The following is a 57,671-nucleotide window of genomic DNA, read 5'->3' as shown; positions in this document are numbered from 1 at the left end:
GCTGCAGTTGAGTTCTCTTTGCACCCTGGTTTTAAAGTTTTCATATACCCGGCTGACCATGGTCCGGTTCCCGTCCAGGGCATAGTATCTCATCAGGGAACGGACAAGGGTCTCGGAGTAGTGGTCTGTCTTCAGGTATTTCTCCGCAAACCGGATACACTCCTGATACTCTTTTTTCCCGTCATGGAAGGCAATAATGTTTTTAAGGGCGGATAAATAGGCCTGCCGGTATTGTTCCCGTTCCCGGGCGCACCAGTCTTCATAGAGGTCCTCTTCCAGAAAAGGACCCTGGTAAAGGGCTTCGGCCTCTTTAAAAAGGGCTGCGGCCCTTTCCGGCTCTTTTTCGGTTTTTGCCCTTTGAAAAGCCGAGGAAAAGGCTTCAATATCAATCCTACCCTCTTCTCCCGGGTCAATCCGGTAGCAAGGACCGGATCTTTTAATATAGGAGGATTTCACCCCCTTTGAAATTCCGGGCTCCAGGGCCTTTCTCAGGGCGGCCAGGGCCACGTGGAACCGCTGGGCGCTTTTCTGGGGATCTTCATCCGGCCAGAGAAGCTCCATGAGGATCTCCTTGTCCAGGTAGCCCTTGCGGCGCATGCACAAAAGATATTTAAACAGGGTTCTGGCCTTTTTGCTTTTCCATCGAATTTCAGGAATCGGCTCCTCTCCCAGAAAGGCTTTGAACCGGCCGAAAAAATGGGCCCGGATCGGGGGAACCGGTTTTTGCGGGACCAGGGAGAGCATTTCTGTGGCGGCCCTTTGAATTCTCCCGGGGCCCTGCTGTTTTAAAAGCTCCAGTTGCTCCCGGGCCTTCCTGCCCATTTTCGGGATCAGCCGTTTGATATACTTTTCCATGGCATTGACCGCAAGAAGTTCGGCCATCAGGGGAAGGATCCAGGAGGCTTCGGATATGATCCAGGTGTCAAACCCCTCTTCCTCGCTGATTTTAAGGCTGTAGACGATATACTTGAATGCGGTTTCCCTGTGGCCGCGCTCCCAGTAATACCGGGCATAGATCCTGGAAATCCAGGAGATGTGCCAGCCCGAATAGAGCAGTTTCTGCTCTGCATCCTTTAACAGGGCCATGGCTTCCCGGTTGGAGCCCGGGTTCCGGTCAAAAAACAAAAGCTGGGACAGGGCCACTTTCAGCTCGTTTTTAATCAGGGGCATGTCATGGCGGTCCAGGACCTTGATTCCCCTCCTCAGGCTCTGTTCGGCCTCTGCCAGGTTTCCTGCCTTGGTATAGGCCTTGTGGAGAACCAGAAAGGCCTGGGCCTCCCCTTCGGGAAACCGGTTGATCTGAAAGGACTCCAGGCTTTTTTTACACGCTTTAATGGCCCCCAGAACCTGATCCTGTGAAATATCTTTGGTTTCCAGATGGTTCCTGGCAAAAAGCAGGGTTAAAAAAATGGAAAATTCATCAAACCCCCTTTTTTCCAGGTCAAGATCCGCCCCCTGCCGGGCTGCGGCCATGCCCTTTGGGAAAAGTCCCAGGTAAAAACAGGAATAGGAGATGAGAAAATAGCTGGAAAACATGAACCGGTACTGGCCGGCGCCATTAAAAAGGGAGATGGAGCTTTCAGCCAGCTCCATGGCCCTGTGGTAGTTTCCGGAAAAGGCATGCCTGAAGCCCTGGGCCACGGTTATCCATCCCCTTCCCATGTTGAGCGAAACCGGATCGTTAAGTTCCGGCAGGAGTGAAATGGCCTGTCTGGCAAATTTGTCCGCCTCCCCGGTCCTTCTGGAAAGGGTGAGCACCCGGATGAGGTAGCCCATGACGATGATGGTCAGGTAGGGGTCCAGCCGGTTTTTTCCCAGGATCTTTTTATAGGCAAGCTCCGAGCGCTTTAAATCTCCTGTGGACATGTAGTACTCGGCCAGTTCCATCCTGCAGAGGCACTCCCCCTGTTCATCCTTGTTTTTCCGGAATACCTTGAGTACTTTTTCATATCCCTGGACAGCCAGGTTGAGCTGGTTGCACAGTCCGTAATACCCGGCCTGAAGATACTGGAACCAGGGTTCGTCATCCATGTAATGTTCGGGGATGCTGGACAGCAGGGATTTTATGATCTGGGGGCGCCCCTGTTTGATCATGGGCCTTGCCAGGATGTTCAGAAGACGGGAGGCATCTTCAATGTTCCCGGCCAGAATGTGGCTTTTCAGGGCCTCCTGCCCCTGTTCATTTTTTTCATAGAGCCGGGCAGCCCGGTTGTGGAGTTCCAGTATCTCATCCCCGGGAACCGTCATCTCCAGTTTTGCCTGTAAAAATTCCCGGAAAAGGGGGTGAAAGAAAAAACAGGCCCGGTCCGGGTCTGCGGCAAAGGTGAAAAAATGAGAATCCTCAAGATAGGTCAGGATCTGCCGGGCATTTCCAATGCCCAGGAGGGCATTGCAGAAGTCCACCCGAAGCTGGTCAAGAATGGCCGTTTTGGGCAGAAAGTCCTGGACGGCTTTTGGCAGGAAAAGAAAAACATTTTCGTCAAAGTAATTTGAGATCATTCTCTGGGAGCCTTTGAATCCGGCGGCGGTTTCCAGGGGATCAATGCCGTTCCTCAGGATCTGGTGAAACAGGATCAGGCCCGATATCCAGCCCCCTGTTTTTCCATGCAGCAGGTCAACGGATCTGGGGTCCAGGGGCAGGTCCAGGATGTCCTCAAAGAATCTGCTGATCTCCCGGGGGGAAAATACCAGGTCCTTCTCGGTTATGATCAAACCCTGCCGGCCGGCCATGAGCTTGGAGTACCTGAGACCGGGTCCCGGGTTGAAATCCGGGTCCCCAAGGGCAGGCCCCGGATCGGTCCGGCTGATCAAGATGATATGGATATAGGGAATCACCCGGTCCAGAAGGGTCTGGAAAAACAGAACCATATCCGGCTGTTTCTGGATGAAATCATAATCGTCCAGGACCATGAGAAAGTCATTTTTAATGTTTTTTTCAAGCTCAAAAATAAAGCGGTTGATCAGGGAATCGATCTCTGAAGATTTTGATCCGGTGTCAAAAAAACCGGGATAATGGGACCGGATCCCCTCGGCAAGATAACCCAGGAAAATTTCCAGGTCCGTATCTGAATCATCGGACCGGAACCAGAGGCTCTCCATGCCGAGGCTTGAGACGGCCTGGGCAACAAACACGGTCTTCCCGAAACCCGGTCCGGCCGTGACAAGGGTCAGCTTTCTCTCAGGGATGTCCCGTACCAGGGAATCCAGGCCCTGTCTGTGGATGATCCCCGTGGGCCGGGGCCGGGTCAGTTTTGATATCAATTTGGGTTCAATGGAATCCATGGGCCTTTTGTTCCTTGGAAAAGTGAACATCAGTAAATTGAACGGCTTTAAGAATCCAGCGCAGAAAAAAGAAAAGGAGATCTTTGAAGATAAATATATGCGTAAAAAGAGACGGGTTGCAAGAAAAAATATTTAAAAACCAATAATTTAGTTAAAAATTTAGTCTGGTTTAGGACTGGTCTAGGCCGGGTTTAGTTGCCCGGTTTTATGTAAGCCCAATGGGTTCTTCAATCAGGAGTGTTTTCCCAAGAAAGACTCTGATTTCAGGTAACCAAAAAAGAAAGGAGGTGAAATTTGTCCCAAGTGGGTTGAAACCGATCAATTTAACGATCAATCGAAAAAAAGGAGGGGCTTTGTTATGGAACCAAGAACCTGGGTTTTTCTTTTACTGGGGCTCTACATCGTGTATTGCTTCTGGTGGGGGCTGAGGGGTTTTTTTACGGAAAAAACCGCCTCCGGCTACAGCGTTGCCGGGCGTTCCATCCCGTTTATCGCATTTTTGATGGCAGCCACGGCAGCATCCTTTTCCGGCTGGACCTTTGTGGGGCATCCCGGCCTCATCTGGAGTGCCGGACTGGTCTATGCCTTTGCTTCCATGTACGTTTTGACCATTCCCATTACCGGAACCTTTTTTGCCAAGCGGAACTGGCTTTTGGGGAAACGATACGGATTTATCACCCCCGGCGATATGTTTGCCTATTACTATAACAACGAAGCGGTTCGATGGCTCACCGTGGTGGCTGCTTTTCTCTATTCCATTTTTTACTCGGGTCTCCAGCTCATTACTGCGGCCAAACTCTTTTACTGGGTGGCCGGCATCCCCGAGAACTACGGCCTGGTTTTTATCGCCTTTATCGTCTGGTTCTACGTGGTCACAGGAGGCTTAAAAGCCTCCACCTGGGTCGGGGTGGTTCAGTTCTGCCTCCTGGTCTCAGGGATCGTTCTCCTGGGATTCTTTGTGCTTAAATCCGATCTCATCGGGGGATGGTCCGGGCTCACCCAATCCATCCAGACCCTGGACAGCAAGTATACCAGCGTTCCGGGGCTGATCCACTTCGGGCTGGGATCCGGAGGGTGGACTGCGGTCATGATCCTGACCTATACGTTTGCCCTCATGGGCATCCAGTCCTCTCCGGCCTTTACCCTGTGGAACTTCGGCATGGTCAATCCCAAGGCCCTGGCATGGCAGCAGGTCTTCATGTCCACCTTTGTGGTGGGGATCTGCCTGTTCTTTTTTACGGCCTTCCAGGGCATGGGGGCCCGGATCCTTCAGATGGCCGGGGAAATCGCGCCCAAGGTGGACGGTGACGTGGTGCCCATGCTCATGGTGAAATTCCTTCCCGGCCCGGTCCTGGGAATTGTATTCCTGGGGGCCATTGCGGCCATCCACTCCACGGCCGCCCCCTATATCGGTACCGGAGGCACAATCATCCAGCGGGATTTCTGGTGGCGGTACGTCAGGAAACAGGGGGGATCCCATGCCGAACAGATCTGGACCAACCGGATCTTTGCCACCATCCTTGCCTGTGCCGCCGTGGTGGTCAGCCTTACTTCCACCGACGCCATTGTCATGATCGGCGGCTTTGCCACGGCCTTCGGCACCATCATGTACCTGGCCCTCATGGGGGTGCACTGGGGGTTTAAATTCCCTTCAATCGGCGTGGTCCTGGGGCTGATCTCGGCCATCGTGGTCTGTTTTATCACCTATTATATCTACCAATATCCCCTGTCCATCCATACGGCGGGCTGGGGAATTTTCACGGCCCTGGCCGTGGCGTATCTTTGCCGGGCGCTGGGCTTCAAGGACTCGGAGAAAACCCTGCACCGCCAGCAGGAAGTCCGGGACTGGCTGGACAGCGTGGACGCTCCCAGCGAGAAGGGCAGAAAATGGCGCTCCAGGATGAAGATCCTGGTTCCGGTCTGGTTTTTCTTCGCCCTGGGACCCGGAGTGCTCATCGGCAACACCGGGTTTACCTTCTGCGGATTCCCGGCCATCTGGTCCTGGCAGATCCTCTGGTGGATCATCGGGATCGTCATGATGTGGGCCCTTTGTTTTAAGGCGGAAATGGCCACCACTTCCGAGGAGCAGATCCGGCGGGCCGATATTGAAACCCTGGATGTGACCAAGGAGGCGGATGCGATATAGCCGGCAAAACAGGCGGGATCTCCGGTCTCAACAAGACCGGAGCGGGTTTTTGCATTCCGGCTCTAATATGAATTTTATCCCAGGGAGGGAAAGATCATGGCTTTAGAAGACAAGTATCTAATCGCAACGATAATCTTCTGCATTCTATTCACAGCCTCTTTTGGCTGGGGATGGTGGGGATAATTGAGTTGATCGGACAATTTTAGGTATCCCCGGGGCTCCGGCTTATGGTTTCCTCCGGGCCGGAGCCCTTTCACCATTAATGGTGATGACCGCACCCGCCTTCTTTTTTGTTTTTTTTGCCCTGGCACAGGTCAAACATATGGAATAGCTTGAGTTCTCCCTTTTCCAGGAGTTCCAGGTTCTCCGAGATCGTTTCTTTCAGGGCGGCAAATACCTTGATATTGGAATCGTTAAGGCTTCTCTGGGAGCCGTCGCCCAGGCATTTCGTAATAACGGCATCCACGCCGGCCTCTTCGGCAAAAACCCCGGTTTTGCATTTGACGCTTTCCCCTTTTGTTTTCTGGTTTTCGCTGAGTTCACAGGTTCTGGTTTCCAGGTCCACGACCAGAAATTGCTCGGCTACCCCGAAATGCTCGCTTACCCGGCTTTCCAGCCCTTTGTTTTCCTTTACCGGAAATGCAACTTTCATTTTTTTTCTCCACGATTGTTCTATTCTTAAGCCCCTGTCCTTACGGGGATGATACACCAAATTTGACTATATGATAAGGCCTGAATGGTCAATTGCAAGGAGTGGGTAAGTAGGGAGCAGAAATAGGGAGAAAACAGGATGAAATTTTTCCCGGAAACCCTAAATTTTAAATTTACTTGGGGTCAGGGACATGTTACTACTGAAAAACTGAATCGCCTTGTTAGTAAATTGTTTCTGTTCCGGGAAAAATCAAAATTTCTGCAGTGTTTTGGGGTAAAGGAGAGGGTAATATGAAGCTTAACATTGGTGTGAAGGTGAATATATTGATCATCGCAGGCCTTCTGCTGGTAGGGGGCGCGTCCCTTGCCCTGTCGGTTTCTTCGCTTAAACGCGAAGAGAAACTCACCCTTGAGGAATTCCGAAAACAAGTAATGCAGGAGAAAAAACAGAGTCTCAAAGACCTCATTGACTCGGCCCATGCCATGGCCCGGGAGCGCCTGGATGCATCGCGAAATAAAGAAGCCGTCCGAAAGGAGTTCGGGAACCAGGTCAAGGCCGTGGTAAACCAGGCGATTTCCGTATTTGAGGCGGGCCATGAAAATGCAGATGCCTGGGATGAGGAGGCCTCAAAACAGGAGGCCTTGAAGATCATCGAAAAGATGCGCTGGGGGTCGGACGGGAAAGGCTATTTCTGGATCCAGGATACAGACGGCATCATGGTTCTTCATCCCATCAAACCCGATTTGAACGGAAAACCTCTTTGGGGAATCACGGATCCGGACGGGAAATATCTCTTTAAGGAATTTGACGATGTGGCCAAAAGGGAGGGGGCCGGATTCGTGGATTATAAATGGCCCAAACCGGGCTTTGATGAGCCTGTGGATAAAATCTCCTATGTCAAGCTCTTTCAACCATGGAACTGGATCATCGGGGGCGGGGTTTACCTGGAATCCACGGAAGAGGAATTAAAAAAGGATGCCCTGACCAGTATCGGCTCGGTGAGATACGGCGAAAAAGGATCCGGGTATTTTTTTATCTATGATTCCAAGGGAACCTGTATCCTGCTGCCGCCAAAGCCGGAGAGACAGGGAAAGAACTATATTGATTTAAAGGATAAAAAAGGAAATTTCATCCTACAGGATTTTATCAAGGCCGGAGACAGCGGCCCTGAAGGGGGATATACAACATATTATTTCCCCAGGCCAGGCTCAGATGTTCCCCTGCCCAAGATGTCCTATATCCGGAAATTGAAGGACTGGGACTGGTATATCGGGACCGGTGTATATACCGATGACGTGGATGCCAAAATCGGGGCCCAGGCAAAGGCCATCCGCAGTGAGATCAACAAAGCCATCGTCAAATTGGTTTCGGTCACCGGTGGGATTATCCTGCTCTCCCTGGTGATTTCCTATTTCATGGTGGCAAGGGGGATCGTGGCCCCCATCCGGTCCATCATCGACATGCTAAAGGACATTGCCCGGGGCGAGGGGGATCTGACCCAACGAATTATCGACAATTCAGGGGATGAAACCCAGGAACTGGCCGAATCGTTCAACACCTTTATCGAAAATATCCAGAAGATGATCGCCGGGATCAAATCGGATACAATTCTGCTTACGGATTCTTCCTCAAGCCTGGCCTCCATCTCGGAACAGATGGGATCGGCCTCGGAAGATACTTCCCAGCGGGCGGGCACCGTTGCCGCGGCTTCTGAAGAGATGAGCGCCAATATGGACTCCATGGCTGCGGCCATGGAAGAGGCCGCCACCAATATCAATATGATTGCCTCGGCTGCAGAGGAAATGCGGGCCACCATTGACGAGATCGCCAAGAACACGGAAACGGCCCGGGGCATCACCGGCGATGCGGTTGCCCAGGCAGGGGATGCATCCAGGCAGGTGGATGAACTGGGCAAGGCCGCCAAAGAGATCTTTAAGGTGGTGGAGACCATCACCGATATTTCATCCCAGGTGAATCTTCTGGCCCTGAACGCAACCATAGAAGCGGCCCGGGCCGGAGAAGCCGGAAAGGGATTCGCCGTGGTGGCCAATGAGATCAAGGACCTTGCCGGTCAGACCGCCGATGCATCCAATGAGATCAAGGAACGGGTCACTGAAATTCAGACCTCAACGGACGGAACCATCAAGGAGATCACCAATATCACCCGGGTGGTCAACGAGGTGAACGATATTGTATCCACCATTGCCGCGGCCGTGACCCAGCAGTCCGCCACCACCGGAGAAATCGCCGAGAATGTGTCCCAGGCCTCCCAGGGCATGGGAGAGGTCAACGAGAATGTGGCCCAGGGATCCATAGCCGCCAAAGGCGTATCCGAAGAGATCGCCCAGGTCACCCAGGCCTCTTCCCAGATGGCCGATTCCAGTTCAGAGGTAAAAAACAAGGCCAGTGATCTGTCCGGGCTGGCAGGCAAGCTGTCCGGAATGATGGATAAATTCAAGGTGTAGAACCATAAGCCACCTTTTAGCTACTCCCCGACAGGGCCTCATTTTTTGGGCCCTGTTTTCCGGTCAGGGCTCCCTTTTCCAAGCCCTTATCTCTGTGTAAACCCGGGAAGCAGCCCTCTGAAAATAAAACTTGTTTTCTTGCAATAATGATGTTTACTATTACGACTATCATTAGGGGGCAGGACTGGAACCACAGGAAAGCCATAGGATGAATTGAGACCAGGAGGATGTATGAAAGAGTATGCCAATTTTCATGAAATGCTCAAAGAAACCGTTGACAGGTATTCCCGGGAACAGGCCTATAGATGGTTTGATGCCCGGGGCAAGGCCACATCCATTACCTGGCAGGAATTTTACACCCGGGTTAGGGCCGTGTCCAAAAGCCTCATGGCAATGGGGGTAGAACCTGGTGACAAGGTCGACATCCTGAGCTATACCTGCTTTCAGTGGGTATTGACCGATTATGCAAACATGATGATTGGCGCGGCAACCGTGGGTATCTATCAATCCAATCTGCCCAGGGACTGCGAGTACATTATCAACCACTCGGACGGGGTGCTGGTCTTTGCCGAGAACCGGGAACAGCTGGATAAGCTCCTTGAGATAAGGGAAAGCCTTCAAAATATCAGAAAGGTGATCCTCTTTGAAGGGGATGTTGAAGGAGATGACTGGATCCTCTCCTATGACCGGTTTCTCGACCTGGGGAAGAATATCGATGATTCTCAATTGACAGAGAGGATGAAACAGGTTTCGGCCCAGGACCCGGCCGGCATCGTCTATACCTCCGGAACCACCGGGGTGCCCAAGGGGGTGGTGCTGACCCATGACAATATCACCTTTACGGCCCAGTCCGTGAACCAGTGCGCTAAATTTGAGGAAAGGGAAGAGATGTTTGTTTTCCTTCCCCTGGCCCATGTTTTTGCCCGGACCTGTTGCAACTCGGCTGTGATGACCGGCAACCGGACCACCTTTGCCAGAAGCATCACAAGTCTGCTGGAGGATTTCCAGCTGGCCGCCCCCCACTGGTTTGTCAGCGTTCCCAGGGTTTTTGAGAAGATTCATACCAAGATTATTTCAGGGGTGGAAGCCAAGGGGGGGCTGGCCCTGAAACTGTTTAACTGGGCCGTTGACGTCGGGTCCCGGGTCAGCGAGCACAAAGTGGCCCAAAAGCCCATCCCCCTTGTCCTGGGCTTACAATACAAGCTGGCCTTTAAGCTGATATTCTCCAAGATCCACAAGGCCCTGGGGGGGAATGTAAAATGGTGCATCAGCGGGGCCGCCCCCTTAAATCCTGATATTGCCCGGTTCTTCCATGCCGCCGGCCTGCTCATCCTGGAGGGCATCGGAATGACGGAAAACACCTCTTTTTCCAACGTGAACCGGCCTGATTCCTATGATTTCGGAGTGGTCGGCCCTCCCGGGCCGGGCATTGAGCATAAGATCGGTGATGACGGTGAAGTCCTGTACAAGGGTCGGAACGTAATGAAAGAGTACTATAAAATGCCGGATCAGACCGCAGAGACCTTTACCGAAGACGGATGGCTTAAAACCGGTGATCTGGGGGAGATCGATGAAAACAACGTCCTGAAGATCACGGGCCGGAAAAAGGAGCTGATTATCACGGCCGGGGGCAAAAATATCGCCCCGGCCCGTATCGAGGGCATCATGGCCACCTCAAAATATATCAATCAGGTCTGTGTGGTGGGGGAAGGGAGAAAATACCTGTCCGCCGTGGTCACCCTGGACGAGGAAAATATCCGGGCCTGGGCCGAAGAAAACAAGATCACCCATGATTCCTATGAAGATCTTCTTGAAAGCCCGGAGGTAAAATCCCTGATCGACCGGGAGATTGAAAAGAAAAATCAGGATCTGGCCTCCTTTGAAACCATTAAGAAGGTGGCCATCGTCCCGGAATTCACCATTGAAAACAAGATGATTACGCCGACATTCAAACTCAAGAAGAATATCATCATCGATAAGTACAAAGGGATGATTGAGACTTTGTACTAGCAGACAAAGCCTTCCTTAACCTTGGAAATTCCCGGAATCATGGTCTGGGTCCGATTGATTCCCTCAATTTTCCGGATGTTAAACTCCACGAATTCGGAAATGACCTCGGCGTCCGAGGCCAGAAGATCGCGCTTGAGAACCACCTTGACCAGAATATCAATGGTCCCGTGAACCGAATGAACCTCCCGGACTTCCTCTATGGCAAAGAGAAGATCAATGACCTTGTACTCTGTCTTGGTGTCCGTGTTTACCAGGACAAAGGCGGTGATGGTCCTCTTCATTTCAGGATAATCCGGGGTTTTTTTCTCCAGCATGCTTTTTCTGAAGCCTTCCATGCTCTTGGCGATCAACTGGTCGATTCCAATGCCGTATCGTCTGTTGGAGCTTCTTTCCCAGTGGTGAAAGGAGATATAGGTATACAGATCCCCCACGGTCCGTCCGGGAAAGTATTTTAGCAGGTTGCCGGATTCAATGATGGTGGTCAGGGGAAGGTAGATGGTGTTGTACCAGTCCCTGGCGGCCTTGTTTAAGTCGCAGTCCCTTCCGGACTGATCGGTCAGATAGACCTGGTGCTTTTTGATCTGGGTTTCCAGGTAATTGTACTTGCCCACCTCGGTGAGATCAACGGTTTCAGGCAGTCCTGTTTCTTTATAGAATTTTCTCCTTTCCAGGTAGAGGAGGTTGTCCATGGTGTTCTGGGCGGAGAGCAGCTCCACCACATCCGCTGAAATATCGGTCCATCCCAGCTCCTTGGCCGCCGACACACGGTGGTTTCCGTCCAGGACATAAAAGTCCTTCCGGATCTGGTAGAGTTTTACCGGGGGCAGCCGGGTTCCTTCCCTCATGGCCTGGCGGATCTCACTGAATCTCCTGGAGTCCACATGCCTCTTGGGCCGGAACTGGGAGTCAAAGTCATGGTACTTGCCCACGCTGCCGATGATGTTTTCCAGGGGAACGGTCTTTACACCATGATCGATGAACTGCACATCCTCTTCCTGGGCCTGCTGTTCATTAAAAGAGGAAAGGGTCTGATCTTTGTCAGGGTCTTCCGGGGAGAAGAGATTCCTAAAAAAATTTTTCATGGCTAAACCTCTAATAGGGTAAACCCGCAGGTATTGATCACCCGGGTGCCGCCCACCCGGGTGGTCCTTTGTTCCAGGCTTTCGAATGCCTGATGGACGTGGCCGTGGATAAAATAGTGGGGACGCCGTTTCCGGATCAGGGTGACAAAGCTTTCAAACCCGATGTGGCACCGGTCCTCCCTGTCATGGATATGTCTGGGCGAGGCATGGGCCACCACCATGTGAATCCTGCCTTTTCTCCAAATGGAGAACCACATGCCGAAAATGATTCTTTTCATCATGGCTTCGGTGTACTGATTTGCCCCCCCATTGTACCACATGGAGCCCTCAAGTCCCAGGATATTGAGGCCTTTAAAGGAGACCACCTTGGCGTGGATATTTTCACAGCCCATGGGATTGGTTCCTGTATACCGGATATCGTGGTTCCCCTTGACGTAGAAAAGGGGGGTGTCAAGCCTGTCCTTGAGAAAGGAGAGATATTCTGGCTCCATATCTCCGCAGGAGATGACCAGGTCCACCGGGCCAAGGCTCTTTTCCTCCACCATCCGGGTCAGGTCCTTGTCAATAAAGTCGGATACCGTGAGTATCCTTACATTCTGTTTTGGATTTTTTTTAATCATCTTCCGGGCTTGATTTGTCATCATCTGTTTATAAAACTGTCTGCGACTCGGGTTTGATCGGGCCCCGGCAGGGCCCGATCAAACCGGGCAATCATACGATGATCAAGGGTGTCAAGTCAATACGGCCCAAGCCGATATCGCGGTTCTCAAAACTATGTTCCTTTATTTTCATCCTGCATTTGGACTGAGCCAGACCCAGGGAGGAGCAGAGGTTTTTGCGGATTGGATTCCTTCGGGCGGCAGGACAACCCTGGAGAAGGGATCCCTCCCCGGAGAAAATCATGGATGATTCTCGAGAATGAGCGCAAAATCTTTGCTCCTCCCGGCATGAATCGGCATGTTCTTTTGAGAACCGCTATGGCGCCGGGGATGGAAGTCCGGGTAGACAGGGTTCCTAAAAAATCGGCCCTGAATTTTGTGGGAACAGGCAGGAGAGTGGAAATTAAAAAAATAACAATGCTTTCCTGTAAAGGCCGGTCGGAAATCCGCCATGTTTTCCGGGGATGGGGGAAATATTGCTTGCCATTTGATAAGATTATGTTAAGTATAAATTCAATCCATGCTAAGACTTTATTTGAATACGGCGATTACAATACGTTGTAAAACCGAAAAACAATTTTCTAGGAGGAAAAGATGAAAAAAATTTTAGTATCTCTGTTTGCACTGGCATTTATTTTTGTTTCCGCTCCGGCATTTGGTGCAGACATCAATCTTGCCAAGACATCCACCATTGAGTCCATTGTTAAGGCCGGAAAGATCCGTGTGGGTTTTGAATCGGGTTATCTTCCCTTTGAGATGACCAATACCAAGGGAAATTACATGGGCTTTGACATTGACCTGGGCAAGGCCCTTGCAAAGGCCATGAAGGTAAAATACGAGCCCGTCAACACGGCATGGGACGGAATTATCCCGGCCCTGATCACCGACAAGTTCGACGTTCTCATCTCCGGCATGACCTGTACCCAGGAGAGAAACCTGGCCATCAACTTCACTGTTCCCTACATCGTAGTAGGCCAGGCCATTCTTCTCAACAAAAAACACGAGGGCAAAGTATTGTCCTACAAAGATCTTAACGACCCCAAGTTCGTCGTATGCTCCAAGCTCGGAACCACCGGGGAACAGGCTGTAAAAAGAATGATCCCCAAGGCCACCTACAAATCCTTTGAGGTTGAAACCGAAGCCTGCATGGAAGTTCTCCAGGGCAACGCCGATGCAACCGTCTACGATCTGCCCCTGATTGAGTTCTTCCAGGCCGAGCACGGAGCAGGAAAGACCATCGCCCTGAACAAGCCCTTTACCTTTGAGCCCCTGGCCATAGCCGTCAGAAAGGGAGATCCTGATTTCCTCAACTTCCTGAACAACTTCATCCGCCAGTACAAAAACGACGGCAGATGGCAGAGGTCCTATGATAAATGGATCAAATCCAACGAATGGACCAAAGACATGAAAAATTAATTCAATTGATTTCGTTTAACAGGGCCGGCAATTTTCTGCCGGCCCGTTTTTTTAAGGCGTAAAAATTTATGGAATCCAACATTTCCAATATCAAGCGGCTGAGCAACCCCATGACCTATTGGCTCTCTGTGGCCGGTTTCATTGCTCTGCTGTTTATTGTTTTAGGTTCGGTCTACTATGCAACCGTGGCCGTTGAGTATCAGTGGCGCTGGTTCAAGATCCCCAAGTATTTTATATACCAGGAGGCCATTTCCGTTTATGCGGAGGACTCCGGCGAGGTTGCTGCTATCCGGGCCAATGGAGACAAATTTGATCTGGTCATAGAAACGGACGGAGAGAGTCAGACCTATACGGTCCCCAAGGGCAGTTTTGACCTGGATGAGGGGGATATGATTTCCCCGGGCGACAAGATCACCGAGTACGAGGGAAACTGGAAGCCCGGAATTCTGGCCAAGGGGCTGTGGACCACCCTGAAGATCAGTTTTCTGGCCACCATCTTCGGCATTTTTCTGGGGATCATCGGCGGGGTGGCCCGGGTTTCGGACACCCCGGTACTGAAATGGTCGGCCATGACCTATGTGGAGATTATCCGGGGATCGCCCCTTCTGGTCCAGATCATGATTTTTTACTTTGTTCTGGGAACCACCATCAACAAGATCTTAATGATGAACGGGCTTCCCAAAATCAATCCCGAATGGTACGGGATCATGGCCCTGTCCATCTTTACCGGGGCCTATGTAGTGGAGATCGTCAGGGCCGGTATAGAGGCCATCCATCCCGGGCAGATAGAGGCGGCAAGGTCTGCGGGAATGACCTATTTCCAGTGCATGTTTTATATTGTTCTTCCCCAGGCCCTGAAAACCATTCTGCCGCCCCTGGCCGGCCAGTTCATCAACCTGATCAAGGACTCCTCCCTGCTGGGCCTGATTTCCATCAGGGAATTGACCAAGGCGACAAGGGAGGGGATCACCACCAGTCTTCAGACCTTTGAACTCTGGTTTTTATGTGCCATACTCTACCTGCTCATGACCTTTACGCTTTCCATGTGTGTTCAGTATCTGGAGAGGAGGACCGCCACAAAATGATAGAAGTAAAAAATATCTACAAGACATTTTACGTCCCCCACGAGGTCAAGGCCCTGGTGGATGTCTCCAATACAGTTGAAGCCGGGGAGGTAGTGGTGGTCATCGGTCCCTCCGGCTCCGGGAAAAGCACCTTTTTAAGATGCCTTAACCGTCTGGAAACCGCGGATCACGGAAAGATCCTGGTGGACGGGGTGGACATCTTTGATCCCAAGACCAATATCAATACGGTCCGGGCGGAGATGGGAATGGTGTTTCAGTCCTTTAACCTGTTTCCCCACCAGACCGTGTTGGGAAATGTGACCCTGGCCCAGAAGCTGGTCCGGAAGCGGTCCAAAAGGGAGAGGGAAGAAAAGGCCATGATGCTGCTGGAAAAGGTCGGTATCGCCGATAAAGCCCATGCCTGGCCTTCCAATCTGTCCGGCGGCCAGCAGCAGCGGGTGGCCATTGCAAGGGCCCTGGCCATGGACCCCAAGATCATGCTCTTTGACGAGCCCACATCCGCCCTGGATCCCGAGATGATCGGCGAGGTTCTGGATGTCATGAAAACCCTGGCCAAGGAGGGCATGACCATGGTCTGCGTGACCCATGAAATGGGATTCGCCCGTGAAGTCGCGGACCGGGTCATCTTCATGGACGAGGGGCAGGTGATTGAGGAGGGAACGCCGGCGCACTTTTTTACCGCTCCCACCCATGACCGGACCAAGCTTTTCCTGAAACAGATTCTTTAAGATCGTCTGATCTTTCCCCTTCATATGATTCTCCCCAGAGGCCGGGTCGGACTTTTCCGGCCCGGCCTCTGGTTTTTTCCGGGTTGTGTTTGAATTTTTAGGGAAAAGGGTTAATGTATAAAAAGAATTGAAAATTTCCCTGCAGGGAAGAAAATCGTTAAAAGGAAATTTTCAGATGCATCTGGAGGTTTGCGATGAAAATTTTATATCTCAATAGATATTTAGCGGTTTTGGCCTGTATGGTGATGCTTCTTTCCGGCTGCATGGCCTCCCTTTCCAAGGCTGAACTGGCAGAGTACCGTGCAGGTGAGGCCTATGCGGAAAAAATGGCCAAGCAGGATGCCATAAAGGAAATCTGTCCCTGGAGGTTTCGAAAGTTTACGGCTCCACTGCTGAGGAACCTCGGCCGCCATATGAGATCCATGGAGGACCGGCGCTCCGAGCTGTTCTTAAAAGGCTTTGATCAGGGGTATCGAAGGGATTTTACCGAGTACATGGACTTTTACTGCGGCGAGTAAGAAAGAGGAGTGAATATGGATTTTAACGGGCGCCAAGAAAAGGCCTATTTGCTGGAACTGCACACCCGGACCCGGGGAGATATAGATGCCCAGGTCTCCATGTACGAGATCGGGGAGGCCTTAGGGCTGGAAAAAGATCCGGCCGGCAGGATGGCCGAAGCCCTTTTTATCCAGGGATATGCCGAGCTGAAAACCCTTTCCGGCGGCATCGGGATTACCATCCAGGGCCTTGAGGCCCTGGACATGAAACCGGAATCCGGACCGGAATCTTCTGAACTCTCCCTTGGAAAAGGCCGGGTTCTGGAGGAACGGGGAAGAGAATCCCTGAACAGGATCCTTACAGACCTGAAAGAGGGAATTTCAGGATCAACCTCTTCCTATGCCGGGCTGGAAGAGATGGTCATGGATTTGAAGACCATTGAGGTCCAGCTGCTTTCCCCCAGCCCAAAGACCTCCATTGTCCGGGAGGTATTGAAATCCATTCTTGAAAATTGTAAGGGAATCGGAGAAAAAGGGCTGGAGGCCCGGTTGACGGCAATGATTTCATCCTAGCATCAGGGCAACGGACAGGGATACAAAGGAGAGCAGGGTGGACAGCATGATGGCGGCCGAGGCCAGGTCCGTGTCGGAATTGAGCTGGGCGGAAAGGACATAAATGGCCGTTGAGGTGGGAAGACAGAAAAAGATCATGCCGGTTTTAAAGGGAATGCCCGTGACATGAAAGATCTTGAGCAGGATAAATCCGGTCAAAGGCAGGATGACAAGTTTGAGAACGGCCGCTGTAAAAGAGAGCCGGGCATGTTCTGCCAGCCCCTTGAAGCGTAAGGTCCCTCCGATGGAAATCAGGGCCAAGGGCAAGGTGACGGCGGTCATGAGGGAGAAGGTATTGTCCATGAACACGGGAAATCCGAGATCTGTCCGGGAGTAGAGCAGACCCAGGACACAGGCGATGATCAGGGGATTGGAAACCAGGGCCCGGATGAAAAAAAGAGTTTTCTTGGAAGGGGTCAGGTCCTGGCTGGAATGCCAGATCAGAACGGAAACCACCATGACGTTGATCATGGGAATCACGATTCCCACCAGGATTCCAAAGTGTCTGACCCCGGCCTCTCCCAGGGTATTGAGGACAATGGCCATGCCGATATAGGTGTTGAACCGGATCCCGGCCTGGACAAAGGACCCGGCCTTAAAAGAGGGAATTTTAAAGGATTTCAGGGTCCGCAGGCTTAAAAGGAATACAAGTCCCACTCCAAGGACGCCCGCCGCGCAGAGGCCCGGGCTGGCCTCTTCGCCTCCGGAACCCGAACCCAGTTTCCAGAAGAGCATGGCCGGAAAAAAGATATAGTAGACCAGGCGGTCGGAGGTTTTTAAGAACGCCTCGCTGGTCAGACCCCAGCCCTTGAGCAGGCTGCCCAGGATGAGAAGGGCAAACAGGGGGAAAATGGTATTTAATATGAGCATGATGGTCTCATATATAGGGTTTGACCGGTGAATTCAATTGAAATAGCAGGGTCCGCGAAAAAAAGCCCAAAGCAGGCAAAGCCGGAAAGACGGGATAAGGGGCTTTTCTCTTTTCTTCAAATGATTTTAACTTGATCCGTTTTAGGCCCATGATGTATGATGCGCCTTTTTGACAATCTTTTTGGGCCGGAGCGGCAGGGAAAAGGCCTGGGAATAGAAATAGGGTACAGAGGAAAAACAATGAATATACTCGTGGTAAATACCGGATCATCTTCTTTAAAATACCAATTGTTCGATATGGATACCACCGTTTCCATGGCAGGCGGAGTGGTGGAGCGGATTGGTGAGGAACAGGGGGTGTTGAATCATAAGGATTTTTCCAAAGGCCGGGAGGAGAAAACCCGGCTTGAGCAGAAAATAGAGGACCATAGGGAGGCCATGCACCTGGCAGCCTCCCTGATCACCCATAATATCGATGCCGTTGGCCACCGGGTGGTCCAGGGGGGAGAGGCCTTCAAGGAGGCCGTTATCATTGACCAGGCCGTAAAGGAAGCCGTCCGGGAAAACAACAGCCTGGCCCCTTTGCACAATCCCCCCAATCTCATCGGCATTGAGGTGGCTGAAGACCTGTTTCCGGGCAAGCCCCAGGTGGCTGTATTCGATACCAATTTCCACCAGACCCTGCCGGAAAAGGCTTTTCTCTATGGACTTCCCTATGAGTATTATCAGAAGTACAAGATCCGGAAATACGGGTTCCACGGCACCTCCCATAAATATGTGGCGGGCCGGGCAGCCGAACTCATGGAAAAACCGGCCCGGGAAATCAATCTGATCACCCTTCATCTTGGGAACGGATGTTCCATATCCGCCGTAAAAGGCGGGAGATGTGTGGATACCTCCATGGGCATGACGCCCCTGGCCGGAGTCATGATGGGAACCCGGACCGGCGATCTGGATCCGGCCATTTTCGGGTATCTCATGGATCATACCGGGATGAGCCAGAAAGAGATGGACGAGGTCCTCAACAAGAAGAGCGGGCTCAAGGGAATCTGCGGCCACAACGACTTAAGGGATATCCATGCCCTTGCCCAAAAGGGAGACCGCTTGGCGATCCTTGCCGTGGATATGTTTGCCTACCAGATCAAAAAGTATATCGGTTCCAGTGCTGCGGCCCTGGGCCGGGTGGACGGCCTGGTCTTTACGGCCGGAATCGGGGAGAATGACGATATTGTCAGGGCCAGGATCCTGGAGGAGTTGGATTTTCTGGGAATTGATTTGGATGAAGAAAAAAATAAAATCCGTTCCGGTCAGGCCCGGGCCATCCACAAGGATATAAGCCGGGTTCAGATCTGGGTGGTCCCCACCAATGAAGAGCTTCAGATCGCCATGGAAACCTGTGAAGTCCTTGAACGGTAAAGGCCGGTTCTAAAAGGGAATGGGCCGGTTCATCCGGGGCAGGAACAGCCGGGTTTCCGGGAATTCTCGGCCCAGTTCCTCCACAAAGGAGGAAAGATCCTCCTGCCGCGAAACCGGGGGGAAAAAATTATCAAAGTGATGGGGAATCACGGCTCCGGGTTTAAGAATCCTCACATATTCCAGGGCGATTTTGTGAATGTTGGAGTGGCCCTGGAGGGGGATCATGAGAAGATCCAAGGGGCCTTCCCGGGCAATCCGTTCCAGTTCCTGCCTTTTGGATCCCCCGCTGCCGAAAAAGTGGATGGTTTTATTCTCCAGGACAAAGCGCCAGCTCAATACCCGGCCGCAGGGCCAGGCCAGAAAGAGCTTGAAACAGGGTAAAAATTCAGGAAGTATACCCTTGATCCGGCTGAGCACCAGGCGCGGGTCAAACCGGATATGCCGGCTGAAAAAAGCCCGGGCCTTTACCCCGTCCACATCCTTTTCCCAGCCGTCCCGGTCCACCAGGGTCAGGCTGTCCGGGGAAAGACCCTGCCGGATCAGACCCGGCCCAAGGGATTTGGAGCAGTAAAGGTTTCCGGGCCGGATCCGGGGCAGGTCGGCAGCATGGTCAAAATGGCCGTGGGACAGGAAGACATGTGAGACCGGTCTCAGGTTTTCCGGGGTGAGGGGCTGGATTGGCCTGGCCCGGGCATTCCGGCTGATATAGGGATCAATGAGAAAATCAAGGTTCCGGGTCTGAATCCTGAACCCTGCGGTGCCCAGCCAGGTAATTTCCATTTGTTCCTCCTTATGGGTCAAAAGCCGAAAGTCCAAAGGCAAAAGCGATACAAGTCCTGGACCCATGGTAATTTCTTTTAGGGAATTTGACAATTTAAAACCAGGTCTTATTTTCAGAGAAATTTTTATTTTCGGTTAGCAAAAAAGTCCCAGTGTCCGGCCTAAGACCTCCGGCTCCGGGCTTTTGACTCGAAGCTTTTGACTTTAAGAAGGAGATGAACATGGCAGATCTCACAGCCATCATGGAAACCAGCAAAGGCACCATCAACCTGACACTCTTTGCAGACAAAACCCCGACTACCTGCGGCAACTTTATCAACCTTGCCCAAAGGGAGTATTACAACGGCCTCAAATTCCACCGGGTCATTGCCGACTTCATGATCCAGGGCGGATGTCCTTACGGCAACGGCATGGGCGGGCCTGGATATGAATTTGAAGATGAGTTCAAAAAAGATCTCAAACATGACCGGCCGGGAATCCTTTCCATGGCCAATGCCGGCCCCGGAACCAATGGAAGCCAGTTCTTCATCACCCACGGTCCCACACCCCACCTGGACGGGATGCACACCGTATTCGGCGTGGTCCAGGGGGAGGAAGATCAGAAGGTCGTGGACAGCATCGCCCAGGGAGATACCATAGACAGCATTACCATCAAGGGCAATACCGGCTCATTGCTGAAAAAGGTAAAGGCCAAGGTGGATGAGTGGAATAAAAAACTGAGCAAGGCCTTCCCCAAACTGCCGAAATAAAACAGAGCAGAATCAGGACGATAAAAAAAGGCCGGGAAACAGGGTTTCCCGGCCTTTTTCTCTTTTCTCAAAGTTTTATGTAGCGTTTGGGGTTATTCAATATCAAGATACAGGGGAATCACATGGAGGGTCTTGCTGTCTTCTTCGGTATTGCCCAGCTGCCATTTTTTGACCGGAACACCGGCCTCTTCGATCTTCTGAATCATCCCCTTGATATTGATCAGGGGATGGCGCAAAAAGACATTGGGCAGACCGTAGGTCAGGCTGCATACCAGGCATTTGCCGGGCCGCTGGGTCAGATTGAAGGCCAGAACCACCCGGTTGGCTCCCCGGGAAATACACTCCAACCGTATATCGTAAGCCCCTTCCGAGGCATCGCCGTACAGGGCCTCGAAGAATGCATCGCTTTTTTCCGGGGGCATGAGCCTGTCAAGGGATTCCTGTGAAAAAACATTTTCCAATAGGAGTTGATCCGTCATTTTCCTTCCTAAGTTTGAGATTTTTTTTTACCCTTAGATTTTCTATTTATCTAACCTGCCTGGGAAAATCAAGCCCCAAACTCCGGCAGCCGGATTCATTATAAGGGAAAACCCTGTCCGGACGGCCTTGTCCTTCGCCCGCAGAGTATGATAGAAAACCCCCATGGATCTGTCCATCATTATTCCGGTTTACCGGGAAAACAAGGTCATCTGCGGGACCATCGCCCGGATCCGGGAACTGGATCTGCCCTGCAGATTCGAGATCATCCTCTGCGACGGGGAGTCCCGGGCTTCCACCCTGGCCCATGTCAGGAGGAACCTGCCCGGGTCACGGGATCTTGTCCTGGTTGAATCCGGCAAAGGGAGGGGGATTCAGATGAACGCAGGAGCCGCCAGGGCCAGGGGGGATCTTCTCTTTTTTCTCCATGCCGACACCTTCCCGGACCGGACCGGCATGGAAGCGATGCTCCAGAGTTTTTGGCAGAAGAGCAGACCAAGCACATTCTGCGGGGCATTTGACCTGCATATCAACTCCCGGAAAAAGATCTTCCGGATCATTGAGAAAACCGCTTCAACCCGGTCCCGGCTGACCCGGATCCCCTACGGAGATCAGGGTATTTTCATATCCGGGCCGTTCTTTGAGCGGCTTGGAGGATTCCCCCGGGAACCCATCATGGAGGATGTGGGCCTCATGAAAAAGATCCGGACACGGGGAGTCCGGCCTGTTTTCCTTGACCATGCCGTCTCAACCTCTGCCCGGAGGTGGGAAAAACAGGGGATCGTCTATACCACCCTGAGAAACTGGGTGCTGATCTGTTTATACTCCCTGGGGGTCAGTCCCAAACGCCTTGTCCGGTACTATTGAATGTAATGACTAAAAATCTCCTCCGAGTTTTTCAAGATCTTCTGCGGTATCAACGTCCCTGAGAAGAGGCAGGCATCCCAGGGACAGACCGGATTCTGCGGCAAGGGTCAGGGTGGCAGGGAAAACCCTGTCCGTGCTCCATTCTATGCCCTGGAAAATCCGGGGGGTAAAGCTTTCCCGCCTGAATCCGATGAGCCAGTACCCGCCGTCAACACTGGGGCCGATAACCATGCCGTGCCGGTCAAGAAAATTAAAGGCCCGGACAAAGTGGTCGGATCTGATTTCAGGGATATCGGATCCGGCCAGAACCGCCTTTTGGGCACCGGTTTCAAAGGCATGGGCCAGGGCATGGGCCATCCGCTCTCCCAGGTCTTTCCCGGCCTGGGGGAAAAAAGAATGCTCCTTTCCAAGCCAGGACTCCATCAGGGATAATTTGTCTGAAGGGCAGAAAGCGATGTCTGTCCGGGCTCCCGAACTCCGGGCCGCCGTGAGCACGGATCCGGCAAATTTTTTATAGAGTTCAAGGGCCCTGGTTTCCCCCAGGTCCCGGGCCAGCCGGGTTTTTACCTTTCCTTTTTCCGGAGCCCTTAGAAATAGGATGATTTGGTTTTGTTTTGTTTTGTCCATTATCCTTAAGTTTTCTACAGTGGTTGCTTAACCCGCGGCGGCTTTTTGCCGTCGCCGCTACAGCAGAAGTTATACGCTCCCCTCAATTCTCTTGATATTAAAACCTTCATCTGCATTTGGCTCTTCAAAAAAACTGGTTACATGATGAAAGACTTCTTCTGTGTCAAATGATGCTCTTTCTGGTTGCTCAAGCCGCCTTTGTGCGATCTGTTTAAGGCAGATTTCGTCACTGATATTCATATAAATCAGTTCATGAGGAGCATCGATTTCAGAATATAATGTTTTAAACCATCGTCGCTGAGAAACAGTATTAGCCGGAAAGTCCATAACCACATCAGTCCCTGTGCGTAAAATATTTTGGACATGTGATGTTACCAGTGGCTTTAATTGACGAGAAAATTTAAGATAGTCATCAAATTTTGTAATTTGTCCTGGAAACAGAGATCCTAACCATTCATCTTCGGAAATAAGCACAGCATTCTGATCGTGTGCCACTTTTTTAGATTTTGTCGTTTTCCCGGCACCCATTTTTCCGCAGAAAAAAATCAATCTCCCATTTGCTTTCATTTGATTCCCATTGTTCAATTCATTTAATCATAGAAACGTATAATGCGGGCATGAGGGGCTTTGCACCCTGCGAAGCGGCGGGTAAAGCCCCTCTCAATGCATTTGTCGTGTGTGATTTGCTGATAGTCTTTGTATATGTATTCCATTTAAAGTTTGGATTATTTTTATCTCCTGACCGATAGATGTTCATTAAAGCAATCAATGAATTATCACCACAATCGTCATTGATGTCCACTCCGATTTTCCTAAACAAGAACGTAATTTCGGGATAGGAGGGAAAGCGAATGGAAATATTTCTAGGAGGAGCAACAGATTCCGGTGTAAAGCCATCAGGGAGTTGTACCCATTCACTTTTGGAAGTATTTAGTGCTATCCATCTATTAGAAATCTTAATGATTACGAATTGATGACCATTGATTGTCATTTCTTTATCTTGTCTAGTCAGGGCCTGATTATAAGTATCTGACTCACTGCTAATCGTGTAACGGATATCTTTGGGATTAGTTACCAAATGAAGCGCTTTTACTACTGCAATGAACGATCTGGCATAATGTGAACAACCAAAAGCCGCTCTTGTTTTGATAATGTCATCTGCAGAGGGGGCAAAAAAGACATCTGCCGGATTCGACTGCATAAATTTTGAACGCCAATTTTTTAGAAGTTGTTTTTGTCGAGATGTAAGATTTAATGTGCAGAGTATCCCAAGTTTTAGTATTTCTAATTTATCGTAAATTATGAATTTGCTCGGTTCGATCGCGTTTGTTTGAACACCAAGTTCAGGATCTGCTATTATTTCTAATACTTTCAACAACTGAGAGAATTCATCTTTCTTATCATATGAATCAAGAATGGGTTTTATTAGATTGAACGCGTACTCTTTAACTGCTGGCGTTACTTCAATAAGAGACCCTGCGTCTTTGGAATACGCTGGTAAAAAGAATAAACAAAATAGAGAAGTCAGAATCAATGTGACTGAAGTCCGGGTTAAATTTTTCATAGCACTCGATTTCGTTAGCTAAAAATTTTATAGATCGTTTTTACCACACAGCTGTTGAACTCTGCGGCGCGGTTGTTTTGCGTCCGTACCAGCGACAGGCTATGCCACCTTTTGGATTTCTTTTGATTCGTATTCGGGAAACATAATAATAGCAGGATGCACATCAAATGCAGTTGCAAGTTGCAGGGCTCTCTTTTTCCCAATTTCTATCTTATCATTTTCAAGCATACTGATATTTTTTGCATTGATTGAGCAATATTTAGCTAATTCCTCCTGAGTCCATCCTTTCAATTCGCGCAGCATTTTAATCACTTCCCCAGTAGTTAAGACAGTATGCTGTTTTGCCGGTATATAATTCGATTTATTGGTTTTCATCATTTTAGCCCCCACTAATATTTATGTGGTGTTATATCAATTACATAAATCGTAGCACCCTCTTTTCCGATAGAATAAATAACCCGATATTGAACGTTGAGCCGGGATGATCGTTGCCCTTCACGGTCTCCCTTTAATTTTTCATCATGAAAACCAGGAAATTCTTTTAATTTATCTGGACCATGTCGAAAAACGATACTTTTCCAAAGTTCGTATTTTTTTACGATCTGCAATGGTAGTTTTTCAACAACCTTATTTAATTTGTGATGTTCTCGGATGCGCCACATTATTAATATTAATACCTTATTAAATAAGATAAGTCAAGGTGGTTATGGAGAGGCATAACATATGCTTGAGGGGTTTTTGCGTAGCGGCAACGGAGCAAAAATCCCTCTTAAAGCAGAGGTTATATTCTTCTAATTTTTATTTCATCCACAAAGTAAGAATAACCACCATGAACAGCCACTCTGTGAAATTTATTATACCTTAAATCATCGGCAGATATATTACCGACCCTTTGCCCTTCACAATCTATTGTTAAAGTGATTGTATTTGCTTTGGTAATTTGGAAATTAAACTGGTACCACACATCCCTAAGAGACTTAAAATGAGATTCAATCGTGGCTCTTGCTATATTCTTTTCAAATGCACCTTCAATTCTGGTTTCAATTACAATCTGAAAATTTTCTTCTTCGTGACGAATTGCAAACCCATAGCCATTTCCGTCACGATCCTCTATCGATAATCGATCAGCAGGCCCACCATCACTACTTGAAGGTCGATGTAGCCATCCAGAAAACAAAAGGCCTCTTCCTACTTTTTTGAATTCTTTAATCCCGCCATTAGGATCATTAAAACCGGTCTTTTTAAGACAAAATTTTCCTGTATGAGCAATCTCATCGCTATGCAATACATTCCCATCTCGATAAGTCAGCCATCCTTCAAACATTTCAAAATTATCTGACAGTATATTACCTTTAGAGTGGAAAAGATTATTCGCTATTTCTTTTATCTTGTCCCAAAAATACCAAACCGCTGCGAGTCCGCTTGTTAATGTGGCTATTATTATGATCAGTTCCATTTACTATCTTTCGAAATATAATGCGGTGCTGACCGGCGCCGTTCACCGATCAAGCAGACGCAGTCTGATTGATCGGTGAACGGTGAACTGACGGGCTGCGCCAAGGCGCTTCAAAAAGGTGCCTGAGCTGCTCGCGGTCCCGTCCAGTGAATGGGTTATGTTTACCGTTGAATGCTGTACAATTTTAAGAATTTTGAATTAACAGCTCCTTTATTAATACAGACTACATAATTGATACATATCGAAAAAATAATAGGCCAATATAATTTTAAAACATTGTTCAAAAAATAAAAAACTATTGAGACTAAAACTAAACTTAAAAAAGTCTGCAAATATTTTGAATCGTCTTGATTGAAAGGTACTTCATCTATCATGGCAAGACCTGTATAACAGATTGCTCCCATAATTAAATTCCAAGCAGGAGAAATTATATATAAGTAGTTTTGATTTTCAAAAACATAAAAGCCACTCTTAAATCCAATAAAACCTAAAATTGTAAGTCCAAATATTTTCATACAGAATACAGAAAAGGCATCTTTTTTAGACGCAATCAAAAGATGTGTAAAAGAGGTAATTATCCCAAAAACTATTACTATCGAGGCTGTTAAGGATATGCAGATATGCAGTACCGAAGGTGTACCTGCGTGTTTAGTGCTTGGTAAAAGAAGTTCTATAGTTTCCCTTCTACATTCAAGATTAAATATGAACAAGAGAATGAGTGTATAACCAATTAAGAAAACAGATAATTCACTGAAATCAGGGTATAGCGAGCTATAAAATTTTTCGTACCCGGATATAGCTTTAGAAGCCTTATTAACTATAACTGTTTCCAGAGGTGTGTTCTCAGGTTTGGCAAAATACGTTTTTTGATCTTCCATTTGGGTACTACATTTTGGGCATAAATTTTCTGATGAAGCACATACGGTTTGTTTTTTCAAACATGCCGGGCAAATTATTTTTAGAGGGGTACATTCTTCGGGCACTATTTTATCTGATGACCACTTTTGGGCATTTTGGATACGAATATACATGAAGGTAAAATATAAGCCCAAACCAAATAGTAAAACCGAGCATCCTGCATAGAAATAAATAGTGGTCATGGCATCTGTCCCATGAATCTCAATTGACCCAGATTTTTGGGGTACAGTAATATAACCTTTGTTCTCATAAGAGAGGTAGCTTGTAAAAGCCATGATCATTAAAATGAAGCCAACGATGAATAACAAATAAATGCTTGCTCTCGCAGATTTTTGAGAATTGAAATAAAAACGCGGTTTTTTAATTTGTTTTGTATTCATATGAATTGTAAGTTAGGAAACATAACATAGATTATATGTATTTACGTAATTTCCGATTTTTTACTCTTTCCCCAAACCCCATATGTAAAACCCATTGAAAAGTCAAGGGATTCCACTGATATTGATTATGCGGTTTTACATATAATCAATATTCGAGGAGAGTGTGGTCCGTGTTTCAAAGGTGGTGGTAATTCCTGAGCAGTCCGGTTTGAAGTGGCAAGAATCTTCATCCCCGGCCGGAACAGACTGCGCCTCCGAAGAGTGAAGAATTTTGAGAGCCTCTAACTTGAACCACACGGAAAGGGAAAAACTCACTTCGTTCAGACAGTTTCCCTTTTTAACCGTGTGATCCAAGCAAGAGGCTCTACAAAATCCCACTCGATGTCTCCGCCGCAGTCCGCCCCGGCCTCCCCCGATAGGAGAACCGGTGATGATAATTGTGGCATTTGGAAAGGGTTTTAGAAGTGTCTATTCCTTCCCCGCCTTTTTTTTTCCAGCCGGGGGGATGGAGACAAAAATCATGGAAAAAGGATCCTGGTTTATGGTAAAAGGACCGGATAAAGATTAACAAAGAGGGGATAAAATATCTGCCATGGAAGTTCTTTTCCTGGGAAAAAAATTGAAAAATCCGACCGTGCTGGCCTCAGGGGTGCTGGGCTCCAGTTTTGACAGCCTCCAGCGGGTCTTTGACAGCGGCTGCGGCCTGGTGACCATGAAGTCCATCGGGCCCGGGCCCCGGGACGGGCATAAAAATCCCACGGTCATCAATCTGGGCCACGGGATGATCAATGCCGTGGGCCTGCCCTCTCCCGGGTTTGACAATATGGATGAGGAATGGGCAGCCCTGGAAAAGAGAACCTTTCCCCTGAACGCCAGTATCTACGGGGGATCGGTAAAGGAATATCAGATGGTGGCGGAATCGGTGTCCAAAAGAAATCCCGATTTCCTAGAGATCAATATCTCCTGTCCCAACTCCGAGCAGCACGGCATGATCTTCGGCATTGACGAGACCTCTTCCTTTGAGGTGGTGTCGGCCGTGAAAAAGGTCATCGACGTTCCCCTGATCGCCAAGCTCACCCCCCAGGCCCCGGATATCGGGAAAATCGCCAAAGCCTGTGAGGATGCCGGTGCCGACGCCATCTGCGCCGTGAATACGGCAGGACCGGGAATGGTCATTGACATTGAATCCAGAATGCCGGTGCTGGCTTTTAAAAAGGGGGGATTGTCCGGCCCCATGATCCGCCCCATTGCCGTCAGATGCGTCTATGACATATTCCGGGCCGTATCCATCCCCATCATCGGCCTGGGAGGCATCACCACGGGAAAGGATGCCGTGGAGATGATCATGGCCGGGGCCAGTCTGGTGGGCATGGGATCCGCCGTTCTCTACCGGGGCATGAAGGTGTTTGATGAGGTGAACTCGGAACTTTCATCCTGGCTTGGGGATCATGATACAGACATCAAGGATATCATCGGCGCGGCCCATGGAAAGGAAGGGTCAAAATGAACCCGGACACAAAACACAGAGAAGAACAGAAACCCGTCATGATCCGGGTAGCGGAAGTTCAGGTTCACGGCCCCACCTTTGCCACCCTGTTTTTCGATGCTCCCATGGATTTTAGCCCCGGCCAGTTTGTCATGGTCTGGATTCCGGGAGTCGATGAAAAGCCCTATACTATTTCCTATCATTCCCCGGACCGCTTCGGCATCACCGTGGAGGCCAAGGGCCTTTTTTCAAAGAAGGCGGTCAGCCTTTCTCCCGGGGATCTTGTGGGATTCAGAGGCCCCTTTGGGAAGGGATTTGAGATTATTTCATCCCCGGATGTGGCTGTGGTGGCCGGGGGATGCGGCATGGCCCCCCTGGCCTGTCTGGTGGAGCAACTGGATCCCAAGGTCTGCCTGATCCACGGAGCCCGGTCCAAAGAGTTTATTCTCTATCCGGACCGGTTTGAACTTGACCGGAGGATCTGCACAGACGACGGCAGCCTGGGCCATAAAGGCTTTGTCACCGATCTCCTGGAAGAGGAGATTCATACCCGGACCCAATCCGGGCAAAAACCCTTGGACATGGTCTATGCCTGCGGCCCTGAGATCATGATGCACCGGGTGTTTGAAATCTGTGAAGACCATGGCCTTCCCTGCCAGGTTTCCCTGGAACGGTATATGCGGTGCGGATTCGGGGTCTGCGGAGCCTGTGTCTGCGGAGGGCAGGTGGTCTGCAGCGACGGCCCGGTTTTTGGATCCGAAATTCTCCGCACCCTGGAGGATTTTAACCGGACGGCCCTGCTTAAATCGGGGAAGCCGGTGAGGTTAGAGGAGTATGCAACCTGGAGATGTTCCTGAAAGCGAGAACAGTTATCAGCGAGAACAGCAAGAGCAGAGAAAGGAAGTTTCATGACCTATAAGGAAGAGTTTATCGAGTTTCTGGTGGAATGCGGTGCCTTGAAGTTCGGGGAGTTTGAGTTGAAGAGCGGGAGAATCGCCCCCTATTTTATCAATACGGGCATGTTTGACACCGGTGGAAAAATCAAAAAACTGGGAACTTACTATGCCAGGGCGGTTCAGGAGCATTTCGGCTCGGATTTCGACGGGATCTACGGTCCGGCCTACAAGGGAATTCCCCTCTGCATCTCTGCGGCCATGGCCCTGTCCGAGGCAGGCCTGGACAAGGGCTACGTGTTCAACAGAAAAGAGGCCAAAACCTATGCCGACAAGAGCCAGGTGGTGGGTATGACACTGACCGGTCAGACCCGGCTCATCCTGGTGGACGATGTCATCACCTCGGGCAAGGCCATCCGGGAGTCCCTGGATATCCTGAAGACCTGTGAAAATCCCCGGGTCAAGGGCATCGTCATCAGCGTAAACCGCCAGGAAAAGGGCAAGACCGAGAAAAACGCCCTTAAAGAGGTGGAGGAGATCCTGGGAATTCCCATTTTTTCCATTGTCACCCTCACGGATATCAAGGAATATCTGTTCAACCGGGAGGTGAGCGGTAAAGTGGTTTTGGATAAGCCCATGATGGATAAAATAGATCTATACCTCGACACCTACGGAGCAGACTAGTGTTTGGACGAAAACTCACCCGTCTGCCAAACCTGGATTCCCGTCGGCAATGAAAAGGGGATGTGGAAATGGATCATGACAATGAACTGGGGGAGATGATCCCCCACACCATTACCCGGTACCGGAATCATTCTTTGAAAGAGGAGCAGACCCATGTGGCGGCGGAAGTCCCCCTGACCTTTGAGGTCAATGACCGGGAAATCGCCACACTCATGTGCACCCCTTCCCATCTCAAGGCCTTTGCCTGCGGTTTTTTGTTTACATCCGGCTTTATCAAGGCTGCAGACGATATCCTCGGCATGGACCTGGACCGGAAAAAGTGGCGCATGGAGATCCGGGTAAGGGATCTCATGGATCCGGATCTGCTGGGGAAAAGAGTCTATACCTCGGGATGCGGCAAAGGGGTGATGTACACCTCCATGATGGAGCTTTCCGGCCGCCATCCCATTGAGAGTTCCGTCCGGATCCCGGGAGAGGATATCATCCGCACCATGGGCTGGCTCCAGAAATGCTCCACTCTCCACAATACCACGGGCGGGGTCCATTCGGCTGCCGTGAGCGTCAACGGGGCCCTTCCCGGGTTTCACATCGACGATATCGGCCGTCACAATGCCGTGGACAAGATCATCGGCACCCTGCTCATGGAGGGGACAGACTGCAGCAATATCGTCCTGGCCACCACGGGCCGGATTTCCTCTGAGATCCTTCACAAGGCCCGGCGGCTGGATATCCCCATTCTGGCCTCCAGGGGGGCCCCCACCCACCAGAGCGTCCTGCTGGCAGAGGAGATGGGCATCACCATCGCCGGCTTTGTCCGGAGAACCAATTTCGCCGTGTTCACCCATGCCCGGCGGATCCTGGCCCGGTGATCCGGTTCCGGTTCAGCCCCCCTGGTTGACATCTCCATTCAATTGTTTTAATTTTTATCTTACGATTCCCTGAAATTAAGCCGCACAGGCTTCCGGAACATTTTTAAAATAAAAAAAGGCGATCATACTGACATTATGAGCGAATATCTGCCTGTAAGATCTTCCCATGTTTTATTGTTAAAGGATGTTTCCCTGTTCCACCAGCCAACGGACGGGGAGTTTGTCCTCTATAAAAGGGAAGGCAGTGTGCTGGATCAATTCTGGGCCAAGGATCCCGGGCTTCCCGATCTTTTTATCCGGGCCGGGGACAGGGACAGTGCCCTGGAAGAGATGACCGCCTCCATGAATGGGGGAATCCGGGAAAGTATCGCGGCCGGAGGGCTGAATCAGGTTAAGGACACCCTCTGCCGGATTGTGGATGAGGCCCTGACCCCGGGCCAGGAAAAGGTCATGGACGCCCTGCCCGAGACCATTGAAATTCTGCTGGATGCATACGAGGAAGATCGCCGGGCCCTGGATTATTTGACCCGGATTGCGGCAAAGTCCAGGGTCATGGTGGAGCACTCGGTCAATGTTACGGCGCTGGTCCTTCAGTTCTGTCTCTTCCACGGCATGGACAGAAGCCGGACAAAGTGGATGGGTCTGGGCGCGCTTATCCATGATGTGGGAACCGTGGAAATCGACAAAGCCATTATAGAAAAAAAAGAGCGGCTCACGGAAAAAGAGTTTAAAATCTATTCCGGCCATACGCTTTTCGGCCATGAAATTATCGTCCAGACCACGAATTTTAATGAACTGGTTTCCCGGATCGCCCTGGAGCACCACGAGAGAATAGACGGCAGCGGTTACCCCCATCAGACCCGGGATATCGCCTATGAAAGCCAGGTCATCGGGCTTATTGACTCCTACGAATCCCTGACCTATTGGACCAAGGAGTTCAGGAAACGGAAAAAACCCTTTGACTCCCTGAGTTTGATCAAGGATGAGACTCTTGGAGGGAAATTTTCCAAAAAGATTTTCAAACAGTTTACATCCTGCCTGATCAGGTAAGAATTCCGGATAGTGCCGGGGGGACTGATCCTGGAGTTTAACCGAGTTTGAAACCTGCCGGCGGCGGCGCCAGGTCTTTTATCCTGAAATCAAAGGCCTGGTTTTTTCGGTCCGAAAGATAGTCCTTCAGGGTCTGGCGGATCACTTCAAAGGCCATCTCATCCCAGGGGATCCGGTCCGGATCAAACAATTTGACTTCCAGGCTTTCCGTGGTGGGGCCGAAATTCTCATCCAGAAGATCTGCCCTGAAAATGAGATAGATCTGGCGGACAAAGACAATATTAAACATCCGGTAGGGGGCGATGAGCCTCACCCGGGATCCGGTCTCTTCGAAGCTCTCCCGCACAGCCCCGTCCTGGACGGATTCACCGTTTTCAAGATATCCTGCCGGCAGGGTCCACATTCCTTTTCTGGGTTCAATATTCCGCCGGCACATGAGAATCCTGTCTTCCAGGACCGGGAGGCACCCCACCACCATTTTGGGATTTTCATACTGGATGTTCCCGCATCGGGTGCACACGGCCCGCACATGGTCGTCATCCCTTGGGATTGCCTTTTCAACCTCTGCCCCGCAGATATTACAGAATTTTATGCTCATTTATATTTCCCAGGTTTTCCTTTCCTCCCCCAATAATTTTCTTTCCGTATCCATACAGGAAATCCAGTTTCTGTACAAGTCCGAACCCCGGGATCAGGAAGAGTCTTTTCCCTGTCCTCCGGCCAGGGTCCACAGGGCCTTGATCCGGGCATTGGAAAGGTTCTTGCGCAGGGTGCACAGCCCCAGGATAAAGGCCGGCAGTTCCGGGGCCTTTTCCAGGACGATCACATCCTTGGGAACCGGGCTTTTTTCCAGGACAAGCCTGGGGATCAGGCCGATCCCGCATCCCAGGCTGACCAGGGCGATGATGGCTTCATGACCCGAGACCTGGGAGTAGACATTGGGAAGAATCTGATTTTCGGCAAACCAGATGTCCAGGCGTTCCCGGCTCAAACCTGTATCCGGGATGATAAACGGGGTCTTTTCCCAGTCGATTTTCTTGTCTTCCCTGTAGAGAATGGTGCCCGGGAAGCGCCTGGGGCCGATGAATACCAGGGGGCTGGCCGTCAGCTCCATGAATTCGATCCCCTTGTCCAGATGGCGGGGCATGGCGGCAATGACGACATCGGCATCCCGGTTCCTGAGCTTGTCCAGGGCCCTGGCAGGATCCCCGGTTTCCAGGTGGATCTGGACCTTTGGATGGGCCTGCCGGTAGGTATTGATGATATTGGGCAGAATGGCATAGGCAGCCGTGACCGAACAGAACAAGGAAAGTTCCCCCTGGAGAACCTCATCTTCGGAGAGTTCCTCCTGGAGGGTTTCCCACCTCCGGATCACATCGTCGGCATATTTTTTAAAGGCCAGCCCGGCATGGGTCAATTCAACGGACCGGTTGTCCCGGACAAAGAGCCTTTCCCCCACATCGGCCTCCAACCGCTGGATCATCCGGGTCAGGGCGGAAGGGGTCATATTACAGGCCATGCTGGTCCGGGCGAAATGGAGGGAGCCTGCCAGATGTCTGAACAGCTTCAGGGCCCGGATATCCACTATTGAACCCTCTCCATAAACCGGACATGAACCGAGGTTCCCCCGGAATTGAAGCAGTCTTCAGGGGTCTGGCAGGCCTTGCATCTGGAGATGTCCCCGGGGCAGATATCCTGGTCCGTCGGGATAACCCGGCACCGCCGGGAATCGATCCGGAGTCTGAAGTTGTAGCGTTCGGAAAAGATCTGCATGCGGAGCAGGTCAAACCCGTTGCCGCCGGCATTAAAGGCAAAAGGTTTTTTCGTCCCGTAATCCCCGGATTCCGGCGGGGTAAAATAATTTTCAAATATCAGATGGATCTTTTCACGGGTAAACCCCACCCCGGTATCTTGGACGATCATTTCCGGACAATTGTCCCGGGTCTGGAGCAGGACCTTTATCCTGCCCGGGTCCGGGGTGTATTCAACGGCGTTCCGGATCAATCCGTCAACGACCATATCCAGAACCTCGACCGGGATGACGACCGGGGCGGTCTCTTTAAGTTCCGTGGTCAGCCGGCATTTTCTTTCCCGGAGTTGATGGCCCAGGTGCCCGATTCTGTCCTTGAGATAGTGGTGCAGGCGGATGGTTCGGGCAGGCGTCTTTCTGGGCCCGAAAAATTCATCCACGACCTTCCGGAGCCGGGAGATTGGATCTTTGTCCTTTCCAAAGGTATCCAGCAGAACCTCCATTTCATCCCTGCAGGCGTCGGCCATGCGGGTCAGCAGGTGATAGGCTTTATAGTCTTTTTCCTTTAAAAGATCTTCGGTCTCGTACTGGATGTCCAGGATCCGGCCAAGGTTTCTTTGACTTCTCTCCAGAACAGTTTGGATCTCTGTGCCGGGGATATCCATGGATGTGAGCTTCTTTTCCAAAAGTTTCATGGATGCCCCCAGGACCGCCACCGGGGTTTTCATCTCATGGGCCAGGTGATTGATGACCTTGTCCTTTGCATGGTTGAGTGCCTTGAGCTCCCGGTGGGATTTTTTCAGCTCTTCGTGAATCCTGGCATTTTCAATGGGCAGGGCAATGGTGGAGCCCACCGTGGCCAGCAGTTCCGCATCGGTTCCGTCAAAGTCTCCGCTGGACTTGTTCACCACGGAAATCACCCCGATGGTCCTGTCCTTGAGCTTGATCGGGACGGACAGCATGTTCCGGGTGACAAGATCGGTTTCGTCACTGACCCGCTGGTAATAGAAATCACACTTGGAGACATCCGGGACAAGAACCGGGGCCCCCGAGGTAAAGGCCCTGCCGGAAACGCCCTGGTCGGCCGGGAACCGGATCGTTTTAAATTTCGAATCCGAGGCGTCCTCCCGGAACCGGGCCGCGTAAAAGAAAAGCTGATCCCGGTTTTGATCTGCCAGCAGGATAAAGCTGCCCTCCACCCCGACCAAAAGCTTGATCTCCCGGTTGATATAGGCGATAAGCGCCCTTAAATCCCGGTAGCTGTGCAAAGCCCGGGAGATCCTGAACATGATCTGCCGGCTTTGCTCGATCCGTTTCTGGGCGGTTATGTCCCGTAGGATAAGCACATGGCCCAGGGGGGAATCGTCTTCATCAAAGATGGTGGAACCGTTGATCAGGATATCCAGGATCCGGCCGTCCCGGGTATATCTCTGGGTTTCAAAGTCATGAACGGACCTGTGTTCCAGCAGGTCCTGCATCCCCTTTCTGGCCTCGTCCAGGAGATGGTCCGGGATAAATTTTATCTTTTTGCCCCGGACCTCTTTCAGGGTCCAGCCAAAGACCCGCTCAAAGGCCGGATTGATATAATCCACCCGGGAGTCCAGGGTAAAGGCAAACACGGGATCGGGCAGAAATTCCAAAAGGCTCTGGAGCCGTCTGGGGGCCTGCCGGTCTTCCCGGATGTCTGGTTTCTGCGTTTTGCCCATGATTTTCCCCGGCCCTTTTGGACCCTGAATTCATCTAAAACCCGGTCATTGAAAATTGGCGGTGAAAACATCTCGATACTTTAACCATTCTCAATTCACTGATCTGTTATAGCCGGAAAATGGCCCGGTTTTCAACACCCTATCCGATATGGGGCTGGAAACCCGGGGAATACTATCGATATTTCTATTCAAACCCGGCTTGAAAAAGTCTTTTCCAAGTCAATCCAGGTCTTTTTGATGGGGCAAAACGCATCCGCTGGGGGCCGGGCCGGGAACCGGGCCCGCATTATTTCCCGGGCAGCCCCCGGTAGAGCCGGATAAATTCCGGGACATCGTTGTTTGAGTCGAACCTGAGGTTCTTCATGGCCCGGGTCATGGCCACATAGATCAGATTGTATTCGTCCGGATCCGCAAGGGAGGGGTTGGTAAACCCGCCCTTGTGGACAAGGTTTTGAAAATCATCCATCATGAGAACGTCGTCCCATTCAAGACCCTTGGCCTTGTGTGCCGTGGTGAGGAGAATATCTGCCCCAGGAGCGTCAACGGCCTTTTCCATGATCTTTCGGATCAGGCCCGGGATGCTTTTTTCATATTCTTCCACCACGGCACAGATGCTCAACAGCTCAAGGTCTTCCACATCCAGGGCATAGGATTTCAGATTGGCGTAGCTTCCAAAGGAACGGATATAGCCGTTGAATACCGGTTTTTCCGAGTACAGATTGTGGACATCTTTGATGGAATCGAATTTATATCCCTGTATGCCTCCGACAAACCCGATCCGGTTCCGGGTGCAGAGCCGGGCCGCTTTTTTAAAGAGCGTGGCATTGGTCCTTGCGATGATGGTATGTTTTTTGGGATTCCACTTTGGTTTTTTTGCCTTTTTATAGGGTGTGCCTCTCAGTTTTTTGTCTTCCCCTTTAAAAACCTCAAGAACCATGTTTGCGATTCTGGCAATATTGCTGTCGAACCGGAAGCTCTGGGTAAGAAAGAGGGTTTTTGCGGCCCGGATATTTTTCAGGGTGTCATTGGCTCCCCGGAAACTGTAGATCTGCTGGTGGGAGTCGCCCACCAGAATGATGGACGCCGGATGTCCGGGCCTGTTCAAAGACCCGGATTGACGGAAGATGATATCCCGGGTCACCGGGTTGATGTCCTGGGCCTCGTCCAGGAGGATGCAGTCGTAATCCAGAACCGGACTGGAGAGCTGGTAAAGCTTGAGATATCCGTCATGGAGCATGCCGATGCGTTCATCGCTCCCTTTGCACATGAGGCGGCCGAGCCGGTTTGCATGGGATACAAGGTCAGGCAGGTTTCTTTTCTTCTCCCTGAAGAAGGTTTTGGCGGCAAAGGGGATATGATCCCCGGATACTTTTGCATCCGGGGAAACAAGATAACGATTGAGGGTGTCAATGGTGAACCGGGCTTCTTCGTAGGTGTCGAGTTCCAGGACCTCTTTTACAATATTTGCCTTGAATCCGGGAACCAGCCGGTTTTTATGTTGGACCCCCTTGGCCCGGAATCCAAGGGCATGGGATGTCCGGCAGAAGACATGGGATGGGAATTTCCTTTGGGCCTCCTTCTGCACCCCCTTGTTAAAGGCGATATATAAAAACCTCATGTCCGGTCTTCGCCGGGTGTATTCCACCAGCGTACTGGTCTTGCCGGCACCGGCAAAGGCGATAACCTTTAAAATCTCTCCCGGGGCCAGGTCGGTTTTGATGATCTGGTTTTGTTCGTCCGTCAATTTTATCATTTTTTTTCAGCTCCACCCATGGCAATGGGGAAATATAATCACTTCCGGGGGCGATGCCATAAAAAATATGACAAAAACATGCCCACTGCGGGCATGCCTGATTCGGAAACTCCTTTACGTCGGGTGAACAGGGATTCGTGGCTTATTTTCCTGTTCTTTCACGGGGGAAAAGAAGCAGGGAAAGAGAATAAAAAAAATACGCCCCTCGACGACGGCCCGATCAGGTATTAGTTTAACAATAAGTTTTACCTCACTTTATTAAAGGAAGCTTATCATGAAAAAAATTATAACATTTTTGATCATATGCCTTGCCTCGGCCCCGGTATTTGCCTTTGACGGCAGGGCAGTCGAGTACCGGATTGACGGCCGGTCCTATGAGGGATATTATATCAGTCCGTCGGATCAGGCCCCTTTGGTCCTGCTGATCCATGACTGGGACGGGGTAACCGGATATGAGATCCGGCGGGCCCGTATGCTGGCCGACCTGGGATATGCCGTATTTGCCGCGGATCTGTTCGGAGCCGGTGTACGCCCCACCCGGACAGAGGATAAACGGAGGCTTACCAAAGAACTTTACAAGGACCGGGCAAAGATGAGGGCTTTGATGAAGGGTGCCCTGGCCCAGGCTGAAAAACTGGGCGCCCATACGGGCAACGCCGTGGCCGCAGGATATTGCTTTGGGGGCGCAGGCGTGCTTGAATGGGCAAGATCCGGGGAGAGCCTCAAGGGATTTGTCGCCTTTCACGGCGGATTGAAGACCCCCGAGGGGCAGGATTATTCAAAGACCCGGGGCCGGGTCCTGATCCTCCACGGTACGGCAGACAAGGCCGTGCCCATGGATCAGTTTGCCGGCCTGGCCCGGGATCTGGAATCGGCCGGTGTGGACCATGAGATGATTGCCTATGGCGGTGCCCGTCATGCTTTTACGGTTTTTGGTTCAGACCGGTACCAGGCCGTGGCAGATAAAAAGTCCTGGGAGCGGTTTACCGCTTTCTTAAATGAAGTATTGGATAAATAGTCTATTTTTGGAAAGGATATTCCCATGGATCAAAGTGTCAATGTCCAGGTAAAGGTCAGACAGATCTCGGCAACCGCATCCGAGGGAAACGCCCGGGGTCATATCGTGGTCATGGACCGGCCCGGGGCCAAGGGAGGGGAAAACCGGGGGGCCATGGGCGGGGAAAATCTGCTCATGTCCCTGGGCGGCTGCTTCATGAGCAACCTTCTGGCGGCCGGCCAGGCCCGGGAGACCGAACTCAATGGTGTGGTCCTGGAGATCACGGGGGAGCTTGGCGCTTCTCCTGCCCGGTTTGAGCGGGTAAATATGAAGATCCGCTCAGAACTTGAAGACAGGGCCCTGATGGAAAAACTGGTGATCATTGCCGAAAGGGGATGCATCGTTGCCAATACCCTGAAGCAGGGGCTTGAGGTGGGAATTTCACTGGAATGATCCGGACCACAGATGGATAGATATCCGGATTTTGCCGCTTTGGCTGCCCATGAGACCCTGAACCGGGATTATCGAATCCGGGTCCGGGATCTTGGCACCGGGATTACAATCATGGCCCCCCACGGCGGAAGAATCGAACCCAGGACCTCCCTGATCGCCGAAAAGATCGCCGGTGATCTCTTCAATCTTTATTGTTTTGAGGGAATCAAGGAAACCGGCAACCGGGATCTTCACATCACCAGCCACCGGTTTGACGAACCTTCGGCCCTGGATCTGATCTCCCGTTCAGAGATCATCGTCACCATCCATGCCTGCAAAGAGAGACAAAAGATCGTCTATGTCGGAGGTCGGTTCAAAGACCTTGCCCTTCGGATTGAGACGGGCCTTATGGATATCAATATTGCAAGTTCAGAAAAAGAGAGTTTTCCGGGGACCCACCCGGACAATATCTGCAACCGGGGCCGGGGAAAAAAAGGGGTCCAGCTGGAGATCTCCAGGGGAATCCGGGATGATACAAAGGCCCTTGCCCAGGTTTCCAAGGCGGTTCATTCGGTTCTGAAAATGGTTGTCTCATGATTTGACAATAACGGCCCAAAAAAGACCCGTGCCAAAGAACCATTGATTTGGGCGCCCAAAAACATTAAAAATTTTTGGATCATCATACCATTCTTCTTCTTGTTTTTGTTCTAGATCAAGATTGACGGATCATGCATTGTTTTCTTCGGTTTCAAGGGGCAACCGGATTATGAAATTGGATCCCTTCCCCGGGGATGACACCACATCCATGGTTCCGCCGTGGTTCTGGGTAATAATGAAATAAGAGACAGATAGCCCGAGCCCCGTTCCCACACCCACAGGTTTCGTGGTAAAGAACGGTTCAAAAATTTTTGATTGAATGGTTTGATCCATTCCCGGACCGTTGTCTTCGATTTCGATTCGCAGCATTTTGTCTTCTTTTGCAAGCCTGACAATAAAACAGGGATGAGCTTGGTTCTCCATACCCCGAGACTGCATGGCCTGGGCTCCGTTACGGAAAATATTCAACAGCACCTGCTGAATTTTTGTCCTCTCACAGGGAAGCATGGGCAGATCCTCTTCATATTCTTTTACAATTTTGATGGTTTTAAAATCGTACTCTTTTTTCAGATCATAGTCTGTGGCCGCAAGTTCTATAATCCGTTCCATTAGATGGGCCGGATGGTGGGGAGAAAAAGCATCATCTGATTTTCTGGCAAAGCTGAGCATATTATCAACGATTTCCGCGACCCGCAGACCGGATTCATTTATAGTATTGATCATCCTGAAAATGCTTCTTTTGTCCATGAAGGCCCGGATTTGCTCGATGGAGACACTCACTTCCCGGGCAGCTTTAAGATTTGCGGGCATATTAAGGTCCATCAGCCTCGATTTCATCACATCGGCCGACTGTATCATCCCGGCCAGGGGATTGTTGATTTCATGGGCCATGCCTGCGGCAAGCCCCCCGGCAGAAAGCATTTTTTCACTCTGGATCATCATCTCTTCCAGGCGCACCTGTTCTGTGACGTCATCCACCCGGATCACGGCGCCTTCCACACCGTTGGCCACCAGGGGAAAAATGGTGATATCCTCGTACCGGCAGGCCCCCTCCCGACCTTCGCGAAGCACCTTTGAATCCCGGAGCACCCGGCGCTCCCGTATGGCCGTTTTCATACGGTCCATTTCACGGGTCAGGACGGGAAACACTTTTTCCAGGGGCTGGGAATACGCCTTTTCTGAAGGGATGCCCGTGACCTGCTCGGCCCGGCTGTTCCACTGGGTCACCATCCCCTTGCTGTTCACTCCCACCAGGACCGAGGGCATGGAGTCGATGATGTTGGAAACGAGGCGTTGGGCTGTTTTGAGGTCAGCGTAGGAGGTGGAAAGATCCGCAGCCATGACATTCAGGGCGTCCTCGATAAGGCACCACTCGTCCCTTCGATTAAGATCAATGCGTGCGGTAAGATTGCCGCGACGAAATGCCTTGATGCCGTCACGAATATCGTCCATGGGTTTTTTGATAATGCTTTTAAAAAAGAATGTGGTCAGCACAATCAGGGAGGCGATAAGCGCCAGGGAGATCCCCATCAGCGACGCTTGGGTAACCCGGAAGGTTTGCAGGACCTTGGTATTGGCCGCGTTGACGGCCTGGACAACATCCCGGTCAAGTTTTTTCAGTATGGCCTTTGCCTGGATTCCGGCGCTTTCGACATCGAGCATGCGCTTTTTCAGTTCAATCATGACCGCATTCAGGGCCAGAAGCCCGTTTTTATATGTCTGAAGGTCTCTGATGACGGCGCGGCCCAGATCAGCGATCTGGGGGTCACCGGCAATCAGGGGGCGCAGGCGAAGATCCAGTTCATCAATGGCGGCAATCAGCGGGTCACCATCCTGGTCAAGGGGGGCATAATAGGTCTCCGGCCATCGCTCTGCGTGCAGCTTGCCGATTTCAAGCAGACTCTGCCGGTATCCGACGACCAGTACTGAAAGCTGCTGCAGGATGGTGGTGTCGTCGCCGATAAGAACCGCATTGATCAGTTTGCCGCTGATAATTTCATCCAGACGGTCGAATCCGGATACCATATGCCGTTCAGCAGCACGCACAAGGCGCAGATCGGCGTTGACCAGCCGGCACTGCTCCACCAGAAACTCCATCCGCCGGACAGACAACCCAAGCGGCGCTTCCAGGTCACTGCCCTTGATCCGGCGGGCTAAAACTCGGGTAACCTGGATCAACCGCTCACCTTCACTGTCAAGATGGGCCTCGTCTTCGAAAAAGGTACCCAGCAAAAGATTGAGATCGGCAACAATGGATGACAGCTCCCGTTCGGTCAACGCGTTTGTCATGACATTGTTCATATCGTTGCGGATCACACCGCCCAGTACGTTTTCAATCCGGTGGAAAGAGAGGATCACCGCCAAGACAATCATTAAAAAAACGGAAATGATCAGGGCGGTAACGGCCAGGAGTTTGGTGCGGATACGCATATCGGAAAACCTGAAGGGAAACCGCATGTCGGATTTTTCGGTTGTTGAACGGCTCATGAATCGCGGACTCCTAGGGGTCTGTCCTGACCAGCTCGGTGCCTTTCAAGAGAATGGGTTTGGGCTTGATGCCCAAGGCTTTCATCACCGTTACATTGATGATTGCCTTGCCCAGACGGTTTCGGGTGATGGGGATCTGGGAAACCGGGGTCCCTTCCATGGCCTTGAGCAGCATTTTCGCTGCAGTGCTGCCCTGCTCCTGGCCGGTTTTAACGATTCCACAGAGTACCCCGTATTTGATGCTGTAGTTGTTGCCGGTGACAATCGGCTTGACAAAGGCCCGGCCCATTGCGGGAACAGAGTCCCTCTCTGACAGGACATTGCCCTTTTCGTCTTTGAGGCCCTGCATGGTCGGCATATACAGAACATCACACAGGGGTCTTAGTTCTCTTGCCATGGCTTCGGCTTCATCAAGGGTCTTGGGAAACCGGGCAGCCACAAGTTCCATGGGAAAGGTCTTTTCCTCCTGCTGAAAATTTTTCAGGATGGCCCGGCCCGTGGGGCTTTCATAGGCCATGAGCCCGAAGGTTTTGATGGAGGGGATCAATTGTTTGGTAAAGGCCAGGGTTTGGCTGATGTGATGACGTTCCAGAATACCGGACACATTGGAGGCCGGGTACCCGTATTTTTCGGATGTGGCATTTACCCCGCAAAACATCACCGGCGTTTTTACCTTGTCTTTCAGATAGGGCACCACAAACATGGACTGGGCATTGTCATCGGAGGCAATCACACCGTCGGGACGGAGTTTTTTATACAATTCATACGCTTCTTTCGCTTTTTGCGGGCCGCCTGGAAAATTCTTTCTGGTGTTCATGTATACAGTCTCGATCCGGCAGGTTTCGGACAGCACCGACTCAATCCCCTGCTGAACTTCCTCAACAAATTGATAATCCGGCCCGTAGCTCATCACCACCAGCACCTTATACATGGCATTGTCGGCTGCCGTGGCAAGCCCCCCCGGAAAAAGCAGAAGGGCCAGGCCAAGAATGAGGCTTTCTATATTTTTTATTTTCATGGTCACTCCTGTCTGCGCACAAGGTGTACGCCTTGCAGATTAATCGGTTTGGGCTCAATGCCCGTTTTTTTATCAAGATGGCGTTGATATACGGTTTGCCGCAGTTGTTGACTGCAATGGGAATCCAATCAACAGGTGTTCCCTGCATGGCCTTGACCAGCATCCCGGCGGCCTTTGATGTATCCTGGTTCATTGCACGGGGTTCCTTGCACGGGTCCATAACCGGCCGCATTCAGGCCCGCCATGCTCAAATTCGCCATGCTGCCGGTTATGTCTGCGAGAAATCCGATCCGGATGGGTTCTTGGCAATTGCTGCCGTGCAGGACGGCAGCGGTGAAGGAAAGGGGAAAAATCGGTTTCAGGATAAGACCTCGGACAAAAGCGGCATGGGGCATTGCCAGGTACTTCCTGTATTGTTTTTTAACTATTATCGTAAAACTCTATCTGCCGCAAGTTATTATCGAATCGGGCGAATGGATAGTGAATATTATAGTCCGGAAAACCTCCAGGCCGGAACAACGAACAGAATCCGTCTTTGCCCACACCCGAAACATTCTCCCTCTGCCCTGCCATTGATCTCCTAAGAGCGGATGCTTAGGTTGATAATATAGATTTACGAATTTCATCGCTGAGGTGCCCGTGGACCATTTCAACCGCGAAAAGAAAAGGGCGGCAAGGTTTATCGTTTCATTTGCCATGGCAATGGCTTTGGCTGTGAATCTGGATTTTCTGGTCCTGTCCGGCCGGCCCGGCCCGGCCGGAGGGATTGCCCTTTGTCTGGCCGCAGGGGTTTATTTGCAATCCGTCCTTTTAAAACAAATGAAATCAAGGAGAGAAACATGAAAATAAAATCAATGGTACTGATCTTTCTGGCTGCCTTTGGCGCATGCCTGTTTGTTGCTTCCCCGGCCCTGTCCGCAGACGTGCCCCGGATGAGTGTGGAGGAACTCAAAGACATCCTGGGTCATGACAAGGTGATTGTGCTGGATGTCCGGGCAGGGCGGGACTGGCTGTCATCGGAGTATAAGATCCGGGGTGCGGAACGGGCCGGGCCCGGCGACTTTACAACCTGGGTGAATAAATATCCCAGGGACAGCACCCTGGTGCTCTACTGCGCCTGACACAATGAAGCCACCAGCGCCAGGTTGGCGCGACAACTCATGGAAAAAGGATATACCAAGGTATATGCCCTCAAGGGCGGCTGGCAGAAGTGGTTCCGGGGTAAGTTTCCCGTGGAGGAAAAATAAAGAGTGTTGTCGTGCCTGATTCGCATCCGGCTTGCCCTGGCTGCGGATCAGGCCCCAGCCCTGAGTCGTTCAGGCGTAAAATTCTTCGATCTCCATCCGTCTGAGCATGTCCGAGCTGTTTTCCATTTTCCGGATGGTTTCTCCGATGCCTTGTCCGGATTTTTTCATGGATGCCTTCAGGGCTTTGTTTAATTCTTTCTCAACGGTGTTCAGCTGATGGATAAAGAGAAGATAATTCTCCTTTTTATTGCCGTATCCCTTTTTGATCAGATCCGGATAAGTATCTGCCTGGACCGGGAGAAGGCTGGAGTAATGGTCTGCGAGCACGGCCAGGAATTGTCCGTACTTCCGGGTTTCCCTCTCCTTGAGATCTGCCTGTTTTGCCAGGGATGCCGTATCCGGTTTCCGGCTGCCGGCCAGGGCATCATGGGCTTCATTCAGGGCTTTTTCCCTGCTGAGAAGATAATTGTCAATGAACTCTTTTCTTTGTTTTTTATATTTTGACAGGTCCTGAAAATAGAAGATAAAGATAAACGGAATAAAGATCATCCATGCATTTAACTTGGGCTTTGGGATGATCTGGCTGGCAAGCCTGGCTGCAAATTCTCTCTCATGGGCCAGGATGAGTTCTTTATTGTCATTGCCGCTTGTCATGGTTTTCCTTGAAATTTGGTCAGGGTCATTTTTTCCTCGTGATACTTTATCATAAAATGTACCGCCAGCCCAGCCAGAGGATGGCAAAGCAGCTCAAAACTCCTGCAAAAAAGGCCTTGGTCAGCCCGTAATCATCCCTTTGGGAATGTTTGAATGAATCGGTCAGATAATATTCCCCGTCATATGATCCCACGGTGTCCATATACATATATGCGGCGGAATCAATGTCTCTTTCTTCAACCACCTGGGCGATCTGCCGGTAGGTGGAGATGTTGTTTTCAATATAGGGGCCGACAATCCAGCCGAACACCCAGATCAGGAAGGAGTAAAACAGAAGCCTTCCCCAGGCTCCGGCCTTTGGATGATCTGCAATTGCCATGGACATTTTTTCCTCCTGTTTTTGAAATTATAATATCCTGCATCCGGAAAATCCCCGGGGAATTCCGGATGCAGGAGAGGTTCAGTTTAAATGGTTGCGGTCAGCTCCGGGAATACCACGTAGAACATGATATAGGCCATGAGCAGGGTCAGCACCAGGTTCAGGGACTGGCCGAACACATAGAGGATAAGGGGTTTTCCCCCTTTGAAATGTTCTTTCAGTTCACGGAAGTTGGTGGCCAGACCGATACTGACAAAGGAAAGGGTAAAGAACCAGGATCTGAAAAGGTCTGATCCCCCCTTGATGGTTCCCTTGTCGATCATGGCCTGTCCCAGGCCGTCCAGGCGGTCGTTGAACCCGGAATAGATCATGGAAAAGACCAGGGATGCGATGATGAACCCGATGACGAATTTGGGGAACCTGAACCAGATCTCATTGAGTCCGACTTTGGCCCCGGTTTCCGCCACTTCAACCCGGGTGGTGAAGTAAAGGGCGATAAAGAATGCGATCACGCCGATGAGCACGTTCTGGATCATCTTGATGGTGGCGGCCACATAAAGGGCCTTTTCACCCAGGAATGCGCCGGCAGCGGCAACCGCACCCGAGGCATCAATGGTTCCTCCCATCCAGGCACCGCCCAGGATCATCTGCTTGTCAACCGGGAATGAGGCCTTGATCACCGCAGGCATGGCGATCATCATGATGGCCGTGAACACCAGGGAGAGCCCCACGGCCAAAGTCAGTTCCTCTTTTTTGGCCCTACAGGCCGATGCAGCGGCAATGGCTGCGGACACCCCGCAGACCGACATGTCGGAGCAGATCACCGCATTCAGCCTCTTGGACGGCATCTTGACCAGTTTCTGGCCGAACCAGTAAGTGACCAGCCACACGGTGGGGGTTACCACCCAGGCCACAAAGATACCGGCCGTACCAATGGAGATGATCTTTTCAAACAGAATTTTGGCACCCAGCAGCACCAGACCGGTCTTGATGTAATATTCGGTCTGGACGGCGGGCATTGCCCATTTGGGCGTTCCCACGGTGTTGGAGATGAGCATGCCCAGGAAAATGGCCCAGGCCGCATATCCGATTCCATAGTGCTTCATGGTGGTCTGATAGCTGAAGAACCAGGCCAGGACGGTAACGGCGTAAACCAGTACAAAGGCCAGGGCAAACTTCCTGAAGGAGGTTCCCATGATCTTCATGGGAATCCCGAAAAGGATGCAGAAGAAAACACCCAGTCCGATGAGGCTCCCGATTTGGTTGTAGGGAGAGACCTTGGTTTTCTTTTTGGCCTTTCCGGCCAGGAGTTTGGCATCCCGCCAGTCGGCAATTGCTTTTGAGGCCTGGGCGTTCAGGGCTTCGTTTTTGAACCCCTGGGCTTCGGCCAGTTCTTCGGCTGCCACGGCAGCAGCATAGGCAGCGTCTTCAACCGCCTTTTTCTTGGCATACTTGGCCTTGGCCGCCTCTGCCTTGGCCGCTGCCTTTTCCTTGCCCATGAAAAAGGCGTCCATGGGATTGTTTGTCCATCCATGGGTCTTATGGGTAAAGCTTGACAGCCATTTGCCGGCGGAAATCTTCCTTGCTTCGGCTTTTTTCTTGCCGTCGTATAGTTTGTACCAGGCAATGGTTTTAATGGCCGTGGTCCGGTTGGCCGCTTCCCCGTATTCGGCCTGGGCCTTGTTGATGATCTTCTTCATCTCCCCGCTGTGGGGAAAATAAACAAACATGGCGGCAGCCAAAATGAAAAAACCGATCCAGATGGCCCACCAGTCTTCCTTTTTCCACATTTCCGACCATTCCCACCTGCCCTGGTCAACTACAATTGAATTTCCTTCTGCCATAATTTTCCTCTCTTTGATTATGGGTTTTTAAAAAACATCCATTTTACTGAATAATAGCAAGACATATGCCACCAGGCCATGGATTCCAAAACCCCTTTCCGGCAAGGGTTTTGAACGGAATCCGGAACAGGAGGTGTAAACTTGAGTTGGCAGGTGTGTGGCCCCAGGGCGACATGTGAGGTGCTCCTGCCTTCCATATTCAGGAGTATGAAAAAGGGGCGGAGGTTCCGCCCCCGGGAGGGATGAGGCAGGCCGTTAATTGAGCGTGATGCTTCCTTCCGAAGAGAAGACCGCCTGGCTGACGGCGGAAAGGCTGGAACTGCTCAGGATTTTAAGAGGGGTGTTATGAAGATTGCACAGCTTTTTCACCTGGGTACAGGCCGTGTGGCTGTTGCAGTTGACCGGACAGAGAACCAGGTCTGACTTTTTTACCTTGGCTTCCAGGTCGGTATTGGCATTTTTCATATAGCCGTCATGGTAGTCAAATTCCCCGCCGGCTTTTTCAACGATATCTTTATAATAGGCCTTCATTTTGGTAATGCCTCCGATCATGAAAATCCGGCGGGCACATAATTGGTATTGTTCGCAGGATTCCTTTGCACAGGACTCTGTCTGGCAGGGGGGCAATGCCATTTCACCCAGGGCTCCCACGAGGGTGTCGACTTCCCGGCGGATATTTTTCTTTTCCTTTCGGGCGGCAAGGTATTTTATCTGGAGGGACTGGTTTTCCCTTTCTTTGGCAAGCAGGGCCCGGGTCCGGGATTCAAGTTTTGCGGTCAGGGCGGCCACCTGCTCTTCCAATTGGGAGATGATGGTTTTTCCGGACTCTTCCGGCGATACGAGTCCTTCAAGCCGGACCACCTGCTTTTTCAGCTGCCCGTTTTCAGCTTCCATCCCGGAGATCCGTTTGGCATCGGTTTTTCTCAAGCCGGCCAGTTTTTTATTTTCAAGACTCTTTGATGCCACCTTTTTTTTCTCCCGCTCCACGGCTGCTTCGGCTTTTGTCAGTTTCTGGCGGACATCAAAAATCCCGGTCATGTTGGCATGGGCCTTCATATGGACCTCGCCGTAGACATCATGGAGCAGATCAACGGCTGTCTCTTCATAGGAGATAATCGCATACATCAGGGGACCGACATTTCCCGATTCCAGGTTCTGCTTCCAGAGATCCCGGATTTCCCTGTTTGATTTCCCGGCCACCCGGGTCATCCACTTCCGGGCCCGGCTCCGGATAAAATTGTTGACCTTTACGGACACGGGATTTTCCTCATGGAGTTTTGCCATGATATTCTGGTGAAACTCATAGGGTTTCATTTCAGAAACCTTGTACCCGCACTTTTTCAGGATGGTTTTGTGTTTTTCAACACTGAGAACCGCACCGACCACCGGGCATTTGAAATGGGTTTCCACATCCCAGATATTCATAAATTTGGACAAGATGTCAGACATACCAACCTCCTTTCAACGGATTTCTAGGGACCGGGATTCCCTGTTTTCACCGGCGGCACCGGCAGTTTTTGCATGAGTCTGTGTATTTATGATCCTGGCTTTCTTCATGGGGGGGCTTATTTTTTCCTCCTGCCTTGGTTTTTTATAAGATGTTTTATTTTTCTTCAAAAATTAGTTTCGGCTAACAATAAAAGGGGTATTAAATTATGTCAAGGATTATTTTTTATATTTTTGGCAGGCACAAAAAACAAGGGGTTCATGCCCTGCCGGGAAAATTCGATTCTGTACGGCCTTGCCTGCCGGGTGAAAGGCCGGCCTTGCTTTTCTTCCATGGAACCTTTATTTTCTATGGGAATCACAGGACAGGAGAATGATTTATGCTTTCAAGCAGTTTAAACCTGAGGCTGAAATTTATTTTTGGGCTGGTGCTCTTTGCCCTGGCCCTGGGGATCTGCATCAGCATTATTCTATACTTTCATTTTAATTCCATCATGGAATCGGAAATCAGACAGCGGTCAAGGATGGTTCTGGCCCAGTCCAATGCGGTTCAGGATTATGTGAAGACGGTGCTGCGGCCCGAGATGTTTGATACCCTTCCCCAGGGACGGTTCGTCTTAAAGGCCATGTCCTCTTCATATATTTCAAGGGAGATCATGACCCGGCTCAATGCCAGGGATGATCTCACCTACCACTACAGGCGGGTATCCAAAAAACCGAGGAATCCGGATTCAGCCCCGGATGCCCTGGAATCCCGTCTGATTTCGATTTTCGCCAGGGACAGGTCCCTGTCCATCTGGGAAGATGAGGCCATGGTCGGGAATACCGAGTACCATATCGTGGCCCGGCCGGTTGTCTTTACAGACTCCTGCATGAACTGCCATGGAGATCCAGGGGCTGCACCTGAAGAGCTCATTGAAATCTACGGGAATGAAAACGGGTTTCACTATTCGCCGGGGGAGGTGGGAGGCGTGGTTGTGGCGGGTTTTCCCGTTGACATGATCAAAAACCCTGCCAAAGAGGTCACCCTCCAGTATCTCATGTTCTACCTGTTCGGGATCCTGATCTTTGCCCTTTTGATCAGTCTTTTCTTTGACCGCCTGGTCATGAAAAACCTCCAGAACCTGAGCACCATTTTCAAGACCCGTTTTTCCGGAGAACAGGAACAGGGGATCATCCGGCGGCTGGGGGAAAAGGATGAAATCGAAGGACTGATCGAAGGGGTGGATGAACTGGCCCTCTGCCTGTCCAACGCCAGGAACGAATTGGAAGACTATACCCAGAACCTTGAAATCATGGTGGATCACAGAACCCGGGAGATAAAGGAGAAGGCCGAGAAACACCGGGCCGACGTGCGCCTCTTTGTGGAAATTCTGTCCCGGTTCGGCGGGTTTTCCACGGCCGGTCAGATCATTTCCGGGGCCCTGGAGTGCATTGGAGAGAGGTTTTCCGCCCGCCAGGTAATTTACCATTGCACCGTGGCCTCGGAAAATTCATATGCATGGCATGATCACGGTCCCATACAGGGCCTGGGCGATGAAGTCAAAGAGATCCTGTGGAACGATGAGGCACTTTCCGTGGATCATACCATTCACGTACCCGTGAAATCCAAAGAAAGCCATTGGGGGATTCTCTCCATTTCCTGGCCCACGGTATCCCAGAGAGGGGAGGCTGACGCTTCCATGCTCCTGGCCCTGGGCCAGCAGCTGGCCATTCTGATTGAAAATGTAATGGCGTTTTCCAATGTAAGGTTTCAAAATGACATGCTCCAGTCTGTGTTTGAGGGGATCTCGGATCCACTTCTCCTGATTGATGAAAATTACCGCATCCTCATGGCCAATACCGGCAGCCGGGAGATCTTTTCCAAAAAAAGAAAACAGGACCGGGAAAAGGAATTAAAGGAATTTTTAAAGGACAGGGATACGGGGGAAAAAAATATCCTTGAGCAGATGCTGGAAAAACAAGAGCCTGTGAGCCGGGAAATCGGAACAGCCCAGGGCAAATCCTTCAGGGTGGATCTCTATCCCCTGCCCACAAGGGAGCAGGCCGGCCTCAAGATCGTGCTCTATGCCCGGGAAATCACCCTGGAAAAACAGATGATGTCGAGAATGCAGCAGGCGGAACGGTTGAGCGCCATCGGCAAGATGGCGGCAGGGGTGGCCCACGAGATCAACAATCCCCTGGGGGTGATCTCCTGTTACACGGACCTGGTCAAGGATGCCGTGTCAGAGCCCTCTGCCCTTGAAGACATCGGGATGATTGAAAAGCATACCAAAAATGTCCAGAAAATCGTCCAGGAACTGCTGAAATTATCCAGGCCCAAGCAGGCGGTCTCCGGCAAATGCACCATCAATAAGGTGGTTTTTGATGCAGTCAAGGTATTTCAGACCCAGGCGGCGTCAAAGGGGATCCGGGTAGACTCCCGGCTCAAAAAAGGGCTGCCCCGGATAAAATGCGATCCAGGCATCCTTGAACAGATCCTGACAAATCTGTGGCTCAACGCATTTGACGCCCTGCAGGAGACCGGCGGACAGGTCTGGATAGAGACGGGTCTTTCAAAAAACAAAAAAGAGGTGGTCCTTTCCATCCGGGACAACGGCCCGGGGATCCCCGGTTCGGTTCTCGGCAATATTTTTGATCCTTTTTTCACCACCAAAAAGGTGGGCAAGGGAACCGGGCTGGGACTTGCCGTGGTCTACGGTTTTGTCAACGAAATGGGCGGACGGATCGAGGTTTTCAGTGACGGGGAAACCTGCTTTGAAATTTATTTTCCCCTTGAAAGGAGCTGATGCGCCATGAATGAATTCTCCATTCTTGTTGTGGATGACAACAAAGATTTTTTAAAGGGAATCATCCGGAACCTGCAAAAGAAATTTCCAACCATGGAAATTTTGGGGGCCTCTTCCGGTGAGGAGGGATTAAAGGTCTTTAGGAAAAAGAACGTCGGGGTCATGCTGTCCGACCTCAGGATGCCGGGAATTTCAGGGCAGGAACTGCTCCAGGCGGGAATAGAGATCAACCCCCTTGTCTGCGTCATCATGATCACCGGCCACGGAACCGTAGAGACAGCGGTCAAGGCTCTGAAGCGGGGAGCCTGGGATTTTTTGACCAAGCCGGTGGAAAGGGAGACCCTCTACCATACCGTGGAAAGGGCGGTGGAGCACTATGATCTGTCCTATGAGAACCGCCGGCTCCAGGAAGTGATTGAGAGCCTGAAGCATGAAAAGGGTTTTCTCAGTGAAAGCCAGGTCATGCAGCAGCTCCAGAAGAAAATCACAGCCATTGCAGCAACGGATTATACGGTTCTTGTCACCGGCGAATCCGGAAGCGGCAAGGAGTACATTGCCCGGAACATCCACGGAACATCCCGGCGGAAACAGGCCTCCTGCCATGCCCTGAACTGCCCGGCCATTCCGGAACTCCTCCTGGAAAGTGAGCTGTTCGGCCATGTAAAGGGCGCGTTTACCGGCGCAGACCGGGACCGGGACGGGTTTTTCATGTATGCGGACAAGGGAACGCTGATCCTGGATGAAATCGGAGATATCAGCCCGGCCATCCAGGCAAAGCTGCTCAAGTTCCTCCAGGACAGGGAGGTCAAGCCAGTGGGCTCCAGCATTTCTAAGACGGCCGATGTCAGAATCATTGCCCTGACCAACCAGAACCTTGAGCAGAAGATCCGTGAGGGCAGCTTTCGAGAGGATCTTTATTACCGCCTCAATGTCCTTTCCGTCAGGGTTCCCCCCCTGCGGAAACGCAGGGAAGACATCCCGGTTCTGGTCCGGGATTTTATCCTTCAAAGCTGCAGGGAACTGAACATGGAGCCCATGGAGATCGATCCCGCAGCCCTGGGCTTTATCACGAGACAGTCCTGGCCCGGGAACGTCCGGCAGCTGCTCAACTACGTCAGGCGCCTGGTGGTCTTTTCCAATGGAAATCCCATTGATCTTTCCCTGATCAGGCTCATCGAGGGGGAGGAAGGTCCGGTGCCGGAAACGGATTCAAAGGGGCGGGCCTCTTATAAGGAGGCCAAGAAAGAAGCCCTGGACCACTTCTCCAGGAATTATCTTGACCAGATCTTCAAGATCACCCGGGGCAATATCTCCGAAACCTCCAGGATCAGCGGGCTTGAAAGGGCGTCCATCCAGAAGATCGTCAAGAGGCTTGGCATGGATATGTCCCGGTACCGGGAGCAGTCCCTGGGCAGGAATACCCAAGTCCTTTGACAAACACCTTGACAAATCCATTCGTGATTGAGTAAGTAACCCTGAGTTTTTCACTGGGGGTGCTTTGATCAAAAGCTGAGAGAAGTTGAAGACTTCAACCCTTAGAACCTGAACCGATTCGGATCGGCGTAGGGAAGGTGGTAATTTTTTTTCGATTTCTTTCCCTGCCGTTCATACGAATCATAAATAACGATCAAAAGGCAGGGAGAATTCCCATGAATCAATTGTATACTACTCAAATGGATGCCGCTGGAAAAGGAATCCTTACCCCCCAGATGGAACAGGTGCTTGAAAATGAATCGATTTCTAGACAGGACTTGATGGAGGGGGTTGCAAAAGGGCATATTGCCATTCCGGCGAACCGGAATCATATGAACCTGAAGGCCGCCGGAGTCGGCCAGGGGCTAAAAACCAAGATCAACGTCAACCTGGGGGTATCCAAAGATGTCTGCTCCTTTGACGCAGAGATGAACAAAGCGGCACTGGCCGTGGATCTTAAAGCAGACGCCCTCATGGATCTGAGCGTATCCGGCGACACCGAAGGATTCAGAAAACGCCTGGTCCAAAATATTCCCATCATGATCGGGACGGTGCCCATCTATGACACCCTTACCCGGACCGGGAAGCCTGTACCGGACATCACCCTTGATGACTGGTTTGAAACCGTTGAAATCCATGCCCGGAACGGCATTGATTTTATCACCATTCATGCAGGCCTTACGAAAAAGTGCACCCGGAGCATCCGCACCAATCCCCGGCTTTGCGGCATTGTCAGCCGGGGCGGGGCCATCCTTTTTGAGTGGATGGAAAAAACCGGGCAGGAAAATCCTTTTTACGAACATTTTGACCGGCTTCTGGAGATCTGCCAAGCCCATGATGTCTGCATCAGCCTGGGAGACGGGCTCAGGCCCGGTGCCATCAAGGACGCCACCGACGCTCCCCAGATCGAAGAACTCATCACCCTGGGCGAACTGACCAGACGGGCATGGGAAAAAAAGGTTCAGGTCATGATCGAAGGCCCCGGCCATGTGCCCCTCCATGAGGTTGAAATGAATATGAAGCTCCAGAAAAAACTCTGCCACAACGCCCCTTTTTATGTCCTGGGCCCCCTGGTTACGGACATTGCTCCCGGATACGATCATATCACTTCAGCCATCGGCGGAGCCCTGGCCGCCATGCACGGGGCCGATTTCCTCTGCTATGTGACCCCGGCGGAACATCTGCGCCTGCCCTCTGCCGAAGATGTAAAAGAGGGAATCATGGCCTCCAGAATTGCAGCCCATGCCGGAGACCTGGCCAAGGGAATCAGGGGGGCACAGATCATGGACGATTCCATGAGCCGGGCCAGGGGACGCCTGGACTGGGAGGGGCAGTTTGAATGCGCCCTCGACCCTCAAAAGGCCCGGGCTTACAAGGAATCTTCCCGGCCCGATGAAAAGGATGTCTGCACCATGTGCGGAGATTTTTGTGCGGTCAAGCGGGTGGGGGATCTTCTTTAAACTGAAATCAAAAGAGGCTGAAAAAGACCTTTTACTCCAGGCCTGAAATAAAATCCGATACCACACCGGCAAAGCCGGACGGGTCTTCCAGGTGGGGGGCATGCCCCAGGTTTTCAAAGATATGAACCCGGGCATCCGGGATCCGGTTTTCCAGAAAAGAGGCGGTTTCCCAGGGGAAAAGGGTGTCATGCCGGCCCCAGATCAACAGGGTGGGCATTTGAATCTCCAGGCAGAGGGAATTCAGGGAGATCTCCTCCATGGAGGCAAGGCCCTTATGGACCGATTCCATGTCCATCAGATCGTTGAAGATTTTCCCGTACCACTCCTTATTGTCCATGGCCTGTTTGATCATATACTCCCGGACAAAACGGGGCAGGGCCGGTTTTTTTTTGAATATCCGGTCCCGGAGGCGTTCGTACTCTTCTGCGGAATCGATCTGGAAGATATTGATCCCGTCCAGGGCCTCTTCATGGATGGACACCCGCCCGGGAAGATAAAATCCGGCAGAGTTTTCCAGGCAGAGGGATTTGATTCTGTCGGGAAATCCGGCGGCCAGGGTCGCGGCAACCGCCCCTCCCATGGAGGATCCGGCCAGGTGAAAGGATTCCGGGCAGGCCTTTTCAATAAACTCCCCCAGCCATCTGCCGTAGTTTTCCAGGCTGTACTCAAGGCTCTGGTCAAGGGTGCTTTTTCCGAATCCGGGCAGATCCGGCAGGATGAGGTTGAACCTTTTCTTCAGGGACCCGGCAGCGAAATAAAAACTTTCCCTTCGGTCGGAAAACCCGTGGAGCATGACCAGGGTCTCCTTTTTCCCGGTTTCAATGGCAGACCACTCCAGGTCCACCTCTCCTTTGAACTTTTTGACCTCGGCTCCCAGGCGCCTGCCGGTTCTCCTGTAAAAGGTCTCTATCAGGCCTTTCCCGATTCCGGCCTGGGCCTGGAAGGAGAGGGATTGTTTTGTTTTCATGGCACTCCTGTTTTATCCTCTGTACACGGGTACAACATAGGGGCCTTCCGGGATGACGGCGATTCTGGGATTGCCTGACCGCTCCACAGACTCTTGGATGGTCTGATTCAGGTCCCTCACATCCCTCACACAGGTGAATTTTTTGTCCGGGTCGGACAGCCTGGGGGCGTAGAGATGGATATTCCCGACCCGCATGGGCTTGAGCTGCATTTCCGTCTGCCATTCATCGATCTTTGCATACTTCCTGGTTTTCAGTTCTTCTAAAAAGGCCTCTTCCCCCAGGCGGGCCAGAAGCCGCTGGGCCTCGTAATACTCGGCGGACCCCATGCCTTCGGAGCATTCCGAGGCCACGATGAGGTCCCCGCCCGGTTCCAGGATGTCCATGGGCGAGACCATGGACTTGACGGTTTGGTAATAGGTCTTGTCCAGGGGATATCCCCCGGCCCCGGTGATGACAGTGGAAAACCTTTCCGGAACATCAATCTGGGCATGTTTTTTCAGATATTCAATGGCCTGGGCGTGGCTTTTCTCAATGTCGCCGAAATTCACATAAGAGAGATTTCTCTTTTCATCGATGACCACGTTAACGGCAAAGAGATTGGACAGATTCCGGATCCCCTCCATCTGGAATTCATGGAACACGTTCCCTTCAAGATTGCAGTTTCTGGATCCGGGATGCTCCAGATATTCGGCTGTATGGAACCCGGTAATGGTTTCATGATGGGCCACCCCCGGAATGATCAGTTTTCTTCCCCCGGAATAGCCTGCCATGAAATGGGGCTCCACCAGTCCGATGACGATTTTCAGGTCTGCCCCGGCAAACCGCTTGTCGATCCTGACGGGAAGCCCCGAGGGTGAGGTGCCCAGGGTAATGTGATCCTCATCCTTCCGGGCATAATGGTTTTTGACCTTCACCCGTTCCAGGACCTCGGAGCTGCCCACCACCTCCAGAAGTTCCTCTCCCAGGTTGGGCCGGTGCAGACCCGTGGCCACCAGCACGGTGATCTTTTCCTCTTTAATCCCGGCCCGGGTCAGGCGCTCGATCATCCGGGGCAGGATCAATCCGTTGGGAACCGGCCTTGTGATGTCGCAGATCAGGATGCAGGCCGAGGATTTTCCCTGGGCGGCATCCTCAAGGGAGCCGGAGGATTGTCCGCCGGAAAGGGCCTTGGACACCGCTTGTCCAGGGTCTGTAAGAATCGGCATGTTCTTTTTTTCGATGAGCTGGATCTGCCATTCGTCATCCAGGCTGAGTTTTAACCCGGTTTTCCCGTAATCCAAAGAAATTTCCATTTTTCAATCTCTGTTCTGAGGTTATCATCTTATCCGCGGCCGAAAAACAACATGGGACAAGTATTTATCAGACCCTTAATTTCATGGCAAGAACATATCCCGGGCCCGGGTTCAGCTTCCGGTGCCGCTGGGCCAGGATAGAGATTCTTCACTTGTTGTTCATTACCGTTTTGTAATCTATGGATCATGTCCGGGTAAGGGCGACATGCTAAATATGAAAATATGGAAAAGACCTTTTGGCCTTTTGAACCAGGAGTTTTTTCTTTCTCTTCCTTTTGTGCCGGGCCGTCCTAGGACGGCCCGGTTTTTTTTGGCTTCCTGTCAAAATAAATCCCCGGCAATCTCCACCCCAAAGTTGCAGAAATCAGAACGGTTTCATATCCGGTTTTACCTTGGTTTTGCTGGGGTTTTTCTGTCTGTCCGGCATCCTGAACCGCTCCTTTTAAAGAAGAGACGTCCATGCTATAGAATATGGTTTGGGAGGAAAACAATTAAAATCCAAGGAGATTTCATATGGATAATTCCCATAAAAAACCCAAAGGCGCCGGGAAAAGCAGTTTTGAACTGATCGATTCCCATAAGTTAAAGACTCTTCTGCCGGTAAAACCGGGATCTGCGGTCATCGACCTGGCCTGTGGTAAAGGTCTATATTCCCTGTTCCTGTCGGAAATTGTCGGGGAAGCCGGACTGATATATGCGGTGGATCTCTGGGAAGAAGGGCTGGTCTTATTGGATGAGCAGATCCGGCAAAGGGGGATATCCAATATCCTTCCCATGCAGGCCGATGCAAGCCGGCATATCGATATTGATGATTTCAGTGCGGATCTCTGCCTCATGGCCACGGTACTCCATGATTTTGAGGAAGCCGGTACCGCAGATGCGGTTCTGGAAAAGGTGAAAAATCTTCTTAAACCCGGAGGCTGCCTTGGGGTGATTGAGTTTAAGAAGATAGAGGGTCCGCCGGGTCCGCCCATCCAGATCCGGCTGGGCCAGGACGAAGTAGAGGCCATGGCCTCCAGACAAGGATTTGTCAGGGATCAGAGTGCGGATATCGGTGAGTATAACTATCTGATGACCTTTATATCCGGATAGCCCCCTGCTGCAGGAACCTGAGGGATCAGTCCCTGCCAAAGGCCGGACAGAGTTGAAGTCGACTGGGTTGAATCCAAACCGGGAGATTCAGTCTTAACCGCAACCTTGCATAAAAATTTAAAAAAAGATCAGGACCCAGAAGAGAATTACAATTCTCGCCAGAATACTGAATCCCGTGGTCAGTCCGCAGATGGCAAACCCGCTCTTCAGCCCGTATATCGCCGTATATCTGGGCAGGGTCCGTCTGACCCGGGTAACCGGTATCATCAAAAGACCTCCGATGAGCAGGGAAACAATGGCCTGATATGAGGTCACCGCATCCTGATTCATCAAATTCGACATATAGGTGATCCCCACGGTGGGGCTGAACATATAGGTGCTTACCGGCCCGATTACGGCTGCCGGCAGATCAAAGATCGATGTCAAAGGGGCAATCAGGGCCTCGAGCCAGCCCAGCAGTCCAGAGTTCATAAGAAGCTGAATAAAAAAAGTGACGCCTGCCAGAAGACTCACCATGCGCAGATACATCTTTTTCCGGCTCAGCCATGTGTCTTTTATCAGCTGTTT

Annotated in this window: 53 protein-coding genes and 1 riboswitch (2 of these 54 cut by a window edge); of the genes, 27 read left to right on the top strand and 26 right to left on the bottom strand. The window is 51.2% G+C overall.

Annotated features, from left to right (window positions below; translation table 11 throughout):
* Positions 1–3,282: the 5' portion of an AfsR/SARP family transcriptional regulator gene (locus F608_RS0109970; protein WP_022665489.1), read on the bottom strand. 48 nt of this gene lie to the left of the window's left edge; the window shows 3,282 of its 3,330 coding nt (coding positions 1–3,282); it begins with the start codon at positions 3,280–3,282; its stop codon lies beyond the left edge, outside the window.
* 358 nt (positions 3,283–3,640) lie between these two features.
* Here F608_RS0109970 and F608_RS0109960 point away from each other — a divergent pair, with 358 nt between their 5' ends.
* Complete coding sequence (locus tag F608_RS0109960; RefSeq protein ID WP_022665487.1) at positions 3,641–5,428, top strand: sodium:solute symporter family protein; 1,788 nt, start codon at positions 3,641–3,643, stop codon at positions 5,426–5,428.
* Positions 5,429–5,687: 259 nt separating this feature from the next.
* Here the strand turns inward: F608_RS0109960 and F608_RS0109950 are convergent, their stop codons facing one another.
* Positions 5,688–6,080: a NifB/NifX family molybdenum-iron cluster-binding protein gene (locus tag F608_RS0109950; RefSeq protein ID WP_022665485.1), complete on the bottom strand. Its 393-nt coding sequence runs from the start codon at positions 6,078–6,080 to the stop codon at positions 5,688–5,690.
* Between the two features lie 290 nt (positions 6,081–6,370).
* Here F608_RS0109950 and F608_RS31365 point away from each other — a divergent pair, with 290 nt between their 5' ends.
* Entirely contained in the window at positions 6,371–8,545 is a 2,175-nt protein-coding gene (locus tag F608_RS31365; RefSeq protein ID WP_022665483.1) for a methyl-accepting chemotaxis protein, read from the top strand.
* 231 nt (positions 8,546–8,776) lie between these two features.
* Entirely contained in the window at positions 8,777–10,555 is a 1,779-nt protein-coding gene (locus F608_RS0109935) for an AMP-dependent synthetase/ligase (RefSeq protein ID WP_022665482.1), read from the top strand.
* On the opposite strand, the gene F608_RS0109930 is transcribed toward F608_RS0109935, so the two are convergent.
* Together F608_RS0109930 and F608_RS0109925 are read right to left on the bottom strand one after the other, a co-directional pair.
* Positions 10,552–11,637, bottom strand: coding sequence for a ParB N-terminal domain-containing protein (locus tag F608_RS0109930; RefSeq protein ID WP_022665481.1), 1,086 nt, complete (start codon positions 11,635–11,637; stop codon positions 10,552–10,554). The two genes, F608_RS0109935 and F608_RS0109930, sit on opposite strands and share 4 nt — an antisense overlap.
* Positions 11,638–11,639: 2 nt before the next feature.
* Positions 11,640–12,257 carry a metallophosphoesterase family protein gene (locus F608_RS0109925; RefSeq protein ID WP_022665480.1) on the bottom strand — a complete coding sequence of 206 codons (618 nt, stop codon included), beginning with the start codon at positions 12,255–12,257 and terminating at the stop codon, positions 11,640–11,642.
* 285 nt (positions 12,258–12,542) lie between these two features.
* Between F608_RS0109925 and F608_RS0109915 the strand changes: the two genes are divergently transcribed.
* From F608_RS0109915 to F608_RS0109885, 6 genes are all read left to right on the top strand, one after another.
* Entirely contained in the window at positions 12,543–12,860 is a 318-nt protein-coding gene (locus tag F608_RS0109915) for a hypothetical protein (protein ID WP_022665478.1), read from the top strand.
* A gap of 30 nt (positions 12,861–12,890) precedes the next feature.
* Positions 12,891–13,712, top strand: coding sequence for a transporter substrate-binding domain-containing protein (locus tag F608_RS0109910; protein ID WP_022665477.1), 822 nt, complete (start codon positions 12,891–12,893; stop codon positions 13,710–13,712).
* Between the two features lie 68 nt (positions 13,713–13,780).
* Positions 13,781–14,797, top strand: a complete 1,017-nt coding sequence (locus tag F608_RS0109900; protein WP_022665476.1) for an amino acid ABC transporter permease — start codon at positions 13,781–13,783, stop codon at positions 14,795–14,797.
* Positions 14,794–15,525 carry an amino acid ABC transporter ATP-binding protein gene (locus F608_RS0109895; protein WP_022665475.1) on the top strand — a complete coding sequence of 244 codons (732 nt, stop codon included), beginning with the start codon at positions 14,794–14,796 and terminating at the stop codon, positions 15,523–15,525. The genes F608_RS0109900 and F608_RS0109895 overlap by 4 nt, the downstream gene beginning before the upstream one ends.
* 194 nt (positions 15,526–15,719) lie before the next feature.
* Positions 15,720–16,043 carry a hypothetical protein gene (locus tag F608_RS0109890; protein WP_022665474.1) on the top strand — a complete coding sequence of 108 codons (324 nt, stop codon included), beginning with the start codon at positions 15,720–15,722 and terminating at the stop codon, positions 16,041–16,043.
* Positions 16,044–16,058: 15 nt separating this feature from the next.
* Positions 16,059–16,595 (top strand): hypothetical protein, encoded by a 537-nt coding sequence (locus tag F608_RS0109885; RefSeq protein ID WP_022665473.1) that lies wholly within the window; start codon positions 16,059–16,061, stop codon positions 16,593–16,595.
* Here the strand turns inward: F608_RS0109885 and F608_RS0109880 are convergent.
* Entirely contained in the window at positions 16,587–17,504 is a 918-nt protein-coding gene (locus F608_RS0109880) for an AEC family transporter (RefSeq protein ID WP_022665472.1), read from the bottom strand. The genes F608_RS0109885 and F608_RS0109880 overlap by 9 nt on opposite strands.
* Before the next feature lie 240 nt (positions 17,505–17,744).
* On the opposite strand from F608_RS0109880, the gene F608_RS0109870 reads away from it, so the two are divergent.
* Positions 17,745–18,920: an acetate/propionate family kinase gene (locus tag F608_RS0109870; RefSeq protein WP_027362629.1), complete on the top strand. Its 1,176-nt coding sequence runs from the start codon at positions 17,745–17,747 to the stop codon at positions 18,918–18,920.
* Positions 18,921–18,929: 9 nt separating this feature from the next.
* On the opposite strand, the gene F608_RS0109865 is transcribed toward F608_RS0109870, so the two are convergent.
* Positions 18,930–19,700, bottom strand: a complete 771-nt coding sequence (locus F608_RS0109865) for an MBL fold metallo-hydrolase (RefSeq protein WP_022665469.1) — start codon at positions 19,698–19,700, stop codon at positions 18,930–18,932.
* Positions 19,701–19,921: 221 nt separating this feature from the next.
* Here F608_RS0109865 and F608_RS0109860 point away from each other — a divergent pair, with 221 nt between their 5' ends.
* Positions 19,922–20,449: a peptidylprolyl isomerase gene (locus F608_RS0109860; RefSeq protein WP_022665468.1), complete on the top strand. Its 528-nt coding sequence runs from the start codon at positions 19,922–19,924 to the stop codon at positions 20,447–20,449.
* 92 nt (positions 20,450–20,541) lie between these two features.
* Here the strand turns inward: F608_RS0109860 and F608_RS0109855 are convergent, their stop codons facing one another.
* Positions 20,542–20,928 carry a hypothetical protein gene (locus F608_RS0109855; RefSeq protein WP_022665467.1) on the bottom strand — a complete coding sequence of 129 codons (387 nt, stop codon included), beginning with the start codon at positions 20,926–20,928 and terminating at the stop codon, positions 20,542–20,544.
* 163 nt (positions 20,929–21,091) lie between these two features.
* Here F608_RS0109855 and F608_RS0109845 point away from each other — a divergent pair, with 163 nt between their 5' ends.
* Complete coding sequence (locus F608_RS0109845) at positions 21,092–21,793, top strand: TIGR04283 family arsenosugar biosynthesis glycosyltransferase (protein ID WP_022665465.1); 702 nt, start codon at positions 21,092–21,094, stop codon at positions 21,791–21,793.
* Between the two features lie 9 nt (positions 21,794–21,802).
* Here the strand turns inward: F608_RS0109845 and F608_RS31355 are convergent, their stop codons facing one another.
* From F608_RS31355 to F608_RS0109815, 6 genes are all read right to left on the bottom strand, one after another.
* Positions 21,803–22,420: a TIGR04282 family arsenosugar biosynthesis glycosyltransferase gene (locus F608_RS31355; RefSeq protein WP_022665464.1), complete on the bottom strand. Its 618-nt coding sequence runs from the start codon at positions 22,418–22,420 to the stop codon at positions 21,803–21,805.
* A 69-nt stretch (positions 22,421–22,489) separates the two neighbouring features.
* The gene (locus tag F608_RS0109835; RefSeq protein ID WP_022665463.1) at positions 22,490–22,987 is read right to left on the bottom strand and encodes a P-loop nucleotide/nucleoside kinase family protein; all 498 of its coding nucleotides are present in this window, start codon (positions 22,985–22,987) and stop codon (positions 22,490–22,492) included.
* 19 nt (positions 22,988–23,006) lie between these two features.
* Complete coding sequence (locus tag F608_RS31350; protein ID WP_051148516.1) at positions 23,007–23,984, bottom strand: hypothetical protein; 978 nt, start codon at positions 23,982–23,984, stop codon at positions 23,007–23,009.
* Between the two features lie 99 nt (positions 23,985–24,083).
* The gene (locus F608_RS0109825; protein WP_022665461.1) at positions 24,084–24,362 is read right to left on the bottom strand and encodes a helix-turn-helix domain-containing protein; all 279 of its coding nucleotides are present in this window, start codon (positions 24,360–24,362) and stop codon (positions 24,084–24,086) included.
* A 403-nt stretch (positions 24,363–24,765) separates the two neighbouring features.
* Positions 24,766–25,440: a hypothetical protein gene (locus F608_RS0109820; RefSeq protein WP_022665459.1), complete on the bottom strand. Its 675-nt coding sequence runs from the start codon at positions 25,438–25,440 to the stop codon at positions 24,766–24,768.
* A gap of 161 nt (positions 25,441–25,601) precedes the next feature.
* The gene (locus tag F608_RS0109815) at positions 25,602–26,738 is read right to left on the bottom strand and encodes a hypothetical protein (RefSeq protein ID WP_153307478.1); all 1,137 of its coding nucleotides are present in this window, start codon (positions 26,736–26,738) and stop codon (positions 25,602–25,604) included.
* A 592-nt stretch (positions 26,739–27,330) separates the two neighbouring features.
* Here F608_RS0109815 and F608_RS0109800 point away from each other — a divergent pair.
* The 5 genes from F608_RS0109800 to F608_RS0109780 all read left to right on the top strand — a co-directional run bounded on the left by F608_RS0109800 (position 27,331) and on the right by F608_RS0109780 (position 31,720).
* Positions 27,331–28,245 carry a dihydroorotate dehydrogenase gene (locus F608_RS0109800; RefSeq protein WP_022665455.1) on the top strand — a complete coding sequence of 305 codons (915 nt, stop codon included), beginning with the start codon at positions 27,331–27,333 and terminating at the stop codon, positions 28,243–28,245.
* On the top strand, positions 28,242–29,081 hold the full coding sequence (locus F608_RS0109795) for a dihydroorotate dehydrogenase electron transfer subunit (protein ID WP_022665454.1): 840 nt from the start codon (positions 28,242–28,244) through the stop codon (positions 29,079–29,081). Before F608_RS0109800 ends, F608_RS0109795 begins: the two co-directional genes overlap by 4 nt.
* Positions 29,082–29,132: 51 nt before the next feature.
* A complete protein-coding gene (gene pyrE, locus F608_RS0109790) occupies positions 29,133–29,801 on the top strand; it encodes an orotate phosphoribosyltransferase (RefSeq protein ID WP_022665453.1) in 669 nt (222 codons plus the stop codon).
* A gap of 68 nt (positions 29,802–29,869) precedes the next feature.
* Complete coding sequence (gene fdhD, locus F608_RS0109785; RefSeq protein ID WP_022665452.1) at positions 29,870–30,670, top strand: formate dehydrogenase accessory sulfurtransferase FdhD; 801 nt, start codon at positions 29,870–29,872, stop codon at positions 30,668–30,670.
* Between the two features lie 135 nt (positions 30,671–30,805).
* Positions 30,806–31,720: an HD-GYP domain-containing protein gene (locus tag F608_RS0109780; RefSeq protein WP_022665451.1), complete on the top strand. Its 915-nt coding sequence runs from the start codon at positions 30,806–30,808 to the stop codon at positions 31,718–31,720.
* A gap of 37 nt (positions 31,721–31,757) precedes the next feature.
* Here F608_RS0109780 and F608_RS0109775 read toward each other — a convergent pair whose 3' ends face one another.
* From F608_RS0109775 to F608_RS0109755, 4 genes are all read right to left on the bottom strand, one after another.
* Positions 31,758–32,318, bottom strand: coding sequence for an NUDIX hydrolase (locus F608_RS0109775; protein ID WP_022665450.1), 561 nt, complete (start codon positions 32,316–32,318; stop codon positions 31,758–31,760).
* 93 nt (positions 32,319–32,411) lie between these two features.
* Complete coding sequence (ilvY, locus tag F608_RS0109770; protein ID WP_022665448.1) at positions 32,412–33,305, bottom strand: HTH-type transcriptional activator IlvY; 894 nt, start codon at positions 33,303–33,305, stop codon at positions 32,412–32,414.
* Entirely contained in the window at positions 33,305–35,176 is a 1,872-nt protein-coding gene (locus F608_RS0109765) for a sensor histidine kinase (RefSeq protein ID WP_022665447.1), read from the bottom strand. Before F608_RS0109765 ends, ilvY begins: the two co-directional genes overlap by 1 nt.
* 286 nt (positions 35,177–35,462) lie before the next feature.
* A complete protein-coding gene (locus tag F608_RS0109755; protein ID WP_022665444.1) occupies positions 35,463–36,929 on the bottom strand; it encodes a UvrD-helicase domain-containing protein in 1,467 nt (488 codons plus the stop codon).
* 274 nt (positions 36,930–37,203) lie between these two features.
* Between F608_RS0109755 and F608_RS0109750 the strand changes: the two genes are divergently transcribed.
* Genes F608_RS0109750 through F608_RS0109740 form a run of 3 tightly spaced genes read left to right on the top strand, consistent with a single transcriptional unit; the run spans position 37,204 to position 38,955 of the window.
* Entirely contained in the window at positions 37,204–37,947 is a 744-nt protein-coding gene (locus F608_RS0109750; protein WP_022665443.1) for a dienelactone hydrolase family protein, read from the top strand.
* Between the two features lie 24 nt (positions 37,948–37,971).
* Entirely contained in the window at positions 37,972–38,379 is a 408-nt protein-coding gene (locus tag F608_RS0109745) for an OsmC family protein (protein WP_022665442.1), read from the top strand.
* A gap of 12 nt (positions 38,380–38,391) precedes the next feature.
* Positions 38,392–38,955 (top strand): poly-gamma-glutamate hydrolase family protein, encoded by a 564-nt coding sequence (locus F608_RS0109740; RefSeq protein WP_022665441.1) that lies wholly within the window; start codon positions 38,392–38,394, stop codon positions 38,953–38,955.
* A 129-nt stretch (positions 38,956–39,084) separates the two neighbouring features.
* Here F608_RS0109740 and F608_RS34600 read toward each other — a convergent pair whose 3' ends face one another.
* Both F608_RS34600 and F608_RS0109730 read right to left on the bottom strand, forming a co-directional pair.
* Complete coding sequence (locus F608_RS34600; protein WP_022665440.1) at positions 39,085–41,442, bottom strand: ATP-binding protein; 2,358 nt, start codon at positions 41,440–41,442, stop codon at positions 39,085–39,087.
* Between the two features lie 13 nt (positions 41,443–41,455).
* On the bottom strand, positions 41,456–42,460 hold the full coding sequence (locus F608_RS0109730) for an ABC transporter substrate-binding protein (protein ID WP_022665439.1): 1,005 nt from the start codon (positions 42,458–42,460) through the stop codon (positions 41,456–41,458).
* 32 nt (positions 42,461–42,492) lie between these two features.
* Here F608_RS0109730 and F608_RS36160 point away from each other — a divergent pair, with 32 nt between their 5' ends.
* From F608_RS36160 to F608_RS0109710, 3 genes are read left to right on the top strand one after another with little or no spacing between them, the layout of a single operon-like run.
* Complete coding sequence (locus F608_RS36160; RefSeq protein WP_153307477.1) at positions 42,493–43,044, top strand: hypothetical protein; 552 nt, start codon at positions 42,493–42,495, stop codon at positions 43,042–43,044.
* 55 nt (positions 43,045–43,099) lie between these two features.
* Positions 43,100–43,303 carry a hypothetical protein gene (locus F608_RS0109715; protein ID WP_022665437.1) on the top strand — a complete coding sequence of 68 codons (204 nt, stop codon included), beginning with the start codon at positions 43,100–43,102 and terminating at the stop codon, positions 43,301–43,303.
* Entirely contained in the window at positions 43,300–43,707 is a 408-nt protein-coding gene (locus F608_RS0109710; RefSeq protein ID WP_263577258.1) for a rhodanese-related (seleno)protein, read from the top strand. The genes F608_RS0109715 and F608_RS0109710 overlap by 4 nt, the downstream gene beginning before the upstream one ends.
* A 69-nt stretch (positions 43,708–43,776) precedes the next feature.
* On the opposite strand, the gene F608_RS0109700 is transcribed toward F608_RS0109710, so the two are convergent.
* The 4 genes from F608_RS0109700 to F608_RS0109685 form a co-directional block, all read right to left on the bottom strand.
* Positions 43,777–44,361 (bottom strand): NF038143 family protein, encoded by a 585-nt coding sequence (locus F608_RS0109700; RefSeq protein WP_022665435.1) that lies wholly within the window; start codon positions 44,359–44,361, stop codon positions 43,777–43,779.
* A 49-nt stretch (positions 44,362–44,410) separates the two neighbouring features.
* Positions 44,411–44,746, bottom strand: a complete 336-nt coding sequence (locus tag F608_RS0109695; RefSeq protein ID WP_022665434.1) for a hypothetical protein — start codon at positions 44,744–44,746, stop codon at positions 44,411–44,413.
* Between the two features lie 80 nt (positions 44,747–44,826).
* A complete protein-coding gene (locus tag F608_RS0109690; RefSeq protein ID WP_022665433.1) occupies positions 44,827–46,584 on the bottom strand; it encodes a YeiH family protein in 1,758 nt (585 codons plus the stop codon).
* 255 nt (positions 46,585–46,839) lie between these two features.
* The gene (locus F608_RS0109685) at positions 46,840–48,033 is read right to left on the bottom strand and encodes a DUF2325 domain-containing protein (protein WP_022665432.1); all 1,194 of its coding nucleotides are present in this window, start codon (positions 48,031–48,033) and stop codon (positions 46,840–46,842) included.
* Between the two features lie 377 nt (positions 48,034–48,410).
* Between F608_RS0109685 and F608_RS0109670 the strand changes: the two genes are divergently transcribed.
* The 3 genes from F608_RS0109670 to thiC all read left to right on the top strand — a co-directional run bounded on the left by F608_RS0109670 (position 48,411) and on the right by thiC (position 53,752).
* Complete coding sequence (locus F608_RS0109670) at positions 48,411–50,819, top strand: c-type heme family protein (protein WP_022665429.1); 2,409 nt, start codon at positions 48,411–48,413, stop codon at positions 50,817–50,819.
* Positions 50,820–50,825: 6 nt separating this feature from the next.
* Entirely contained in the window at positions 50,826–52,253 is a 1,428-nt protein-coding gene (locus F608_RS0109665) for a sigma-54-dependent transcriptional regulator (protein WP_022665428.1), read from the top strand.
* A 45-nt stretch (positions 52,254–52,298) separates the two neighbouring features.
* Positions 52,299–52,406: riboswitch (TPP riboswitch) on the top strand.
* 62 nt (positions 52,407–52,468) lie between these two features.
* Positions 52,469–53,752, top strand: a complete 1,284-nt coding sequence (gene thiC, locus F608_RS0109660) for a phosphomethylpyrimidine synthase ThiC (protein WP_022665427.1) — start codon at positions 52,469–52,471, stop codon at positions 53,750–53,752.
* A gap of 31 nt (positions 53,753–53,783) precedes the next feature.
* On the opposite strand, the gene F608_RS0109655 is transcribed toward thiC, so the two are convergent.
* Entirely contained in the window at positions 53,784–54,719 is a 936-nt protein-coding gene (locus F608_RS0109655) for an alpha/beta fold hydrolase (protein WP_022665426.1), read from the bottom strand.
* Positions 54,720–54,731: 12 nt separating this feature from the next.
* Positions 54,732–56,012, bottom strand: a complete 1,281-nt coding sequence (locus F608_RS0109650) for a nickel-dependent lactate racemase family protein (protein WP_022665425.1) — start codon at positions 56,010–56,012, stop codon at positions 54,732–54,734.
* Between the two features lie 513 nt (positions 56,013–56,525).
* On the opposite strand from F608_RS0109650, the gene F608_RS0109640 reads away from it, so the two are divergent.
* The gene (locus F608_RS0109640; protein WP_022665423.1) at positions 56,526–57,104 is read left to right on the top strand and encodes a class I SAM-dependent methyltransferase; all 579 of its coding nucleotides are present in this window, start codon (positions 56,526–56,528) and stop codon (positions 57,102–57,104) included.
* A 117-nt stretch (positions 57,105–57,221) separates the two neighbouring features.
* Here F608_RS0109640 and F608_RS0109635 read toward each other — a convergent pair whose 3' ends face one another.
* Positions 57,222–57,671: the final stretch of a hypothetical protein gene (locus F608_RS0109635; protein ID WP_022665422.1), read on the bottom strand. It continues 528 nt past the right edge of the window; 450 of the gene's 978 nt are visible here — the last part of the coding sequence; the start codon falls outside the window, past its right edge — the gene reads right to left on this strand; its stop codon occupies positions 57,222–57,224.

This window comes from Desulfospira joergensenii DSM 10085 (assembly GCF_000420085.1).
GTDB classification, from domain to species: domain Bacteria; phylum Desulfobacterota; class Desulfobacteria; order Desulfobacterales; family Desulfobacteraceae; genus Desulfospira; species Desulfospira joergensenii.
Note: the sequence above shows the minus strand (reverse complement) of the source record. Positions and strands in the feature narration are given on the sequence as shown.

Excerpts from the sequence above, each read along its gene's own strand:
- F608_RS0109835 (WP_022665463.1), bottom strand. The coding sequence starts at position 22,987 with ATGAAAGCAAATGGGAGATTGATTTTTTTCTGCGGAAAAATGGGTGCC.
- F608_RS0109700 (WP_022665435.1), bottom strand. The coding sequence starts at position 44,361 with ATGACAAGCGGCAATGACAATAAAGAACTCATCCTGGCCCATGAGAGA.
- F608_RS0109950 (WP_022665485.1), bottom strand. The coding sequence starts at position 6,080 with ATGAAAGTTGCATTTCCGGTAAAGGAAAACAAAGGGCTGGAAAGCCGG.
- F608_RS0109750 (WP_022665443.1), top strand. The coding sequence starts at position 37,204 with ATGAAAAAAATTATAACATTTTTGATCATATGCCTTGCCTCGGCCCCG.
- F608_RS0109755 (WP_022665444.1), bottom strand. The coding sequence starts at position 36,929 with ATGATAAAATTGACGGACGAACAAAACCAGATCATCAAAACCGACCTG.
- F608_RS0109895 (WP_022665475.1), top strand. The coding sequence starts at position 14,794 with ATGATAGAAGTAAAAAATATCTACAAGACATTTTACGTCCCCCACGAG.
- F608_RS0109685 (WP_022665432.1), bottom strand. The coding sequence starts at position 48,033 with ATGTCTGACATCTTGTCCAAATTTATGAATATCTGGGATGTGGAAACC.
- F608_RS0109960 (WP_022665487.1), top strand. The coding sequence starts at position 3,641 with ATGGAACCAAGAACCTGGGTTTTTCTTTTACTGGGGCTCTACATCGTG.
- F608_RS0109655 (WP_022665426.1), bottom strand. The coding sequence starts at position 54,719 with ATGAAAACAAAACAATCCCTCTCCTTCCAGGCCCAGGCCGGAATCGGG.
- F608_RS0109815 (WP_153307478.1), bottom strand. The coding sequence starts at position 26,738 with ATGAATACAAAACAAATTAAAAAACCGCGTTTTTATTTCAATTCTCAA.
- F608_RS0109740 (WP_022665441.1), top strand. The coding sequence starts at position 38,392 with ATGGATAGATATCCGGATTTTGCCGCTTTGGCTGCCCATGAGACCCTG.
- F608_RS0109870 (WP_027362629.1), top strand. The coding sequence starts at position 17,745 with ATGAATATACTCGTGGTAAATACCGGATCATCTTCTTTAAAATACCAA.
- F608_RS0109855 (WP_022665467.1), bottom strand. The coding sequence starts at position 20,928 with ATGACGGATCAACTCCTATTGGAAAATGTTTTTTCACAGGAATCCCTT.
- F608_RS0109860 (WP_022665468.1), top strand. The coding sequence starts at position 19,922 with ATGGCAGATCTCACAGCCATCATGGAAACCAGCAAAGGCACCATCAAC.
- F608_RS0109915 (WP_022665478.1), top strand. The coding sequence starts at position 12,543 with ATGATTCTCGAGAATGAGCGCAAAATCTTTGCTCCTCCCGGCATGAAT.
- F608_RS0109900 (WP_022665476.1), top strand. The coding sequence starts at position 13,781 with ATGGAATCCAACATTTCCAATATCAAGCGGCTGAGCAACCCCATGACC.
- F608_RS0109800 (WP_022665455.1), top strand. The coding sequence starts at position 27,331 with ATGGAAGTTCTTTTCCTGGGAAAAAAATTGAAAAATCCGACCGTGCTG.
- F608_RS0109885 (WP_022665473.1), top strand. The coding sequence starts at position 16,059 with ATGGATTTTAACGGGCGCCAAGAAAAGGCCTATTTGCTGGAACTGCAC.
- F608_RS0109880 (WP_022665472.1), bottom strand. The coding sequence starts at position 17,504 with ATGCTCATATTAAATACCATTTTCCCCCTGTTTGCCCTTCTCATCCTG.
- F608_RS0109890 (WP_022665474.1), top strand. The coding sequence starts at position 15,720 with ATGAAAATTTTATATCTCAATAGATATTTAGCGGTTTTGGCCTGTATG.
- F608_RS0109665 (WP_022665428.1), top strand. The coding sequence starts at position 50,826 with ATGAATGAATTCTCCATTCTTGTTGTGGATGACAACAAAGATTTTTTA.
- F608_RS31365 (WP_022665483.1), top strand. The coding sequence starts at position 6,371 with ATGAAGCTTAACATTGGTGTGAAGGTGAATATATTGATCATCGCAGGC.
- F608_RS0109820 (WP_022665459.1), bottom strand. The coding sequence starts at position 25,440 with ATGGAACTGATCATAATAATAGCCACATTAACAAGCGGACTCGCAGCG.
- F608_RS0109745 (WP_022665442.1), top strand. The coding sequence starts at position 37,972 with ATGGATCAAAGTGTCAATGTCCAGGTAAAGGTCAGACAGATCTCGGCA.
- fdhD (WP_022665452.1), top strand. The coding sequence starts at position 29,870 with ATGGATCATGACAATGAACTGGGGGAGATGATCCCCCACACCATTACC.
- F608_RS0109670 (WP_022665429.1), top strand. The coding sequence starts at position 48,411 with ATGCTTTCAAGCAGTTTAAACCTGAGGCTGAAATTTATTTTTGGGCTG.
- F608_RS0109780 (WP_022665451.1), top strand. The coding sequence starts at position 30,806 with ATGAGCGAATATCTGCCTGTAAGATCTTCCCATGTTTTATTGTTAAAG.
- F608_RS0109910 (WP_022665477.1), top strand. The coding sequence starts at position 12,891 with ATGAAAAAAATTTTAGTATCTCTGTTTGCACTGGCATTTATTTTTGTT.
- F608_RS0109930 (WP_022665481.1), bottom strand. The coding sequence starts at position 11,637 with ATGAAAAATTTTTTTAGGAATCTCTTCTCCCCGGAAGACCCTGACAAA.
- F608_RS0109935 (WP_022665482.1), top strand. The coding sequence starts at position 8,777 with ATGAAAGAGTATGCCAATTTTCATGAAATGCTCAAAGAAACCGTTGAC.
- F608_RS0109825 (WP_022665461.1), bottom strand. The coding sequence starts at position 24,362 with ATGATGAAAACCAATAAATCGAATTATATACCGGCAAAACAGCATACT.
- F608_RS31355 (WP_022665464.1), bottom strand. The coding sequence starts at position 22,420 with ATGGACAAAACAAAACAAAACCAAATCATCCTATTTCTAAGGGCTCCG.
- F608_RS31350 (WP_051148516.1), bottom strand. The coding sequence starts at position 23,984 with ATGAAAAATTTAACCCGGACTTCAGTCACATTGATTCTGACTTCTCTA.
- F608_RS0109650 (WP_022665425.1), bottom strand. The coding sequence starts at position 56,012 with ATGGAAATTTCTTTGGATTACGGGAAAACCGGGTTAAAACTCAGCCTG.
- F608_RS0109690 (WP_022665433.1), bottom strand. The coding sequence starts at position 46,584 with ATGGCAGAAGGAAATTCAATTGTAGTTGACCAGGGCAGGTGGGAATGG.
- thiC (WP_022665427.1), top strand. The coding sequence starts at position 52,469 with ATGAATCAATTGTATACTACTCAAATGGATGCCGCTGGAAAAGGAATC.
- F608_RS0109845 (WP_022665465.1), top strand. The coding sequence starts at position 21,092 with ATGGATCTGTCCATCATTATTCCGGTTTACCGGGAAAACAAGGTCATC.
- F608_RS0109795 (WP_022665454.1), top strand. The coding sequence starts at position 28,242 with ATGAACCCGGACACAAAACACAGAGAAGAACAGAAACCCGTCATGATC.
- F608_RS0109730 (WP_022665439.1), bottom strand. The coding sequence starts at position 42,460 with ATGAAAATAAAAAATATAGAAAGCCTCATTCTTGGCCTGGCCCTTCTG.
- F608_RS0109925 (WP_022665480.1), bottom strand. The coding sequence starts at position 12,257 with ATGATTAAAAAAAATCCAAAACAGAATGTAAGGATACTCACGGTATCC.
- pyrE (WP_022665453.1), top strand. The coding sequence starts at position 29,133 with ATGACCTATAAGGAAGAGTTTATCGAGTTTCTGGTGGAATGCGGTGCC.
- F608_RS0109865 (WP_022665469.1), bottom strand. The coding sequence starts at position 19,700 with ATGGAAATTACCTGGCTGGGCACCGCAGGGTTCAGGATTCAGACCCGG.
- F608_RS0109765 (WP_022665447.1), bottom strand. The coding sequence starts at position 35,176 with ATGGGCAAAACGCAGAAACCAGACATCCGGGAAGACCGGCAGGCCCCC.
- F608_RS0109695 (WP_022665434.1), bottom strand. The coding sequence starts at position 44,746 with ATGTCCATGGCAATTGCAGATCATCCAAAGGCCGGAGCCTGGGGAAGG.
- F608_RS0109640 (WP_022665423.1), top strand. The coding sequence starts at position 56,526 with ATGGATAATTCCCATAAAAAACCCAAAGGCGCCGGGAAAAGCAGTTTT.
- F608_RS34600 (WP_022665440.1), bottom strand. The coding sequence starts at position 41,442 with ATGAGCCGTTCAACAACCGAAAAATCCGACATGCGGTTTCCCTTCAGG.
- F608_RS0109775 (WP_022665450.1), bottom strand. The coding sequence starts at position 32,318 with ATGAGCATAAAATTCTGTAATATCTGCGGGGCAGAGGTTGAAAAGGCA.